The sequence below is a fragment of the Planctobacterium sp. AWM4_229 genome (assembly GCF_056160305.1).
Map to the genome: position 1 here is coordinate 229,906 of NZ_JBSWWX010000003.1, position 57,671 is coordinate 287,576.

47 protein-coding genes (1 of these 47 running past the window's edge) are annotated in these 57,671 nt (G+C 45.8%); 18 read left to right on the forward strand and 29 right to left on the reverse strand.

Annotated features, from left to right (window positions below):
* Window positions 1–1,827 carry the 3' portion of an ATP-dependent Clp protease ATP-binding subunit ClpA gene (clpA, locus tag ACXAGP_RS07375; RefSeq protein ID WP_475260507.1) on the forward strand. Its footprint begins 447 nt before the window's first position, so 1,827 of the gene's 2,274 nt are visible here — the last part of the coding sequence; the start codon falls outside the window, past its left edge; the stop codon is at window positions 1,825–1,827.
* A 105-nt stretch (window positions 1,828–1,932) separates the two neighbouring features.
* Here the strand turns inward: clpA and infA are convergent, their stop codons facing one another.
* The 6 genes from infA to trxB form a co-directional block, all read right to left on the reverse strand.
* Window positions 1,933–2,151, reverse strand: coding sequence for a translation initiation factor IF-1 (infA, locus tag ACXAGP_RS07380; protein WP_338292198.1), 219 nt, complete (start codon window positions 2,149–2,151; stop codon window positions 1,933–1,935).
* 150 nt (window positions 2,152–2,301) lie between these two features.
* A complete protein-coding gene (locus ACXAGP_RS07385; RefSeq protein ID WP_475260509.1) occupies window positions 2,302–2,994 on the reverse strand; it encodes an arginyltransferase in 693 nt (230 codons plus the stop codon).
* Window positions 2,994–3,722, reverse strand: a complete 729-nt coding sequence (aat, locus tag ACXAGP_RS07390; RefSeq protein ID WP_475260510.1) for a leucyl/phenylalanyl-tRNA--protein transferase — start codon at window positions 3,720–3,722, stop codon at window positions 2,994–2,996. Before aat ends, ACXAGP_RS07385 begins: the two co-directional genes overlap by 1 nt.
* Window positions 3,723–3,844: 122 nt before the next feature.
* Window positions 3,845–4,708, reverse strand: coding sequence for a tetratricopeptide repeat protein (locus ACXAGP_RS07395; RefSeq protein WP_475260511.1), 864 nt, complete (start codon window positions 4,706–4,708; stop codon window positions 3,845–3,847).
* Between the two features lie 2 nt (window positions 4,709–4,710).
* Window positions 4,711–5,226: a hypothetical protein gene (locus ACXAGP_RS07400; RefSeq protein WP_475260513.1), complete on the reverse strand. Its 516-nt coding sequence runs from the start codon at window positions 5,224–5,226 to the stop codon at window positions 4,711–4,713.
* 147 nt (window positions 5,227–5,373) lie between these two features.
* On the reverse strand, window positions 5,374–6,330 hold the full coding sequence (gene trxB, locus ACXAGP_RS07405) for a thioredoxin-disulfide reductase (protein ID WP_475260514.1): 957 nt from the start codon (window positions 6,328–6,330) through the stop codon (window positions 5,374–5,376).
* Window positions 6,331–6,646: 316 nt separating this feature from the next.
* Here trxB and yfbV point away from each other — a divergent pair, with 316 nt between their 5' ends.
* On the forward strand, window positions 6,647–7,093 hold the full coding sequence (yfbV, locus tag ACXAGP_RS07410; protein WP_475260515.1) for a terminus macrodomain insulation protein YfbV: 447 nt from the start codon (window positions 6,647–6,649) through the stop codon (window positions 7,091–7,093).
* A gap of 130 nt (window positions 7,094–7,223) precedes the next feature.
* Window positions 7,224–7,781, forward strand: a complete 558-nt coding sequence (locus ACXAGP_RS07415; protein WP_475260516.1) for a phosphoribosyltransferase — start codon at window positions 7,224–7,226, stop codon at window positions 7,779–7,781.
* 118 nt (window positions 7,782–7,899) lie between these two features.
* Here ACXAGP_RS07415 and ACXAGP_RS07420 read toward each other — a convergent pair whose 3' ends face one another.
* On the reverse strand, window positions 7,900–8,412 hold the full coding sequence (locus ACXAGP_RS07420; RefSeq protein WP_475260517.1) for a hypothetical protein: 513 nt from the start codon (window positions 8,410–8,412) through the stop codon (window positions 7,900–7,902).
* 196 nt (window positions 8,413–8,608) lie between these two features.
* Between ACXAGP_RS07420 and ACXAGP_RS07425 the strand changes: the two genes are divergently transcribed.
* The 3 genes from ACXAGP_RS07425 to ACXAGP_RS07435 all read left to right on the forward strand — a co-directional run bounded on the left by ACXAGP_RS07425 (window position 8,609) and on the right by ACXAGP_RS07435 (window position 11,289).
* The gene (locus ACXAGP_RS07425; protein ID WP_475260518.1) at window positions 8,609–10,453 is read left to right on the forward strand and encodes a hypothetical protein; all 1,845 of its coding nucleotides are present in this window, start codon (window positions 8,609–8,611) and stop codon (window positions 10,451–10,453) included.
* Window positions 10,454–10,566: 113 nt separating this feature from the next.
* Window positions 10,567–11,127: a hypothetical protein gene (locus ACXAGP_RS07430; protein WP_475260520.1), complete on the forward strand. Its 561-nt coding sequence runs from the start codon at window positions 10,567–10,569 to the stop codon at window positions 11,125–11,127.
* Window positions 11,128–11,139: 12 nt separating this feature from the next.
* Window positions 11,140–11,289: a hypothetical protein gene (locus tag ACXAGP_RS07435; protein WP_475260521.1), complete on the forward strand. Its 150-nt coding sequence runs from the start codon at window positions 11,140–11,142 to the stop codon at window positions 11,287–11,289.
* Window positions 11,290–11,660: 371 nt separating this feature from the next.
* Here the strand turns inward: ACXAGP_RS07435 and ACXAGP_RS07440 are convergent, their stop codons facing one another.
* Window positions 11,661–12,305, reverse strand: coding sequence for an energy-coupling factor ABC transporter permease (locus ACXAGP_RS07440; protein ID WP_475260522.1), 645 nt, complete (start codon window positions 12,303–12,305; stop codon window positions 11,661–11,663).
* 9 nt (window positions 12,306–12,314) lie between these two features.
* Window positions 12,315–13,121, reverse strand: a complete 807-nt coding sequence (gene xthA / locus ACXAGP_RS07445; protein WP_475260523.1) for an exodeoxyribonuclease III — start codon at window positions 13,119–13,121, stop codon at window positions 12,315–12,317.
* A gap of 89 nt (window positions 13,122–13,210) precedes the next feature.
* Between xthA and ACXAGP_RS07450 the strand changes: the two genes are divergently transcribed.
* The 5 genes from ACXAGP_RS07450 (at window position 13,211) to ACXAGP_RS07470 (ending at window position 23,657) form a co-directional block, all read left to right on the forward strand.
* Complete coding sequence (locus tag ACXAGP_RS07450) at window positions 13,211–13,894, forward strand: class I SAM-dependent methyltransferase (RefSeq protein WP_475260525.1); 684 nt, start codon at window positions 13,211–13,213, stop codon at window positions 13,892–13,894.
* 106 nt (window positions 13,895–14,000) lie between these two features.
* On the forward strand, window positions 14,001–17,438 hold the full coding sequence (gene recC / locus ACXAGP_RS07455; RefSeq protein ID WP_475260526.1) for an exodeoxyribonuclease V subunit gamma: 3,438 nt from the start codon (window positions 14,001–14,003) through the stop codon (window positions 17,436–17,438).
* The gene (recB, locus tag ACXAGP_RS07460) at window positions 17,435–21,097 is read left to right on the forward strand and encodes an exodeoxyribonuclease V subunit beta (protein ID WP_475260528.1); all 3,663 of its coding nucleotides are present in this window, start codon (window positions 17,435–17,437) and stop codon (window positions 21,095–21,097) included. Before recC ends, recB begins: the two co-directional genes overlap by 4 nt.
* Window positions 21,094–23,040: an exodeoxyribonuclease V subunit alpha gene (gene recD, locus ACXAGP_RS07465; protein WP_475260530.1), complete on the forward strand. Its 1,947-nt coding sequence runs from the start codon at window positions 21,094–21,096 to the stop codon at window positions 23,038–23,040. The genes recB and recD overlap by 4 nt, the downstream gene beginning before the upstream one ends.
* Window positions 23,037–23,657 (forward strand): DUF922 domain-containing protein, encoded by a 621-nt coding sequence (locus ACXAGP_RS07470; protein WP_475260531.1) that lies wholly within the window; start codon window positions 23,037–23,039, stop codon window positions 23,655–23,657. Before recD ends, ACXAGP_RS07470 begins: the two co-directional genes overlap by 4 nt.
* Here the strand turns inward: ACXAGP_RS07470 and ACXAGP_RS07475 are convergent.
* Entirely contained in the window at window positions 23,654–25,240 is a 1,587-nt protein-coding gene (locus ACXAGP_RS07475; RefSeq protein ID WP_475260532.1) for a LytR/AlgR family response regulator transcription factor, read from the reverse strand. The two genes, ACXAGP_RS07470 and ACXAGP_RS07475, sit on opposite strands and share 4 nt — an antisense overlap.
* 142 nt (window positions 25,241–25,382) lie before the next feature.
* Here ACXAGP_RS07475 and ACXAGP_RS07480 point away from each other — a divergent pair, with 142 nt between their 5' ends.
* The 4 genes from ACXAGP_RS07480 to ACXAGP_RS07495 all read left to right on the forward strand — a co-directional run bounded on the left by ACXAGP_RS07480 (window position 25,383) and on the right by ACXAGP_RS07495 (window position 29,755).
* Complete coding sequence (locus tag ACXAGP_RS07480) at window positions 25,383–26,837, forward strand: alpha/beta fold hydrolase (protein ID WP_475260533.1); 1,455 nt, start codon at window positions 25,383–25,385, stop codon at window positions 26,835–26,837.
* Between the two features lie 117 nt (window positions 26,838–26,954).
* Window positions 26,955–27,635 (forward strand): hypothetical protein, encoded by a 681-nt coding sequence (locus tag ACXAGP_RS07485; RefSeq protein WP_475260534.1) that lies wholly within the window; start codon window positions 26,955–26,957, stop codon window positions 27,633–27,635.
* Window positions 27,636–27,775: 140 nt separating this feature from the next.
* Window positions 27,776–28,435: a hypothetical protein gene (locus ACXAGP_RS07490; RefSeq protein WP_475260536.1), complete on the forward strand. Its 660-nt coding sequence runs from the start codon at window positions 27,776–27,778 to the stop codon at window positions 28,433–28,435.
* Between the two features lie 99 nt (window positions 28,436–28,534).
* Window positions 28,535–29,755, forward strand: a complete 1,221-nt coding sequence (locus ACXAGP_RS07495; RefSeq protein ID WP_475260537.1) for an ATP-grasp domain-containing protein — start codon at window positions 28,535–28,537, stop codon at window positions 29,753–29,755.
* Here the strand turns inward: ACXAGP_RS07495 and ACXAGP_RS07500 are convergent.
* Both ACXAGP_RS07500 and ACXAGP_RS07505 read right to left on the reverse strand, forming a co-directional pair.
* Window positions 29,743–30,498 carry a UDP-2,3-diacylglucosamine diphosphatase gene (locus tag ACXAGP_RS07500; RefSeq protein WP_475260539.1) on the reverse strand — a complete coding sequence of 252 codons (756 nt, stop codon included), beginning with the start codon at window positions 30,496–30,498 and terminating at the stop codon, window positions 29,743–29,745. The genes ACXAGP_RS07495 and ACXAGP_RS07500 overlap by 13 nt on opposite strands.
* Before the next feature lie 72 nt (window positions 30,499–30,570).
* On the reverse strand, window positions 30,571–31,062 hold the full coding sequence (locus tag ACXAGP_RS07505; RefSeq protein ID WP_475260540.1) for a peptidylprolyl isomerase: 492 nt from the start codon (window positions 31,060–31,062) through the stop codon (window positions 30,571–30,573).
* Between the two features lie 187 nt (window positions 31,063–31,249).
* Between ACXAGP_RS07505 and cysS the strand changes: the two genes are divergently transcribed.
* Complete coding sequence (cysS, locus tag ACXAGP_RS07510; RefSeq protein ID WP_475260541.1) at window positions 31,250–32,623, forward strand: cysteine--tRNA ligase; 1,374 nt, start codon at window positions 31,250–31,252, stop codon at window positions 32,621–32,623.
* A 138-nt stretch (window positions 32,624–32,761) separates the two neighbouring features.
* On the opposite strand, the gene ACXAGP_RS07515 is transcribed toward cysS, so the two are convergent.
* The 16 genes from ACXAGP_RS07515 to ACXAGP_RS07590 form a co-directional block, all read right to left on the reverse strand.
* Window positions 32,762–35,239, reverse strand: coding sequence for a S8 family serine peptidase (locus tag ACXAGP_RS07515; RefSeq protein ID WP_475260543.1), 2,478 nt, complete (start codon window positions 35,237–35,239; stop codon window positions 32,762–32,764).
* 699 nt (window positions 35,240–35,938) lie between these two features.
* Entirely contained in the window at window positions 35,939–37,666 is a 1,728-nt protein-coding gene (locus ACXAGP_RS07520; protein WP_475260544.1) for an SLC13 family permease, read from the reverse strand.
* Between the two features lie 9 nt (window positions 37,667–37,675).
* On the reverse strand, window positions 37,676–39,094 hold the full coding sequence (cysN, locus tag ACXAGP_RS07525) for a sulfate adenylyltransferase subunit CysN (protein WP_475260546.1): 1,419 nt from the start codon (window positions 39,092–39,094) through the stop codon (window positions 37,676–37,678).
* A gap of 2 nt (window positions 39,095–39,096) precedes the next feature.
* On the reverse strand, window positions 39,097–39,897 hold the full coding sequence (cysQ, locus tag ACXAGP_RS07530) for a 3'(2'),5'-bisphosphate nucleotidase CysQ (protein WP_475260950.1): 801 nt from the start codon (window positions 39,895–39,897) through the stop codon (window positions 39,097–39,099).
* Window positions 39,898–39,903: 6 nt separating this feature from the next.
* A complete protein-coding gene (gene cysC, locus ACXAGP_RS07535; protein ID WP_475260547.1) occupies window positions 39,904–40,497 on the reverse strand; it encodes an adenylyl-sulfate kinase in 594 nt (197 codons plus the stop codon).
* On the reverse strand, window positions 40,497–41,411 hold the full coding sequence (gene cysD, locus ACXAGP_RS07540; RefSeq protein WP_475260548.1) for a sulfate adenylyltransferase subunit CysD: 915 nt from the start codon (window positions 41,409–41,411) through the stop codon (window positions 40,497–40,499). Before cysD ends, cysC begins: the two co-directional genes overlap by 1 nt.
* Window positions 41,412–41,546: 135 nt before the next feature.
* Window positions 41,547–42,770 (reverse strand): EAL and HDOD domain-containing protein, encoded by a 1,224-nt coding sequence (locus tag ACXAGP_RS07545; RefSeq protein WP_475260549.1) that lies wholly within the window; start codon window positions 42,768–42,770, stop codon window positions 41,547–41,549.
* Between the two features lie 182 nt (window positions 42,771–42,952).
* Window positions 42,953–44,437, reverse strand: coding sequence for a sodium/proline symporter PutP (gene putP / locus ACXAGP_RS07550; RefSeq protein ID WP_475260550.1), 1,485 nt, complete (start codon window positions 44,435–44,437; stop codon window positions 42,953–42,955).
* 143 nt (window positions 44,438–44,580) lie between these two features.
* Window positions 44,581–45,354 carry a DUF3379 family protein gene (locus tag ACXAGP_RS07555; RefSeq protein WP_475260551.1) on the reverse strand — a complete coding sequence of 258 codons (774 nt, stop codon included), beginning with the start codon at window positions 45,352–45,354 and terminating at the stop codon, window positions 44,581–44,583.
* A 3-nt stretch (window positions 45,355–45,357) separates the two neighbouring features.
* Window positions 45,358–45,855, reverse strand: a complete 498-nt coding sequence (locus tag ACXAGP_RS07560; protein WP_475260552.1) for a sigma-70 family RNA polymerase sigma factor — start codon at window positions 45,853–45,855, stop codon at window positions 45,358–45,360.
* 185 nt (window positions 45,856–46,040) lie between these two features.
* Window positions 46,041–47,750 carry a BatD family protein gene (locus ACXAGP_RS07565; RefSeq protein WP_475260554.1) on the reverse strand — a complete coding sequence of 570 codons (1,710 nt, stop codon included), beginning with the start codon at window positions 47,748–47,750 and terminating at the stop codon, window positions 46,041–46,043.
* A gap of 3 nt (window positions 47,751–47,753) precedes the next feature.
* A complete protein-coding gene (locus ACXAGP_RS07570; protein WP_475260555.1) occupies window positions 47,754–49,610 on the reverse strand; it encodes a vWA domain-containing protein in 1,857 nt (618 codons plus the stop codon).
* On the reverse strand, window positions 49,607–50,611 hold the full coding sequence (locus tag ACXAGP_RS07575) for a vWA domain-containing protein (protein ID WP_475260556.1): 1,005 nt from the start codon (window positions 50,609–50,611) through the stop codon (window positions 49,607–49,609). The genes ACXAGP_RS07570 and ACXAGP_RS07575 overlap by 4 nt, the downstream gene beginning before the upstream one ends.
* The gene (locus ACXAGP_RS07580) at window positions 50,604–51,116 is read right to left on the reverse strand and encodes a DUF4381 domain-containing protein (protein ID WP_475260557.1); all 513 of its coding nucleotides are present in this window, start codon (window positions 51,114–51,116) and stop codon (window positions 50,604–50,606) included. The genes ACXAGP_RS07575 and ACXAGP_RS07580 overlap by 8 nt, the downstream gene beginning before the upstream one ends.
* Window positions 51,117–51,135: 19 nt before the next feature.
* The gene (locus ACXAGP_RS07585) at window positions 51,136–52,086 is read right to left on the reverse strand and encodes a DUF58 domain-containing protein (protein ID WP_475260558.1); all 951 of its coding nucleotides are present in this window, start codon (window positions 52,084–52,086) and stop codon (window positions 51,136–51,138) included.
* 10 nt (window positions 52,087–52,096) lie between these two features.
* Window positions 52,097–53,053 carry an AAA family ATPase gene (locus ACXAGP_RS07590; RefSeq protein WP_475260559.1) on the reverse strand — a complete coding sequence of 319 codons (957 nt, stop codon included), beginning with the start codon at window positions 53,051–53,053 and terminating at the stop codon, window positions 52,097–52,099.
* A gap of 300 nt (window positions 53,054–53,353) precedes the next feature.
* Here ACXAGP_RS07590 and fadI point away from each other — a divergent pair, with 300 nt between their 5' ends.
* Together fadI and fadJ are read left to right on the forward strand one after the other, a co-directional pair.
* On the forward strand, window positions 53,354–54,664 hold the full coding sequence (gene fadI / locus ACXAGP_RS07595; protein ID WP_475260560.1) for an acetyl-CoA C-acyltransferase FadI: 1,311 nt from the start codon (window positions 53,354–53,356) through the stop codon (window positions 54,662–54,664).
* Between the two features lie 24 nt (window positions 54,665–54,688).
* Window positions 54,689–56,818 carry a fatty acid oxidation complex subunit alpha FadJ gene (gene fadJ / locus ACXAGP_RS07600; protein ID WP_475260561.1) on the forward strand — a complete coding sequence of 710 codons (2,130 nt, stop codon included), beginning with the start codon at window positions 54,689–54,691 and terminating at the stop codon, window positions 56,816–56,818.
* A gap of 42 nt (window positions 56,819–56,860) precedes the next feature.
* Here fadJ and ACXAGP_RS07605 read toward each other — a convergent pair whose 3' ends face one another.
* Window positions 56,861–57,667 carry a nitrate- and nitrite sensing domain-containing protein gene (locus ACXAGP_RS07605; RefSeq protein ID WP_475260562.1) on the reverse strand — a complete coding sequence of 269 codons (807 nt, stop codon included), beginning with the start codon at window positions 57,665–57,667 and terminating at the stop codon, window positions 56,861–56,863.
* Window positions 57,668–57,671 lie beyond the last annotated feature (4 nt).

The window sequence follows — 57,671 nt, forward strand, 5'->3', positions numbered from 1 at the left end:
GCAAGTAATAATGAATCTGAAGACGGAGAAGAAGGCGGCGAAGGCGAAGAAAGCCAATCGCTGCTGTCTAAATACTCTACTAACCTGAACGCCTTGGCCAAAGATGGCAAAATTGACCCGCTTATTGGTCGCGATGATGAAGTGGAACGAACGATTCAGGTATTGTGCCGTCGCCGTAAAAATAATCCGCTGTTAGTAGGTGAGGCCGGGGTAGGTAAAACGGCTATCGCTGAAGGTTTGGCCTTCAGGATCGTTGAGGAAAACGTGCCGGATGTCATTGCTTCTGCCACCATCTATTCGTTGGATTTAGGCGGCTTGTTAGCCGGTACCAAATACCGTGGTGATTTCGAAAAGCGCCTGAAAGGCATTTTGAAAGAACTGCAGCAAGACCCTGATGCCATCCTGTTTATTGATGAAATCCATACCATTATCGGTGCCGGTGCGGCTTCCGGTGGTGTCATGGATGCCTCTAACTTGTTAAAGCCTAAACTGTCCAGTGGTGAACTACGCTGTGTAGGTTCCACTACGTATCAGGAATACCAAGGTATTTTCGAAAAAGACCGAGCCCTTGCCCGTCGTTTCCAGAAAATCGATATTACTGAACCTAGCGTCTCTGATACCACCAAGATTTTGATGGGGTTAAAATCTCGGTACGAGAAGCACCATAGTATTCGCTACACCAACAAAGCCTTGCAGGCGGCTGCGGAGCTATCTGCGAAGTACATCAATGAGCGTCATTTGCCAGATAAGGCCATAGACGTCATCGATGAGGCCGGAGCCAGTCAGCGCCTGTTACCCGCCTCAAGGCGCAAGAAGACCATCGGTGTGCCAGATATCGAGCATATCATATCCAAGATCGCTCGCATCCCTGAGAAGTCCGTATCGGCTTCTGACAAGGATGTACTCAAAAACTTGGGTCGCAACCTTAAGATGGTGGTGTTTGGTCAGGACAAAGCCATAGATACCCTTACAGACGCCATACGCTTATCACGCAGTGGCTTGGGTAATGAGAAAAAACCCATTGGTTGTTTCTTGTTTGCCGGTCCCACCGGGGTGGGTAAAACCGAAGTGACTCAGCAATTGAGCAATGTTATGGGGGTTGAGCTGGTGCGCTTTGATATGTCGGAATACATGGAGCGTCACGCGGTAAGTCGATTGATTGGTGCACCTCCGGGTTACGTTGGCTTTGATCAAGGTGGTTTGTTAACCGACGCCGTGATCAAAAACCCTTATTCAGTGGTACTGTTGGATGAAATTGAAAAAGCCCACAGCGACATCTACAACATTCTGTTGCAGGTAATGGATCATGGTACGTTAACCGACAATAACGGCCGTAAGGTGGATTTCCGTAACGTGGTATTGGTAATGACTACCAACGCTGGTGTACAGGAGACTACACGCAAGTCTATCGGCTTCCAGCAGCAAGATCACAGCCACGACGCCATGTCGGAAATCAATCGTACTTTCTCGCCTGAATTCCGCAATCGTCTGGATGCGACTGTATGGTTTAATCACCTGGATGAAGAAGTCATCCTGCAAGTTGTCGACAAATTTATTGTTGAACTACAAGCGCAGTTGGATTCCAAAGGCGTTTCCCTGGAAGTGTCGCAGGCTGCTCGCAAGTGGTTGGCGGATAAAGGCTACGATAAAGCGATGGGTGCCAGACCTATGGCCCGTGTAATGCAGGAAGATGTCAAGAAACAGCTTGCCAACGAGCTATTGTTCGGTGACTTAGTGGATGGTGGTGTTGCCAAAATTGGCATCAAAGCCGATAAGCTCAACTTTACTTACGAGAAAGTGAAAAAGAACAGTAAAGCCGAGCACTAATTGGCATAGGTTCTTAGATAATAAAAAAGGTGCGTTACGCACCTTTCTTATTGCCCTTGTTTCAGGGCAAAATCTTGTCAGGGAAAAGCCCTGTAATAACGAAGATTATCTGGCGCGGTAGATGATGCGGCCTTTTGTCAAATCATAAGGCGTCATTTCAACAGTAACCTTGTCACCCGTTAAGATACGGATGTAGTTTTTACGCATCTTGCCAGAGATGTGTGCTGTCACAACGTGACCATTTTCAAGTTCTACACGGAACATAGTGTTGGGAAGGGTTTCCAGAATGGTACCTTCCATTTCGATACAATCTTCTTTTGCCATCTATAAAAATCTAACCTCGGATAATAATACTGGTACCAATCAGTGATGCTGTGTTTATAAAGCTGTCACTTGTAACAATTTATTGGTATTACGCAAATGCGGCGTGGATTTTGCCCAAATAGTGTTCGACTGTAAAGGGCTGAGAGCAAATTATTTGCTTATTAGTTGCCATCCGTCCTTGAAATGGCGCTCATGAGGCAAAAATTTGGACTTATAGTTCATTTTCTGGCAATCATCGATTTGGTATCCCAGATACACATAAACCTTTTGCCATTGGTAGGCCCTGTCAATTTGGGTCAAAATCGCAAACGTACCCAGTGAGCGATGCGCATAGTCAGGGTGGAAAAAAGTATACAGTGCCGACAGTGCACCTTCGAACTCATCGGTAACGGCCACCATGATCAACTGACCATCTTCATAAAACTCGAAAAACAGCGGATGTGACCAACTGCTAAACAAAAATTGAAAATACTGTTCTTTGTTGGCGGGATACATGGAGCCTTCGCTGTGGCGGGTATTAATGTATTGCTCATAAAGCTGATAGTAGGCGTCTTTGTGTTCCCGGCTAATTTGTACCTGCACGTTTTTGTTGCGGGCTAACACCCGTTTCTGGCTACGGCTGGGTTTGAATTTGATCACCGGAACACGAATAGATTGACAAGCGCCACAAGCGGGGCAATTGGGACGATAAATCTGCTCGCCACTGCGACGGAAGCCATGAGCCAACATCACTTCGTATTGGGCTTTTAGATCAGGATCCTGATAGCCGGCAAACACCAATAAACGTTCTTTTTCGTCAGGCAGGTAGCTGCACTCAAAGGTGCCGGTGATGCCAAATTTCATCAGCCTACCGCAGCGAGTGCTGAATTACAGACATCCAGATCCTGTCGCCACAGTCCTTTGGGGTAGTCTCGGGCAATTTCATCTTGCAATTGGACAAGAAAATCTTTGCGGGAAATTGAAATCGCGCCTAGTGAGCTTAAATGGTCGGTTTGCATCTGGCAGTCGATAAAACGACAGCCGAAATGCTTCATGTACTGTACCAGATGATAAAACGCCAGTTTTGAGGCATTACTGCGTTTGTGGAACATGGATTCGCCACAGAACACGTTACCAATGCCAATACCATACAGGCCGCCCACCAGTTCGCGGCCTTCCCACACTTCGATTGAATGGGCAAAGCCCGCCTGGTGCAGGCGCACATAAGCTTGCTGCATGTCTTCTGTTATCCAGGTGCCCTTGTCGTCCCGAGGAATGGAAGCACACACTTTGATGACATCGGCAAAGGCCTTGTTCTTGGTCACGCGGTAAGGATGTTTTTTCAGGAATTTGCGAAAACTTTTAGATATCTGGTAGTCGTCCAGATAGAGAATGCCACGAGGGTCGGGTGACCACCAGAGCAGGGGTTCACCTTCACTAAACCAAGGGAAGATGCCATTTTCATAAGCGCGCAACAACCTTTCAACAGACAGATCGCCACCAAAGGCCAACAGACCATTGGGTTCCTCCAGCGCCAATTCTGGCGGAGGGAAGTTAACTGCGTCGTCGAGACGAAATAGCTGGATGCTCATTCTCAGTATTTTCTCGGTTTGTGACCGATGGTCAGCGATTGGTTTATTGCTATGATTTTATGCTACAAACGCGCAGGCCTCAAGAACTGAGGCCTATGATCGGCGTTCTTAATGAAGAGAATTTACAGTGTATTCAAAATGGTGTTTAAATTCTCTCCACATAAGACTTTAAGCTCTTTGTCGTTTGCCAAATTTTTATGGTTAAGACTGAGTATCGCCCTGTTTTGTAGCGCGATACTTGTTAGCGTCTCCACATTGCCAAGCTGGCAATGCACCTTAAACAAATTGATTAGCGTATTTAACCGAAGTGGGTCCACTTGATAGGCTTTTTCCAAAACGTTTAAGCTTTCTTCAAACTGATTGGTTTTAAGTAATGCATAGCCTTTGTATTCCAAGGCTTCGGCATTATCAGGCATTATTGATAATGCTTTATCATAGGCAATTATTGCCTGTTCAAAGTCTTTGTCGAACCGATGTGCAACACCTTCCTGAACATGCTTGTTGGCTTGTGCTTTAAGCTCATCTTTAGCAATTGAACGCAAAAAAGACTGGCTGACATCAGTACTGGCAATTACGTCCTGATTAAATAGACTTTTGGCAGCGCTGATGTCACCTACGACATATTCCAAAATGGCTCTATTGTGGTTTAGTTTTTCTAATGTTGGGTACGATTCTGGCACATTTTCAACACTGGCGGCATCAAGGTATAGCTGTCTTGACTGGTGATAGTCTCCTTTGGAAAAGGCGATCCAGCCAGCAGCATTGAGAGAATCTATTTTCTGAGTGGGTGAGTTGCTCTGGGCGATAGACTGTTGAATAAGCCGGGTTGCCTCTTCATAACGCTGAGCCATGTAGGCTTCTCTGGCATTTTGATAATAATAATTGAATGAACGCAGAGGTTCAGTCTCCTCGCCATCGGCCACCATTTGTTGTATTGCAAATCCTGGCAAGCTAACAATTAGCAGTATCATCAATAGTCTGAACATGCTCAAAACCCTCCGTACTGTGTATTGTCCTTGGATTTCTCCAGGATTAGCTCTCTTTTTAAATTACTAATTTCAAAGTTTTTTAGTTGGATGATATTTTTTTGTTTTCCCACTGTGTTATTTTCAAACTCCAATAAGGCATTATTGGACAGAAAAATCGAGCCCCTCCCTGACTCGTCTAATGTTGCCCGTTCATTACTTACATAGACCGGAGTTTCCTCAGGGTGATAGGGCCGCACTGCTATCGCAATTTTACTGGAAGGGCTGAAATAGAGATAGGCAACGCTTGGAATAAACAGAGCCGCAGAAACGGCAATAAAGGTTCCAGCCAAGATTAGTTGTGTTCTAACGTAGATTGCCTTTTTGTCAGCGGGTAGTGTCGTTGATTTTTCTATTTTGGTTTGTGTGCCAGTTATTACCGAGTAGCACATAAACAACCAAATCGCAGCAACACCTGGAACACCGTATTGAAAAAAGGTTGAGATCGCCTGGAGCGTCTCAGGGGTAAATTCGATCATGGGACATTAACCTTGTATTCGCCTGCATGGATGTTTAAGGATAATGTAGGAAGGGTAAAAAATTCCAGTTTTTTATTGTGAACAGTCGAGGGCCGATGTTTAGGTGATTGTGGCGTTTCGGGGGCGAAACGCCACGGTCTTGTATTATTAATCGTTCAGCGCATCCAGATACTTTTCAGCATCCAGCGCAGCCATGCAGCCAGTACCTGCAGAGGTGATAGCCTGGCGATAAATGTGATCGCTCACGTCACCAGCAGCGAATACGCCTGGGATACTGGTTTGTGTAGCGTTGCCCTCTAATCCACTGTTTACTTTCAAGTAGCCGTTTTCCATATTTAACTGGCCTTCGAATAAGCTGGTGTTAGGCTGATGGCCAATAGCCACGAATAATCCCATGATATCCAGCTCTTCAGTGCCATCAGATTGCGTATCTTTAATGCGCACGCCCGTTACACCCATGTCATTGCCTAGTACTTCGTCCAGGGTTTTGTTCAGGTGGAGAGTAACGTTACCGTTTTCTGCTTTATCCAGCAGACGTTGCGTTAATATTTTTTCCGCGCGGAAAGTGTCTCTGCGGTGGATAACATGTACTTCTGAACAAATGTTAGAAAGATATAGCGCTTCTTCAACCGCAGTGTTACCACCACCAATTACCGCCACTTTCTGATTTTTATAAAAGAAACCATCGCAAGTAGCACAAGCCGACACACCTTTACCCATAAAGGCTTGTTCACTTTCCATACCCAGGTACTTGGCAGAGGCACCTGTACAGATAATTAACGCATCACAGGTGTATTCACCCACATCACCTTTCAGACGGAAAGGGCGCTGCGTTAAGTCAGCTTTATTGATGTGATCGAAAATAATTTCGGTGTCGAACTTTTCAGCGTGCTTTTGCATTCTCACCATTAAATCCGGACCTTGCAGACCTTCTGGATCGCCTGGCCAGTTTTCTACTTCAGTGGTGGTGGTAAGCTGGCCACCTTGCTGGATACCGGTGATCAGTACCGGGTTCAGGTTAGCTCTGGCAGCGTAAACAGCGGCAGTATAGCCCGCAGGGCCTGAGCCCAAAATCAACAGTTTTACATGTCTGGCTTCTGACATTATCTTCTCCTGGAATTAACGGATGGCCGTATTCATGTTCTTTACGGCGATCTGGATATTTTGAGTCGATGTTGGGTTGAATCAGAGCAAATCAAGTGGCGGTGCTCAATTCGATGCAACATTTATTGCATGGAGTTTAAAACTTCTCAGTTATTCCGCAAATGACAAAAATCGTTACAAGCAATCAGATAAAGTGATTAATAATTTTTGGCAGGAATACCGATATAAAGTTAGTATTAGTAGTGTATTGAGTTTTTTTTAAGCGCCACTATTTAAGTACATGTGGCGTTAAATAAATGGTAAAGAGGTAGTTTCCATGGCGCAAGGTATCGGAGCCATTCTCCGAGATGGTCAGGAATACATGAAGGTCTGGCCAAGGCAGAAACAGCTGTTTTCACTGTTCCCCGATGGTAAAATTGTGGTGGCAACGGAATTTGCCATCAAAGTCATGCCACCTGCTGCTGTTGTCGCTGCTGCATCATTGATCAATATTCACGGTGCTGAATATGCGCCACAAGCTATCGCTATTGCCGCCTTTTTTATCAGCTTACCCCTACAAGGTTTGATGTGGCTTGGACATCGCTCTAAGCAAAACTTACCGCCAGCTATCCGCAGTTGGTATCAGGAAATTCATAGCAAAATGCGTCAGCAAGGCTGCCAGTTGCAGTCGGCGAAGTCACGTCCGCGCTACAAAGAACTGGCTCAGCTACTGAAAACCGCATTCGACGAGCTGGACAAGGTGTTTACTCGCCAACTGTTTTAGCGCCACCTTAAATTGACTATTTGGTTAAAAAAAGGCAGTTTATGCTGCGTAAACTCGACAGTACGGCACTTTCGCATTACCCTTAAGCAATACTATTTTACGATTTAATAAAGTCGATTCGGACCCCTAAATGAACAAACACTTTATTACAGCACAGTCGTTGCTGGAAGATTCGTTCCGTCTTGCGGCGGACGTCTACAAAGATGGCTTCAGGCCGCAATTTATCATTGGTATCTGGCGAGGTGGCACACCCGTCGGGATTGCGGTGCAGGAGTTTTTTGATTACAAAAAGGTGCACACCGATCACATCGCCGTGCGCACCTCTTCTTATTACGGAATTAATCAACAGTCTAAAACTATCAAGGTGCATGGTTTGCAATACCTTGTAGAGAACGCCAATGCCGACGACGGTTTGTTGATCGTGGATGACGTGTTTGATTCAGGCCGCAGTATTGCCGCCCTAATTGAGCAAACTAAAAAACTGATGCGCTTAAATACGCCAAAAGACATTCGCATTGCAACGCCCTGGTACAAGCCAAGTAATAACAAAACCAATATTGTGCCGGATTACTACGTACACGAAACCGACGAGTGGTTGGTATTCCCCCACGAGTTATCTGGTTTGACTAAAGAAGAAATCCGCGAAGGTAAATCCGATATTGCCGATGTACTGGATTTAATTCTTTAAAATTTTGTTGGATTCTTAAAAAAGAAAAACCGCTCAAATGAGCGGTTTTTTGTTTTCTACTCCAGTGGACTGTAAGGATTTAAAGTCACAGCAACCGTAACGATGCCAAACAGTCCGGCTAACTTAGCGAAAATATCGATTGATATTGTTTTATGGAGTTTTCGTTGTTTTTAGTACCGGTGGCGTCTTCTTTACTGGCGCGCTCGTTGGCTTCTTTTACCAATTCCTCCAGTGCTTCCTTAAGTTGTTCTAACTTATCTTTGAGCACATTCAACTCTTCTTTTTGCGCTGGGGTATGCGGTTTTTGTTCGCTTATGGCATCAATGGCCGTTTCGGTTTTTTCAATTTCCTCTTTCAGCTCATCCATCTTTTCCTGATCAATACCCAAACGCGCTAGCGTTAAACGCTCAAAGGCCTCTTCCAGAAAGCTCTTTGGTTGCTCCTCAGCGGCAAGATTTGTCGAATCATCCGCCTCCGATGGCACGGTAGCGGCGGGAGTTTGCCTGCCCGAAGATGCATTTAAGCCACCTATTCCAGAATCAGTAGAAGATTCAGTTGACTGAGTCTGAGACCCATTCCTCGCTGCAGACATGTTCTGCCAGCGCTCGTAATCAGCTTGAGACACTATCATCCGGTTACTCCTTTTAATTTGGATAGTTTGCAGTGTTAAAGAGATGTTGCATGAAGTGGGCCAATAGGGTGTCGGACTAATTTTCCTGTGTGGTGCTCCATTCAAAAAGTGCATGTGAATCTAAAATAATATTGGCAATGTTTTAATATTCGGACTAGAGTAAAAAAAGTATCGGATAGTAAACCATGGAGTAGGTATGAAGCTCGCCAATATTCTCACCGTCATAAATCAAGTCGAAAAATCAAAATTCATCAATAGTATCGATAAATTATGTGGCGATGCTGTTGCTGGGGATAAGGCTCTGGCAAAGCGAGTAGCTGCAATTGATGGGCAAATTAAAAATGCATCAAGTAGCGAAATAACCCAATTATTTAATGTGGTTTCTCCTTATTTCGAGGCAAGCATTCGGGAAAATATTGCAATGTTGGGAGCCCAAGCGACGCTCTTGATTAACATATTAAGTCGAGATGGAAACTGTATAAGTCGAATTTCATGGATAGAAAGCTTGTATGCAAAAGAGTGGAAATTAATAGATTCTCGCGCAAAAGAGTTGCTCAAGTTCATCAAAGAAAGTACCGATGAGGAATGTTTTTCAGAAAAGAATTCTCTGGAAATTTATTTGGCTTGTCTAACAGAGGCATATCAAAACGACAAGCGAATTAACCGCGAGGCAAAAATAACAGATGATGAACGCGGCATTCTCAATATATTAGCAGACAAGTTGCATATTCCTGCTGATGACCAAGCGGCTTTGGAGCACACAGTTGATTCTATTCCTAAAAATAACGTTTCGGATGCGCTGAATGCGCTGCGCGAGATAGGGTTAGTTTTTATCAGCCGTAAACAGCAAATGGTTTATATACCTGATGAGGTTGTCGCGATCCTTAATCGAATTCAGGGTAAAGAGTTGGCTGAAAAGCACTTGTTGAGGATCTTGCGCACGTTCACAGATGCAGAGTTATCCACTATTTTGAAGAACCATAATCGCAGAATACGTGGTGTTGAACGAGCTGAAAAAATAAATTCAATAATCCATATGGGACTTAAGGTAAGCGAAATCTTACTTAGCGATATGTTTGCCCCCGAGTCTTCACTCAATGAACGCAAAGAGAGATTAAAGAACTTAATCTCTGATTTAGATCTTAATTTAGATAAGTTGGGCACCACGGCAGAAGAACGCGCACAATTAATTATTGATGCCCTGAATAGTTCCGCTGAGACAGAATTTAACGCACTGTCTGCAACTGGCTTCAAAGAGATGTTTTCGAGCCTGGAGCAGCACTTCCCAACGCTACCTAAAGTGCTGCGAGCTGAGTTTGAGTTAGAAGAACAAGATCACTTAGATATCGATAAGCTTCGTTCTCTTTCCATCACACCACACGACATTTTATACATGCTGTCCAACGACGAGGTAAAAATTGTTGCAGAGAGCATGGGGACAAGTAAGCGAGGGAATGTTCGTTTAAACATACTCAACAGCTTCGCAGATGCCACCGATAAACTGGTAGATAACTATGTATTGTTAGCTAAACGCGATTTGGCAGGGCTCAGAGATAAGAATATCGAGATTGCAGAAGCCGATATTGGCGTTAAATTTGAAGAAGTCACTAAAGCCATATTTGAGCAGCTCAAGCTAGATGTAGATGAGGATTTGCGTAAGAGTATTAATACAGCAAAAGACAAGACGGATATCATCCTATCGTTATCAGAAGACGACATTATTATTTGCGAAGCCAAAACCTGTAAAAATGGGGATTTCGCTAAGTATTCTGCCACTTCCCGACAAGTAAAAGCCTACGCAACTCGCTGCGAAAACCAAGGAAAACGAGTGGCCCAAGTGCTCATTGTCGCACCTTCATTTTCTGAAGACTTTGTTGAATCTGCTGAAATGGACACCGAAGTAAATATTTCCCTGTTAGAAGCCGAAGGACTTGTCGCTATTCTTAACGCGTTTAAAGCCAGACGTAATCCAAAATTTTCACCCAAATTGTTCACCAAAGGTGGTCTGTTAAAAGCGAATTTGATTGCGAAGAATATTTAGTGAATTACTCAATTGAAAGTCAAAAATGACTTGCTACTTGAAGGTAGAACTTATTTTTTCAGAGAGTCTAACCTTTAATTCTGAAATTATGCATCGCAAAAATGGAGAGAGAAATGTTTGATGTCGAGGGGTATACAAAAAGCCTTGATAAGCTAGTTTCGATGTCTGAAAAAGAATACTACGTACAACTGGTTGATATAAATAGACATCAGATCATCGTTGCTAGAGCGATGCTTTGGTTGTTAGTTGTCATAATAGGTTTTGATATTGCATCTTTTGAATGGTTTTTTAATAAGGTTCCCGAAGGCTCCGACAAATTGATTTTCTTGGCACCTGTGTATTTCTGTACAGGATTATCGCTGGTTTTTGCAGTTATTGCGTTTTATTTTTCAGTAATTGCAATTCCTGCCTTACGAGGCTATTTGAGCTTGCATAAAAATGGATGGTCGGAGTATTCTAATTTAGCTTACAGGCATTTTGAAAACGAAGAAGAAAATATAGAAGCACTAACGTTAAATAACATTCTAACGAGACTTGATGAAGCTTGTGCTCACGGCTACGAAACGAATAGTAGCAGGGCACTAAAACTGAGAACCTCCTCTATCTTTATAGTTTGCGCAGTCGGTTCTATAACATTGGGTTACTTGGTATTTTTATTTCAACTTTACCTTTGAAAGGAATGAAAAATGAGTCAAAACGATAATAAGTCTGAGAAGACTGCGCCAGTGATAGAAAAGCAAAGTCCTCCACAAAAAAAACATAATATTCCTAAACCATCAAAAGTGATAGAAGCTGAAAGAGGACCACTTATTACTAATTGGGTAACTAAAAAATAGAACTAAAATTCCCCAAAAGTATTTATGCTAGATCCTTTTGGGAAGGCTTTCTCACTTCCCTTCAATCCGAAGTCCGATCTAAACCTGCCCATACGCGAGATAAGCCGAAGGTGCAGATCAAACCTGAAGATTGGCAACAAGGATGTTGCCCAAAATCAATGCAAGTAAAGGGACTTACTTTCATTGATGGTCTTTAGGTTCTGCAATTGAGGCTTATGTTTTCTCGCGCTCAGGTCGAAAGGGGGTTTTAGGGGAGCTCCCCTAAGAAGAAGTAATATCAGATCACAGAAGTTTTAAATTCGCACCACCTCTAAAATAGCTTTCCCAAAAAACAGCATTTCACGATTCATGCCTGAATCACAGCAACCCCATCACTTCCCATCAATATAAAACTTATCGTGGAAGGTATATACCCAGTGGGGTTTATAGATGATAAGCAGCGTCATAGTCATGCCATTAAGTAAGCCTTCGGGGAATAGCAATAGCGGGATTAAGATCAGGTAGTTGTCTTGTACGATATTCCAATCGTGTATTCCGGTGAGGGCGTAGTAACCGCCCAGCAGTCCCATTTTTAGGGTGAGGCTGGCAAGTCCGGCGAAAAAACCACAGATAAAAATATAGATAAAAAAGTGTTTCGGCAGTCGGTGGAAAGACAGGGAGTAGATGGCATAGCTTAGTGCCAATGGTGCCACCACGCCTAGTAGTCCGTTAATGCCTAACATACTCCAGGGTTCTAATCCGGCGACAGTTAAGCCCAGCAAGGCGAGGGAGGAGCTTAAAATGGCCCAGCGCAAGCCCAACAGCAATACACAGGCGGTAAGCCACAAAAAGTGAACCGTTAAGCCTTCGTAGATTCCGGTGCGAAAGAACCACAACATAGACAAGCTGGCGGCAGCACCAAAGACAAAGTGCTGCAACCTGCGCTCCGAAAATAGCCGGCTGATATTAACGTTTTTAACCGTATATACCAGCAGGGCAACATAGGCGACAAGCGCAATTATCTGAAGGGTATTCATAGCAAAAAGCTACTTATACACTGTCCAGATGGGCGCATGATCCGAGGGCTTTTCAATGCCTCTGAGTTCGTAATCGATACCGGATTCCACCAGGTTAGGTTGCATGGAAGCGGTGCCTAAGATCACGTCGATACGCAGACCACGATTGTCGTCAAAACCACGTGAGCGATAGTCAAACCAGCTATATTGGTCGTCTACTTCCGGGTTAAGTTCGCGGAAGCTGTCGTGGAAACCCCAGTCCATTAAGCGGCCCAACCATTCTCGCTCTTCTGGTAAGAAGCTACATTTACCGGTTTTTAACCAGCGCTTGCGATTTGGCTCGCCGATGCCAATGTCTAGATCCGTAGGTGAGATATTGATATCGCCCATTACGACAATGTTTTCTTCTGGCGTGTGATGCTCACCCAGGTAATTCATCAGATCTGCGTAAAACTTGCGCTTGGCAGGGAACTTGATTTCGTGATCCTGGCTTTCACCCTGAGGGAAATAGCCATTTAATACCCGTACTTTTTCACCGCGCTCGTCCAGTACGGTGGCCATAATCATGCGGCGCTGGGCATCTTCGTCATCAGTGGGGAAACCGTATTGCACTTCCAAGGCTTCCTGTTTGCACATCAGTGCCACGCCGTAATGGCCTTTTTGGCCAAAGTGATAAACGTGATAGCCCAATGCTTCCACTTCTTCTTTGGGAAACATATCATCGTGCACCTTGATTTCCTGCAAACCAATCACGTCAGGTTGGTGCTTTTCTACCAGTGCGGCCAGTTGATGGGGTCTGGCACGCAGACCATTGATATTAAAAGAAATATACTTCATCGATTTTTTTTGAAATGATTGAATGGCGGATATGCTAACAAACAAGGCCAAACGTTGACAGGGAAAAGCCCGTCGAATTGTGTACAAAAATGACTGAACCTCAACTTCATGCTGTAAAAGCGAACAATGTCTGTCCTTTGTGTCGCAGCCAACAAACCCGATTTTATTGTGAAGATAAAAAGCGCCCTTATTTGCAGTGCGAAAATTGTGACCTGGTGTTCGTACCCGATGGATTTATCTTGTCCCAAACGCTTGAAAAAGCCGAATACGATAAACATGACAATACCCGCTTGGATGAGGGCTATCGACGTTTCTTAAATCGCACTTTGCTGCCCGTAATCGCGCAACTGGAAAGTCGCGGTAAAGGCTTGGCTGAATTTACGGGATTAGATTTTGGTTGTGGGGAAGGGGCCTTTTTAAGCCAGATGGCGGCGGAGAAGGGGCTTAAGGTGGCCAATTACGATTTGTATTATCATCATGCGCCACAGCTGCTTAATGAATACTACGATGTTATTGTGATGACCGAAGTACTGGAGCATATCGCAGCGCCTCATACCTTATTACCAGCGCTGGTAAAACAGCTGAAACCCGGCGGGTTTTTGGCGGTAATGACTAAACGGGTGATTGATAAAAGCGCGTTTGCCAAATGGCATTACAAAAATGACCCCACCCATATTTGTTTTTATTCCGAAACCAGTTTTCAGTGGTTAGCAGATTGGCTTGAGCTGAAGCTGACAATTGAGGCGAATGACGTGGTGTTTTTACAGCGCTAATCATTGCTAAAGCGCGCTTATTTAAGCATAGAAATTCCTTTTCTTGTGATAAGCTTTATCGGGTAAAGACAACAGAAAAACAACAATAAATTGGTAAACCTGCTCGATGTTACATCTGATTCAGTCAAATAAAATGGAAGTGTTGCTGGCCAGTCTCTTGCAAAAACTCGCCGAGCAAACCTTTGATGAACAAGGCGCCTCTGAGGATCTGGCCAGTTTATTAACTCCCGACACCATTCTGGTGCAAAGTCCGGGTATGTCACAGTGGCTCAAAATTAATATTGCCAATACCCTGGGTATCGCCGCCAATATTGAATTCCCGTTACCTTCCAGTTTTATCTGGCAATTATATCAACGCAGCATTCCTGATTTACCCAAAGAGTCAGCCTTTAACAAACAGTTTCTGGCCTGGAAAACATTGCAGTTGTTACCGCAATATCTGGATTTACCGGAGTTTACCCCACTGGCACACTATATTGCTGACGAAAAAGCTGATGAAAATCCTACTGATTTAGGGGAGCAGCTCAAGTGCTGGCAATTGTGCGCCAAAATTGCCGATGTTTACGATCAGTATTTAATGTATCGCCCGGAGTGGATCCTGGCCTGGGAGCAGGGCGAGGATAGCTTGCCCGATGCGGATGTAAGCCTGCAACCCTGGCAACCAATCCTATGGCGCGCCATTTGTGAATTCACTGAGCAACAAGGGGAGTCTCAGTGGCATCGCGCCAATATGCACACTGCCTTGATGGCACAATTAGAGCAAGCCCAACAAGGCAGTAATAAACCTTTATATGTGTTTGGCATTTCCGCCATGCCTGTGCAGCAGTTGGAGATTTTACGCTCCTTAAGCGAACACAGTGAGGTGTACATCTTTTGGTTTAACCCATCTGAGCACTATTGGGCGGATGTGGTGGATAGCAAACGCTTCCAGAAACAGCAGCTGTCCTTGTTTGATGAGCCTGATGTGCAAAGTCAGGAGAAAAAACAACAAGCGGCGGCATTGTTGGATGTAGGTAACCCGCTATTGGCTTCCTGGGGCAAACCCGGCCGCGATTTTCTGGAGATGTTAACCGAACTGGAGCCGTTGCAGGCCGACTTATTTAGCGCCCCACAACAGCAGCATTTATTAGGCTGGGTGCAAAGTGAGGTGTTCCAGTTAACGTTGCGGGGCAAGCGCCAACCCTTAACGGTACAGGAGCGTTTGAGCAACAGCGGTGATTTCCCGAAAAAGTCTCTGGCTCATAACGATAACTCCATCGAAATCCACGCCACGCATTCCCGCTTGCGAGAGCTGGAAGTGTTGCGGGATCAGATCTGTCATTGGTTTGAGTCGGGCGCAGTAGAATCCCTCAATGATGTAATTGTGATGATGCCGGATGTCGGCGTTTACGCACCGCTCATAGAAACGGTCTTTTCCCGTCCTCTGGACAGTAAAGGAGAATTACAAGAGCGCGGTATTCCCTTTGCCATATCCGACCGAAGCCAGGCTGAAGAAGACAGTATCGTAACCAGCTTTTTGCGTTTAATGGCGCAAGAGCACAGTCGCATGACACTCACCGACGTGTTTGAGCTGTTCAAGGTGCCTGAGATTGCAGCCCGCTATGGCATTAGCGGCGATGAAATTCAGGCGTTGCATCGCTGGTGTTACGAAGCAGGGGTACGTTGGGGCTGGTCAGGGCTGGAAAAACAGCACTGGCAATTGCCGCAAGAAAATCAAAACACCTGGATTTTTGGCTTACAACGTTTGCTGGCGGGTTATGCTCACCAGGGCGCAGAGGTGCTGAATGATGAAATCGCGCCTTACGGCGAAGTTGAAGGCCAGTTAACCCAAGCGCTGGGCCTGTTATTGGCCTTTGTGGAAGACTTGCGGGTGCTAACCCAATTTTGTCGTGCCTCACACACCTTGCAGGAAAAAGTGAGCGAGGCGCTGCTAGTGCTGGATAGTTTTTATCTGGTGGATTCAGATAACGAGTATCGTCTGCAAAAATTAAAGGAAACCATTGCTAAGCTCAAAGTCCATAGTCAGCATTATGCCGGCAAGATCAGTCAGCAAGTATTTGTACAAGTGCTTAACGAAGCCCTGAATGAGTCTGGCGTGGGGCAACGCTTCCTGGCAGGGCGACTGAATTTCTGTACCCTGATGCCGATGCGCAGTATTCCCTTTAAGCATGTGTGTATTCTGGGCTTAAACGAGCCGGATTATCCCCGGCAAACCACGCCCATTAGTTTTGATTTGGTGAGTCGCTCTACACCGCGCAAAGGCGACCGCTCCAGACGCCTCGACGACCGCTACTTGTTTTTAGAGGCGCTGCTATCCGCGCGTGATAAGTTGTACCTCAGTTACCAGGGACGGGACGACAAAAGCAATGAAACCAAAGAGCCATCTATTTTAGTGTCGGAACTGGTGGAATATTGTCAGCAGTCGGTGTGTTTTGCCGAACATCTTGAACAAGATATTGAATCTGCCGAAAAGGCAGTTAAACAGCACTTATTGCACGAGCACCCTTTGCAGCCCTGGGATGCATCTTATTTTGCATCTGCCAAGGATAAAAAGAGGGCCGGAACGTCTTTTGACAAAACCATGTTTGAGTTGGCCAGCACATTGCTATCGGGTCAGGATGCCGTGGAATTCCTGAAAGTGAATCAATCTGCGGCCATGTTGGATGAATCGACCTCGCAAGATATTTCCGAGCTGGAGTTACATCAGCTACAACAGTTTTTCCGCAATCCGGTGCGAGGCTGGTTTAAAAGTGTCTGGAAGGCACAATTCCCCCTCATCGCTGAAATTATGCCAGATGATGAGCCGCTAAACCTGGATAGTTTGCAGCGCTATCAGGCCACTTCACAGTTATTACAAGGTGACAGTGAGCAAGCCGTGATGCGCCAGATGGAGCTGGAAGGGCAGTTGCCCATCGGCAATTTAAAACTATTGGAACAGGACGAGTTAAGCGCTCGCGCTGCCACCATAAAAGACAAAATGAGCGACGTTTTTGGCGGTTCTCTGCCGATGCTAAGCACTCGCTGGTTAACCACTGAACTGGCAGTTTCAGGCAATAATGCCGATAAACAAACGCTGTCGCTAACTGGTGCCGTGCAGTTAACCGCAAGTGGCGATCTGGTCTTGTTTCGCCCCGGTAAATTGGGCGCTAACGATTATCTGGCCACCTGGGTGAGTTGGAACCTTGTTTGCGCAGTAGAAAATTGTCAATCACAGGCCTGGTTCTTTGCTGCTGATAAAACCCTGAATTTTGAACGGATTGAGCAACAGGAAGCCAGGGAAAACCTTCAATTATTGGCGGAGCTTTACTTAAAAGGACAACAGCAATGTCTGGCCTTTTTCCCAAAAACAGCGCTTATCTGGGCGCAAAGCCAGGACGAGGGAAAAACTCTGGCGGGGTTCGTCGGTAATAGCTTTTTACCGGGTGAAGCCTCTGATCTGCATATTGCCAGGGTATACCCGCAATTGCAGGATTGCTGGCAAAGCTTTACTGAATTGGCCGATATGCTGTTGCAACCGATTTTAGCTAAGGCGGAGCTGTCATGACCGAAACCATGAATAACACTTCGGTAATGAAACCGCTTGAAGCCCTGTCGTTTCCATTGGATAAAAACGCCTTAATCGAGGCTAGTGCCGGTACCGGAAAAACCTACACCATCAGTAATTTGTATTTGCGCTTGCTATTGGGGCATCAGTGCCAGGCGCGGGTGGTGAGTCAGATCCTGATCTTGACTTTTACCAACGCCGCCACCGCAGAACTTAAGGATCGCATTCTGGCCCGCATTCGCACCGCCTGGCGGGGTTTCGCAGTTGGGCAGAGTAGCGACGGTTTTATTCAGGCACTGATTGATGAAACCAGCAACAAAGAGCAAGCGCAGCAGCGCTTATTGATTGCGTCGCAAGAAATGGACCTGGCCAGCATTTTCACCATCCACGGTTTTTGCCAACGTGTACTAACAGAGCACGCCTTTGAAAGTGGCTCGCCCTGGCAGGAAAATCTGTCGCTGGATGATTCCGCCTTGCTAAAAAAAGCCAGTAGTGATTATTGGCGAGTCAGGGTCACTAGCTTGCCCGAGGGGACTTTGCGCTGGTTGCTAAAACAATGGCAGACACCCGATGCACTGAGCCGCTTTTTACGTCCGACCTTATCCCGTGATATAGGTAGCGAAGATCCACAAGATTTAAAGCAGCAGTGGATAAAACTGCAACAAGACTACGATAGCGCTGTTGAGGAAATCCGCTGTTGGTGGCGTGATGCGGGCATGTCGGATGTATTGCTTGAAGCTGACTTAAAAGCCAACGTAAAAATCGCTAAACCTGGGTTTTTGAGCATGATGGCTGAGTTCGGCCAGGGTACCCGATATACACCGGATTTAGGCAAAGAGGGGTGGTTGTTGCTGGCCCCCGAGAATATCGCCAAAGCCCGTAAAAAGTCCTCGGCAGAGTTGGAACTCAGTGACTTTGAACGCTTTGAGCAGCTGGCAGTAATAGAGAAAAAGCTGGAAATCAGCCGTCAGCAGTATTTCTTCTGGGATGCCTTGTTGTTTTTCCGGCGACACCTGCAAACCCAAAAACAGCAAAACGCCGAGCTAAGCCCCGACGATTTGCTCAGTCGTTTGTATCATGCCTTAACTAACAAGGCTGATATGGCTGTAAATACCGATGCAGGTGCACCGCTAACCCAGTTATTAAGAGAAAAGTACCCTGTGGCGCTGGTGGATGAGTTTCAGGATACCGATGAAACTCAGTTTGCCATTTTCCGCCACTTGTATGTGCAGGAAGACGCAACAGGGGCGCTGATCATGATTGGTGATCCTAAGCAGGCCATTTACAGTTTCCGGGGTGGTGACATCCACACTTATCTCAGTGCTCGGCGCATCGTTGCACAAGACTCTCGTTATACATTGGCGAAAAACTGGCGCTCACAACCGGCACTGGTATCGGCGGTGAATGCCTTTTTTGCTAACAGTCAGTCGGGATTTAATCATCAGGATATGCCCTTTATTGTTGTGTCGGCAGGACAAGGTGAAAAGGGGTTAACCCTTAACAATGATAAGGCTGAATCGCTTGCAGTATCTGTACTGCCCGATACGGTGGATAAAAAGGGGCAACCAGCCGCCCATAAATGGGGTAGTGCTTCTCAGACCATGGCGCAAGTATGCGGCAATCAAGTTGCCAATTACCTTGGGCAAATGCGCATTGCTGAACAAGGTCTAAAGGCATCGGATATCTGTGTGCTGGTACGAGACCGATTTGAGGCGGAACTAATACAAGACGCCCTCAAACAGCGTAATATAGATAGCGTGTTTTTGCGCAAAGACTCCGTGCTAAAAAGCCCGGTGGCGTACAGTATCTGGTTGTTATTACGAGCCATTGCCGAGTTTAAAACTGAAAGTAATATCAAAGCCGCACTATTAGATGGTTTGTTTGCTTACAGTCACGAAGAATTGAGCGCTATTAACAGCGATTTAAGCCAATGGCAGCAGTGTCTGCAATACTTTGCTAACGCTCATGATATCTGGTCCCGGCAAGGGGTAATGGCGGCACTGGAGTACATTGCCCAACGTTTTGAACTGTTAAGTCGAATTATGGCAAGGCAACAGGCACACCATCGCTGCATTACCGATTTGCGCCATCTCAGTGAGATTTTGCAATTTCAGAGCACCCGCATCGAAGGAAAAACGCCACTGATTAACTGGTTTGAAGCCTGTCTGGCACAACCTGATTTGTTGGCCAGTGAAGGCATTGAAGGCACTCAGTGGCGTCTGGATACCGATCAGAACCTGGTGCAAATCTCCACTATTCACGCTTCCAAAGGCTTGCAATATCCCGTGGTAATGTTGCCATTTTGCAGTCGCTTTAAAGACAGTGCCACAGGCTTTTACCACGATGAACAAAAAGGCTTGCAATACCGCCTTGAGGATGACGAGCAGTTACTCATGCAACAGCAGCAAGAGCGCCTGGCGGAAGATATTCGTTTGTTTTATGTGGCGCTTACCCGAGCGGAGTTTCATTGCTGGCTAGGAGTGTGGAGCAATGCCATTTCACCGCGAAGCACGGCATCGGGATTTGCTCAAACCGCCATTGGCAGTGTGTTGGACTTTAGCACTGATACCCCGGTTACCGCCGAAGAGATCTTGTTAAGGCTACAGCAACGCCTGAGCAGCGAAAATGTGACCGTCAGAGAACTGGCTAATGAAGACATCGAGCAAGTAATCCCTTTTGATGGCGCAAAATCAGCATCTAAGCCATTAGCATTTTCGCCCTTATCTAAAGGTATCCATCAGGATTGGTTACTCACCAGTTATAGCGCCATTTCGCGCACCCGCTTTGTGCAGCACGACAATGCGCAGGAAACGGGTTCTGAGCTGCAAGAACAGTTAAAAGCGGCGGATGAAACCAGTTTAACTGTATTTGCTGATATTAATGCTGAGCCTGATATTTATACCGGGCAAGAGCAAGAACCAATACAGCCGCCAGAGATGCGTTTTGCCTTTACTCGCGGTGCCTCAGCAGGCTCCTATTTGCATGAGGTATTGGAAAATTGTGCTTTTGATGAGCCAGAATCGGTACAACACTTTTGTTTGGAGTATGCCGATAAATACAGTGTTGATCCTCAAGAGGTACCGCAAATTAGCGATTGGTTAGTGGATACACTGCAAAGCCCGTTAACGGCAAGTCCTGATGGCGTCAGGCTTTGGGATGTGCCTGCCAGTCATCGCCTGGCGGAAATGGAGTTTTATCTGCCACTGAACCAGGTGGATGTAAGTGCCTTTAATCAATTACTCAGCAGTTGGTTACCGGATATGAACGGGCATTATCAGTTGCAGCAACTCAATGGCATGCTGAAGGGCTATCTGGATCTTATTTATATCCATCAAGGGCGTTTTTACGTTGCCGACTACAAATCCAATTACCTCGGGGACAGCCTGGTAGATTATGGGCCGTCTCATCTGGATGAAGCGATGTCTCATCATGATTATTACCTGCAAGCTTTACTGTATTCGGTCGCTTTGCATCGCTACCTTAAAAACAAACTGGCGGGATATGACCCTGAGCAGCACCTTGGCGGTGCGCAATATCTGTTTTTAAGGGGAATGAGCGCGACAGTACCAGGTAACGGGGTGTTAACTGTTACGCCACCGATTGATTTGATTTACAAGCTGGATAAGCTGTTTAGCGGTAAACAGGAGGCCGCTGCATGACTGTGGTTAATAAGTCCGTGCTCAGTAATTCCGTACCAGGCACAGCAATGACGCGTCGCTATAGCCAAAACAAAATAGCACCAAGCGCAACACATACTGAGGTGCGGGAAGTGTTGGATAGCTTGCTGCAGGATCAAAAAATCCGAGAGATAGATCGCAGTTTTGCCTTGTTTGCTGTGCAGCAATGCAACTTACAGGATAATCAACAAAGCCTGTTGTTAGCCATGACAGCGGCACTGTTAAGTGAGCAACTTGGCCAGCAACACGTTTGCCTTGAACTGAGCAGCATCAAACAACCTTTTGCGCCGATTTATCGATTCCCTGATACCGCCCAAATTACGGCGCTTTTTGGCCGTGCTGAAGTGGCAAATTCAGGTTTGTTTAAACTGGTCCAGGCGCGGTTGTATTTAAGTCGTTATTTCCATTATGAGCAAGATATCGTGGCAAAGCTTAATGGACTGTCGGCGACACAATTCCCGGAAACGGCCATTAAAGACTGTCTCGATAAACTCTATGGAAAGCCAACAAACGATGCTGAACCTGACTGGCAGAAAACCGCGGTGGCGCTGGCTTGTTTAAAGAGTGTCGCGGTGATTGCTGGCGGGCCGGGTACCGGTAAAACCACCACTGTTGTGCGAATTTTATGGGCGCTAAGCCAGTTGTCACGGGCACAAGGAAATCATAAGCCGGTAATTAAAATGGTGGCACCCACCGGGAAAGCCGCAGCAAGGCTGAGTGAATCGGTTAGTGGCGCGGTTTCAAAATTGCCCTCGCAAGATGATAATTTGCCGCTTGAATGTAGCACTATACATCGCTTGCTGGGAGCACGTCCCGGTTCGGTATTTTTCCGCCACAACGCTGAGCACAAACTCAACATTGATGTCCTGGTGGTGGATGAAGCTTCCATGATTGATATGCCATTGTTGGCGAAGCTTCTGGCGGCGTTACCACAGCATTGCCGTTTGATTTTATTAGGAGACAGCCACCAGTTGGCCTCGGTGGAGGTGGGCTCAGTATTCTCTGATATATGCAGCTTAAAACGAGGTGAAAATCGGTTTAGCCCGCAACTGCAACATCAGCTAAGCTTGTTGAGTCAGCAACCAGCTCTGGCTGAAGAGCGTTATGCATTGTCAGCAATACACACCCATGAGGGGTTTATTGACAACATTATTTATCTGCAAAAAAGCTGGCGCTTTGATGCCAATAGCGGGGTAGGAAGATTGGCTCAAGCCATTAATGCCGGTGACGTTGCTCAAACTATGCAGGTGTTAACAGCAAGCCAAGATGATATTGAATGGCATGCCTCGGCCACCTTGGCTGAATTTATTAGGGCTATTTTGCCTCACTTTGAAGCCTTTCATGAGGTTGTCGCCGCCGGGGACGTTGCCGGAGCGTTTGAGGTGTTATCTCGCTGCCAGGTGTTGGCGGTGCAGCGCAGTGGCAAGTGGGGCACCCTCAATTTAAACAAACAAATCCAGCAAGCCCTGTTACGAGCTGACAAGATTCATGGGGATGCAGAGTTTTACGCCGGACGACCTATTATGATCACCAGTAATGATTACCAGAATCGCCTGTTTAACGGGGACATCGGCATTGTCATGAGTGCAGAAGGTGAGGACGGATTATTAAAGGTGTGGTTTGCCGACACAGAGCAAGGCTATCGCAGCTTGTTACCGGCACAATTGCCCGCCCACGAAACACTTTATGCCATGACCACCCATAAAAGTCAGGGCTCTGAGTTTGACAAGGTGCTGATGTGTTTACCAGAGTCCGTACCCGGAGTGCCTGCCAGAGTGAATCGCGAACTGCTTTACACTGGTGTTACCCGAGCGAAAAAAGAGTTTGTATTGTTTGCCGATGAACAAGCGGTGCGAAATGCGGTGAGTTCGCAATGTCAGCGGGCATCAGGACTGGCACAAGCATTAACGGGTGATGCTCAATGAAAGGGAAACGGCACAAGGCAAGGCACAACAAGCGTTTTTCTGTTTCATCATTGCTAAGAGGCCTGTTGTTGTGCGCCTGTGTCTTTATGCTCCCTGCAAAAGCAGAAGTAAAACGTTCCGAGGAAGTTCACTATTATTCAGTGCAGTTGCAAGAAGGGCAGTCACTGAAAGGGGCGCTTAAAGGTGTTACCCCTATCCGTAAAAACAATCGTCATTGGTATGGTAAAACCCAATGGAGCATTAATCCGTTATATCGATTTCGTCAATTGTCAGGCTCTTGTTACGTGAGCCAGCATTTAGTGGAGTTGAATATTGTCATGACCTTGCCTGAACTGTTGCCCCAGTCGCAAGTGTCTGAGGCGCAAATACAACAGTTTAATCGCTTCTATGAGGCGCTATTGGTGCACGAAGAAGGACACAAGGTTTTAGGAGTGAAGGCTGCCAATGAGGTAGATGAGTATTTAGGTATGCCTAATATTTCAGAAACCTGTGAGACGTTACAAATTCGGGTGAACGAAGAGATCAGTGCCATCATCCAAAAATATAAACACTTGAACAAACAATACGATGTGGAAACCCAACATGGCAAGACCCAGGGGGCGGTTGTTTCCCATTAGTGCAAACTCTGCTGATTATTTGTTTTTAACGAATCTCTTACCGAAGGCAACAGGCGGCGACTGACAGGCACCTGGATTTCTGCTCCGAGCCCCAGGAAAGCCTGACTTTTTTGTTCAGATTTTTGATTAAACAAACCTGTTACGCATTCCAGATTAACCAGGTAGGAGCGGTGTACTCGCAAAAACGTATCCGGCAACAATTCTTCCAGCTGTTTCAGCGTGCCTGAGTACAGCTTTTCACTGGCGTCTTTTAAATGAATTTCTACGTAGTCTCCCGCGGCTTTGGTATAGATAATATCTGAGCTGTCGATAAACTCAGTTTTTCCAATACTGCTAATTTCCAGTCGGGTGGGGGTTTGCAGTTGCGATTGCTGCGCCAGTCGATATTCCAGTTTGGCACTGCGGCTGCGTTCTGTCATGAGTTCAACTTGTTGCGTCTGGTATTCTCTTGCCTGTTGCACAAAGATACCGGACAACACCAATGCCACAATCAGGAAGTGGACAAACTCGTGAAAGGCCGTCGAGCTGATGAAAATGATAATGGCAATCATCAGATGCCCCACAAACCAGGCTTTGAGCTTGTTGTTTTGCTGTTTGTAGAGATACCATAGGATTTGCAGCAAGTTGATAAGGATGGGAATCAGTATTCCGGAGGTGGTTTTTGCGTCGAAACCCGGAATAAACACCACCACCGCCAGGGTTAACAGGCTACCAGCAATAATCCAAAAAAAAGGCGCCTGATTTGATGCCACTTTTAACGAGTTATAAACCAATAACAGCACACCGAAAAGATATGAGCAGGCGGTAATACTGATGAGTCGGATATCCTGCCAAGGATAGCTGTAATTAATGATGCTTCTGGAAAGTTCTGCCGAGAGTTGCAGCATAGCCAGCAAACACATAGCTGCAAACAAGGGGAAGTGATAGCGAATTCCATCTATCTCTCGAATGCTAACCATCTCGCGATTGCGACTGACACTCAATACTAAAAAGTAGATAACACCGACGGCAAAGGCACCGATGAGTGCAATACCGGGAGTGGCGAAGGACTGAATATAGTGCCCTGTTTCAGCATAGGGAAAAAAGGCAAGCAGGTGCATGGGAGCTCCGAGGGATATCAAGCTATGATGCCCTGATAACTGCATAATTAGCCTGTTTTTACCCGCGAATAGGGTTTTATCAGGCACATGAAAGACATAATCCATCTTGCCCGGAATTTCTGTTTTATCGATGTCGGGCTGTCCGTTACTACCAAGATACGTATTGTTTAGCCAAACCCGGCTTGCCGCCTTGCCAAAAACAAAAAGCCCCAAAGGGCTATGAGAAGGCAATTGTGTCTCTGTTAATTCAAACTCCAGCAATAGCCACATAGCGCTGTGTTGAGGGTCTACTTCAAACAGTTTTTGCTCGGCACAATCGGCTGCGCTGAAGTCGGGTATAGCCACATCGGCAGTGGTCATCGGACAGACTATCACGTCGCTTTGATAGGGAAAGGAGCGGAACTCAGCAGCAAAAACAGCAATGCTAAATAGCATTAAAAACAGGCTTAGAGCACTAAATCGGCTTAACTGTCTGACGTTCACTTAATTTTCCTTACTACCGATTATTGACTACAGCCTACCGTTTATCTCGGTGAACTGCAGCAATGACTCCGATTAACGAAATCCCCTTGTTGTCGCAGGGCAATAACCTGTTAATTGAGCAAAAATACACAGGAGCAATAATATGCGAATCATACAATTAATGACAGGTTTGGCGCTGGTGTTTTCACTGGCAAGTCACGCTGAGACCGTTCTAAACACGGGAAAAGTTTCAGAAAAGGCAATTGAATTTAAGGCAAACAGCGGTGACAGTACCGATGCCTTTGAAGGCTTTATTATGGTACCGGAAAACCGCAATAACCCTGACAGCCGAAAAATCAGAGTTAACTATGTGCGTTTCCCATCCACCTCTGATAATCCGGGGCATCCGATTGTTTATTTGTCTGGTGGCCCCGGTGGTTCAGGGATAGCCACAGCCAAATGGCGCCGATTTCCGCTTTTTATGGCACTTCGGGAGTTTGGTGATGTGATCGCGTTGGACCAGCGCGGCACGGGACAATCAGAGCAAGCGGAAACCTGTGTATCAGATGAAATTATCGGTCTGACAGAGCGGGTTTCTGATGCTGAAATCGCCAAGCGATATCGGGAGGCTGCGAAACACTGTTTGGCGCAGTGGCAGCAACAAGGTATTGATGTTTATGGTTACACCACAGTGCAGAATGCGCTGGATATCGATGACCTTCGCAAACATCTGGATGCGGAAAAAATTAATTTATGGGGCATATCCTACGGTAGTCACTTAGCCCTTGCTGCCGTTAAATTGTTTGATGACAAAATCGACAAGGTGATTATTGCCAGCGCTGAAGGGCTTGATCAAACCATTAAATTACCCGCGCAAACAAATCAATATTTTGCAGCAGTTAACGAGGTACTGGCACAACAGGATGTCGGTAAACAGGTTAGTGATTTGCCCGCGTTAATGCGTCGCGTGCATGCCTCTTTGGAGGAAACGCCTCTGACGTTAGAGGTTCCCGGAAAAGCGGGTAAAGTGATGCAGATGTTATTTCAACGCTATCACATGCAAAAGTTATCCAGTATGGCCATTGCCGATCCAGGACAGTATCTGGCAATGTTAGTGCAAATCTATGCTGCGCTGGAGAAAGGCGATACCAAGCTATTGGTACAGGTATTACAGCGCGGTTTTTTTAACGATGAAGCCATTGCATTTCGTTTAATGCCTTTGGCAATTGATGTGGCATCGGGTATCACAGCTAAACGCCTTAATACGGTGGAGCAGCAAATGAGTAATGCTTTGTTAGGTCCTTATCTGAATTTTCCCATGCCGATGCTGAATAAAGTCGATCCGCAATTGGATCTTGGGGATTCATTCAGAGCCAAACCCGTATCAGATGTGCCGGTATTATTATTAACAGGCTCCTTGGATGGCCGCACCTATCCAGACGAGCAGCGCCAGGCTGTGAGTTCTCTCTCCAAAGTAACCCAAATTATTGTGGAAAATGCAGGGCATAACTTATTCACCAGTCATGCAGAAGTGCTCAATCGCATGAAGAGTTTTTTGGCAGGTCAAAAAACATCTGTAGAGCCTATCGTTTTACCACTGCCTGAATTGTCATTGTAAAAAATATTTGCAGGGAAAAGCTTCATTGCTGATTTTACAGGCAATCTAACAATTAGGGCTTCAATCTGGCTGCGAAAAAAACTAAGCTGGAAACAAATTAGCAGTCAGATTGCAGCAATGAAGCAAAGTATTAACGAAAAAATGGAAACGGGAGTGGAACCCGAGAGTCAATTTAAGTTGTTGATGGTCTACTTTAAGCACAACCCCGGATTGATGCTCTCAGTTTCCTACCTGATGCTTACCCTGTGCGGTATTTTTTATAGCATGTCTTTTTACAGGGAGTTCAGCATCAATATCATGAAGCTGGCGGATGTCGCTGACTTGTTGATCATAGGCATCAGTGAACCCGCGGCAATTTTGATGTTTTGGGGAGGGTTAATGACGGCTTGGGCAATGGATAAAGTGATGTTGTACAGTTATCCCATTCAGCAGCGTTGGTTGATTAAACCTCATAGCCTAAAGCGCAGCTTAATCCTCCTTATTAATTATGTGCCTAAGACGCGAGAAGGTTTGTTGTCGGCATTCATATTTATGTTTGTGGCATTTTCTTACGCTTTTGTATCCCTCTATGCCGAGTGGCGTGGCAACAACATTAAAACGTCAAAAGAAGATTTTGTCGTGGTTAGCACGGAAGCTTCAAAATCTGCTGTCAGATATAAATTGTTAGGGTCGACTTCCAACTATGTCTTTGTTTACGCAGTCCAGTCGAAGCAGTCGGTTATTATTCCGGTTGAACAGGTTTCTTCTTTGATGCCTGAAATGGTCCAGTCGTTAAAGAAAACCGAAAGTAAGGATTAGTGGAATATGCACTGATTTTTTGTGCAAAAGCTCAAGTGTGAAATGTTCGCTAAGAAAATCAAGAGATCTGCAAGTGCAGGTATTTTAATTTGGCGAAACTATGCCATGCTAAGAACAACCGTTTTTAATGTCAAAGTACCATGAATCAACATTTCGCCAGACTTAGTTTACTTGCCATTATCCTCTCTGGATTAACCGCCTGCGCTTCTCATGACGCTGAGTCTGGCAGTGCGAAAGCCAATTCAAAAGTAGGTGAGAACCATCTTGTGCCGAATGTTTGTGATGGCGAAGTGGTTGCACCAGCCGTTTTTGCACCACTTTTAACTGAAGTTGACCGTCCTGAGCTGGTAACCGCCAGCTTGGGCAGTGCAGGGACCGGCGGTTTGTGCCAGGCCAAGGCGTATAAGGTAACTCAGTCTTTTGAAATTTATCGCGCCTGGGACAGTGTTAAACCCTATAGCAAACTCGGCCACTGGTGGTCGTTTTCCATGCCATCTGGAAAAATCGCTGAGTACAGGGAAAAGTATGCCATCTGTCCTAAATACTCCCCTCTGGATATGATGGTGCGCTGCTCGTTGCTAGAGGGCAGTATTGTGGTGCTGGGCACAGGCCAAAGCGCCAGTTGCAGTTCCTTTGACTATGCCGCCTCCTCAGCAATACAACTTTATCTGGCGGACGCCGCTGAGGCCACTGAAGGCTGTCAGTCCTTTTACGGCGTGTTTAGCTGGCAAAATGTGAACAAAAACCCCAAGTCTCGAAGTGAAGAAGAGAAGCCTGCAGCCGCAGACGATAGTTTTTAAACTTTTGTGAAAATGCGCTGTGGCTTTTGCCACTTGTGATTTCCTTTGCCATAGTTGATTGATAGTGGTTTTACCTATTTGGAAACGGGACTAACTCAAATGCACGTGCTTTTCATTGCGCCAGACTTTCCATCCTATCAACAACACTTTGTTCGAGCGTTAAAAGCAGCAGGTGCCAAGGTGTCAGGCATCGGGGACCGACCGGCGGAACACATGCCCGAAGAGGTTAAACTGCAACTGGATGCCTATTATCAAATCAGCAATGTCACCGATACTCCGGCGCTTTTAGAGTGTGTGCGTTATGTGCAAAGTCAGGAGTGGGTGGACAGACTGGAGGCCACCATTGAGTCTCACATGTTAGCGGCCGCTGAAGTGAGAGAAGCGTGTACCATTCCGGGTATGAGTTTTGAGCAAACCTGGATTTGTCGTGATAAAACCACCATGAAACAGTTTATGCAAGAGCGTGCTATTCCGTGTGCCGCATTTACGGCGGCAGACAGTGTTGAGCAAGTGCAATCTTTTGTTGAAAGGGTAGGTTATCCCATCATTGTTAAGCCGCGAGATGGCGCCGGAGCATCCGCAACCTGGCGCTGCAATGGCCCGCAAGATTTAATGCCCGCCATTGAAGATACCGGCATTGATAAAGGGAATTCGGCAGCCCTCGAAGAGTTTATCGAAGGCCATGAAGGGTTTTACGATACACTTGTGGCAGGTGGGAAAATACAGCACGATTTTGTTTCTCATTATTACCCCAATGTACTGGAGGCAATGCGCACGCGCTGGATTTCACCTTATATCATCGTCACTAACCGCAGTGATTTACCCGATTACCAACCACTCAAAGAGTTAGGGCAAAAAGTAATACAAGACATAGGTTTGCAAAATGTACCTACCCACATGGAGTGGTTCGTGGGAGAAAAAGGACTGAAATTTTCTGAGATTGGAGCTCGTCCTCCAGGAGTGGGGCAGTGGGATCTCTATTGCGCCGCTAATGATATCGATTTGTATAAAGAGTGGGCGGATGCTGTGCTCTATGGTCAATGCCAGGGTGTGTTGTCACGGCGCTACTCTGCGGCGATTTTGAGTTTGCGCCCTAATCAAGATGGTAAAATTCACGGTTACACCGGGGTTGAGGAAGTAATGCAGCAATATGGTGAGTGGATTATCAATTGTCACTTTCCTGAGCCGGGCACGCCGACACAGCCGATTACCGCCGGGTACATGGCCAATGCCTGGATTCAGATTAAGTATCCCGACTATGACGAGTTACGGACGATTTTGATGGACATCGCCAATAAGATCACGGTTTATGCTGGCTGATCTGTGACCTCTTTAAAAGGCAGATTGGCTAAAGTCATACCTTCTTTGGTCACGGTTAAAACGCTGCCTTGTTCATACCAGTCACCGACAACGATGCGTTTAGCTGCCTCGCCATTCTGGGTGGTGATATTGTGGATTGCAGGGCGGTGCGTGTGACCGTGAATCATTTGCTTAACCGCAAATTTATCCAGGTAGGTGAGTACTTCTTCTGGGGTCACATCCATAATGTCGGCAGATAGCGCCTGTTGATTTTTTTTACTGGTTTCCCGGCCTTTCTGGGCTATTTCCTTGCGTTTTTTCAGCGGCAGCCACAATACCAATCTTGGCCACCACCAACCGCGGGCCTTTTTGCGAAACTTTTGGTAAGCCACATCTCTTGTACAGAGTTCATCGCCGTGCAGTATTAAGGTAGGGGTGCCATAGAGGTCGATAACCTGCTGCTCCGGTAACAGTTCCATGCCGCATTGACGAGCATATTGTTGGCGTATTAAAAAGTCGCGATTGCCATGAATAAAAAACACCGGAACACCTTGTTCTCGCACACTTTTAATGGCATTGGCCACGGTGCGCGTGAACTGATTGTCGTCATCATCACCCACCCAGGCTTCGAATAAGTCGCCTAATATAAAAAGTTTGTCGGTATTTTTTGTATCGATAGAACTAAGAAAGTGGATAAAACACTGGGTGATGTCCGGGCGGTTATCACTCAGGTGCAAGTCGGCAATAAATAACGTTTGTTTCACGAGGTTAAGAATATCGCAAAGAAAATTCTGAAGGGAAAAAATGGGCAGACAAGCGCTGCCCAACCAAAGTGCTTATTCAGCAACGGCTTTTTCGATGATCACTTCTTCTAGTGGTACATCTTGGTGGAAGCCATGGCTACCGGTTTCTACGTTTTTGATTTTTTCAACAACGTCCATACCTTCAACGACTTCACCAAATACGCAGTAGCCCCAACCATCGCGGCTTTCGCTCTTGAAGTTTAAAAAGTCATTGTCAGCTACATTAATAAAAAATTGCGCTGTAGCGGAATGAGGATCCATGGTACGAGCCATGGCAATGCTGCCTTTTTTGTTGCTCAGACCATTGTTGGCTTCATTTTGGATAGGATCTTTAGTGGCTTTTTCGCCCATGCCCGGCTCCATGCCGCCGCCCTGGATCATGAAGTTATTAATCACGCGGTGAAAAATCGTATTGTCGTAAAAACCGTCGTTTACATAAGAAAGGAAATTGGCCGACGTATTCGGTGCTTTTTCTTCGTCTAGTTTAATTTTGATAACGCCAAAGTTGGTGTGTAAAGAAACCATAATGAGTCCTGATTAGTTACGGGTTTGCACTATCGGGTGCGCTTGAATAGCACATGATGGTGGCGAATGATGCGAATTACAAGAGCAACCACTAATGTGTGTTGTTTTTCCTGAATTAGGTTGGCCCATCTCAGGGGCAGTGTTAAACTTCGCGTCCCATAAAACAGGATAAAGGATCCACAATTTCATGTTGCACATATACAACACCTTGACCCAAAAGAAAGAAGCCTTCAAACCGTTACAAGCCGGTAAAGTGGGTATGTACGTCTGCGGTATCACGGTGTACGACTTGTGTCACATGGGACATGCCCGTACCTATCTGAGTTTTGATTTAATGGTGCGCTATCTGCGTCACAAAGGTTTCGACGTAAATTACGTGCGCAACATTACTGATGTTGACGATAAGATCATTAAACGCGCCAATGAACGCGGTGAAGATGTGTCTCAATTTACTGAGCAAACTATTGCTGAGATGCACAAAGACTTCGACAGCATCGGTTTACTGCCTGCTGATATTGAACCTCGCGTTACTACCCACATGCCTGAGATCATTGATGTAATCCAGCGTCTTGTGGATAAGGGCCATGCCTATCAAGCGGATAACGGTGATGTATTGTTTGAAGTAAGCACCTATAAAGCATACGGAAAACTGGGTAAGCAAGACCTGGAGCAGCTCAATGCTGGCGCGCGAGTGGAAGTGGAAACCAGTAAACGGGCACCGCTTGATTTCGTATTGTGGAAAATGGTGAAACCAGGAGAGCCTGGCTGGGAGTCACCTTGGGGCGTTGGACGTCCGGGTTGGCATATTGAATGTTCGGCCATGAACCACAAACATTTAGGCGCGCATTTTGATATCCATGGTGGTGGCTCAGATCTGATATTCCCACACCATGAAAATGAAGTTGCGCAATCTTGCTGTGCCTTTGATACACCGTATGTTAATACCTGGGTGCACACTGGTATGGTGCAGGTGAATCAGGAAAAGATGTCTAAATCTTTAGGCAACTTCTTTACATTGCGTGATGTGCTTAAGCAATACGACGCTGAAACACTGCGTTATTTCTTGATGTCAGCTCATTATCGCTCTCAGTTGAATTATTCAGAGGATAATATCAAACAAGCAAAAGCGGGCCTTGAACGTTTATATACGGCATTAAGAGACGTTGAATTTGACGATTCACTTGAGCCTGTGGAAAGCTATGTCGCTCGTTTTGATGCTGCGATGGACGATGATTTCAATACACCTGAAGCTTTTGCTGTTTTGTTTGAATTGGCTAAAGATATCAACCGTGAGCAAAGCGCGGATTTAAAACCTCGCTTGGCTGCAACATTGAAATTCCTTGGTAATGTAATGGGCTTTTTGCAATTGTCACCAGAAAGTTACCTGCAAGGTGGAGCCGGGGAAGATGAATCGGCAGTGATTGAAGCCTTGATCAAAAAGCGCAACGATGCCAGAGCGGCAAAAGATTGGGCGCAAGCGGATGCCGCGCGCGATGAACTCAATGCCATGAATATCGTGCTGGAAGATGGGCCATCGGGTACTACCTGGCGAAAAGGATAATTTTACGAAGAGCATTAAAAAAGCCGCGATTTTTTGAATCGCGGCTTTTTTGTACCAGTTCCACACAACATTCGGTGGAACTGGATTTTTGTTCCCAAAAAGACGTCATCCATGACAAGTCATATCCAGGGGATATTTTTATTCAACATTCCAACTTAATGTCACTCCAGAGAATGCACGATAAGCACGGATACTGATGTGCCAGGTGTCCTGTCCGGGGTTACTGAAAGTACAAGTTTCGTTGTTGCCAGACTCATAAGGGCGGCAATCGTAGTTACTGGTTGTAGGTTGAGCGCCTTTTCTTACGTAAAGGTCAGCGTCACCTGTGCCACCTGAGATGCTGAATTCAGCACTGCTCATGCCCGCTGGCATGTCAAAGGTGTAGTGTAACCACGCGTTGCGAGAAGCAGATAGATCAGTCAGTTCGCCAGTGCTGCCTTCGCCGCCTGAACCACCACCAGAACCGCCACCGCTGTTGTCAGTGAAGCTACCAGTTAATGAAGCACCGCTATAAGTAGAATAAGCGTGAACTTTCACATAGTAGGTGCCTTCCTGAGCGCTGCTTATAGAACAGGTCTCAGAGTTACCTGAATTCCAGGAACGACAATCGTAGTTAGAGGTAGTAGGCTCTGAACCGAAGCTCACGTAAAGGTCAGCGTCACCGCTGCCGCCAGACATATTGAATTCAAGGTCTGTAGCACCTGCAGGTACTGCAAGCGTAAAGACTTGTTCATCGTTTGTGGAACCAGACAAGCCAGTTACAGCTACGCCGTTGGTCAGTGCAGTTTCACCTGTACCGCCACCGCCGCCAGTGCCGCCACCAGAACCATTACAATTTGCTGCCATATAGTCAGAGGCTGCTTTAGTTTGAACCAGTCCCCAACCAGTGCGGTTATCTCTGCCTGAATTGTCCAGGTCAAGTGCAGTTTGCTTCAGAGCGTCTCTGACTTCTGTAGAGCTACAAGTGGGGTTGTTGCTCCACGCTAACGCTGCGACACCAGCAACATGAGGTGTTGCCATGGAAGTACCATTGTAATAAGCGTAATCAGTATTGCCTCTTACTTCTAATGTCGCGTTGGAGCCAACATTGGCAAGTAAGTCCTGACCTAAGGTGCGATTAACAGATACCGTAGGCATATCAACCGCAGTATTCGCATCTACTAAAAATGGATTTTGCAGACCTGGGCGAGCAGAGTTACTGTAAACAATCACGCCGCTAGCACCTGCGTTTGCACAGGCTTCAGCAGGATCAATTTCAGGATAGTTGGAACCTGATTGATTCTCGTAGCGCTCCGCGATACAGATCTTACCTGACATATTGCCACAGCTGTAATTCCCAGCACTCATACTACAGCTAGCTAGCTCGCCAGATACAGTACCGTTGACATTGGAAATTGAATAGCTGCTACCTGAAGGAACATAACGTGATTGCGGTAAAACACGGTCATCACCGGTAGTCGAGCCATCGTAAGTAATGAAACCTTGACGGCCGTCACCGACACCCACTGTAGACAGGATTGCTTCACCCGGACCTGACAATTCAACTTGAGAGGTGTATTGCGAGAACTCAGCGTGTAAGCCCGTCTCGTCGACAGCTGCTACTGAAACCACAGCGTCATAAGAGGCAGGATATGAGTGAGTGGAGTCACCATCGTTACCCGCCGCTGCGATTAGCAACATGCCATCATCTTCAAAGGCTTGCATTGCATTGCTTTCAGATGTCGTAGAGCTTGGACCACCCAAAGACATGTTAACTACTTTTGCACCCGCAGTTTGACAATCATCAATGGCATCAACCAGATCACTACTGTAAGCCCAGCCAGACTCAGTAAACACTTTAATGATATGCAGATTGACATTGGTATTCGGTAGTACACCAACGACACCTTCACTGTTGTTTACTGCAGCAATAGTACCGGCAACGTGAGTTCCGTGAGAGCCGCCTGGGGTAGACCATTGGCCCGTGCCACTGTCGTTGGTTCCGGAGGCATTATTGGCAGCCAGATCAGGGTTAGTGATATCGTAACCAGAGTCGATGATACACACAGTCATGTTGCTGGCGCTCGCATCGCTTACCTGGTCTGCTTGCACATTGGCAATACCCCAAGGTGAAGATTCAGCCATTGGCCAACGCTTTGGATTCTTCTCAGCACGGGCAGCATAGGAAGAGTTGCTCAAGTTAGATGTAATAAAATCAATGTCGTTAACATGCAATTCAGCAGGTAACTTCAAAATTACACTATCTTGTCCATGGGCTTTAACAAAGGACAACGCTTTTCCAGCTCTGAAAGAAAAGTCCATCATGATTTGTTGGCCACGAGCGGCTAAGTTACCGCCTTTCAGATTAGACTGGTTCTTCAATGCTTCAGGCGCTTCATTTGCCATTTTCAACGCTAGCACGTCATTTGCGCTACTTAGCTTAACGATGATTTGGTCGGTGGTATCGGCATATTTTTGTCTTTTTTGTTCTGCGCGCCATTGAGCGAATCCAGTTGGCTTCGCATTTTGCTCTTGTGCAGACGCTTGTTGTCCCACTGCCGTCATGGGTGATGCCTGAACTGCTGAGCCGATCGAGGCGGCGCAGAGTAGGGCAACCGTAGTTTTATTAAATTTCATTCTTGTTGTTTCCTTAAACACTTGTTGTTTTTTTGTTTCGAAAATACTTCCCGCGTTTTAGTTTGATTTGTTGTAACTGATCAGATCAGTTTTGCAGGTAAATAATTTTCGAACCAAGGTTTTAGCAAAGGAAAAAATTGCTGTAAACAGAAGAGGCTGATCGGTAAAAAAGAGAAATAAATAAACCTAATTGTTTCTGTTATTTTTCTGTGTTGCGCTACAGCCGTTTAAGAATAACGGTCATAGGAACATTTCAACGAGGTTAAAAATAAACTTACGTAAAGAAATGATTACGGTTTACTATAAAATGTAATCAAATGTAACTAAATAAATTGTGATAAATAAACTGAATTTTATCTGATGTATATGAAAATAGATTGCTAAATGAACAGGTGTGGGTGTTGATACACATTACCTCGGGTGCAGTTTAATCCGCATAGTGGAATTTTGTGGGTAAGTGATTTCACATTAACTTGTTTGCTGTGCTTATCGTATTTTTCCATGAAACTTGATTTTTTGAAAATTAAGTCAACTTAAATGTAATTTAATTACAGAAAATAGAGTTCCAGCCATGGTCATTGGGATGACGTTAAGACTATATTAGTGAAGAAAGGGAGAAGAGTTTCTACCGGACTTTTGTATAAGACTGATACGGTTTTATTTGTGCGAGGGGAAGCTTAGCTTTAAAGCAAATTGCCTCTAAAAGCCATATTGCCATTTCAACATAAACAGGATGATAGTTGAGAAAGTCGCTGAAATAGGCAGCCCGATGCGCACAAAATCTTTAAACCGATATTCCCCAGCGCTGAATACCAACAGGTTAGTTTGATAACCCCAGGGCGAGATAAAACTTGCGCTTGCAGCAAATGCCACGGCAAGTGCGAACGGCATAATGGGTAAATTCATCGCTGTACTGATGCCCCATGCAAAAGGAAACATGAGGGCCGCTGCAGCGTTGTTGGTAACTAGCTCGGTGAGTACGAGTGTGCAAAGGTAGACGGTAATCAACACCATAAATGGCGAACTACCCAATAATATGGGTTGCAGCCAGTCGGTCAATAGCGCGATAGTTCCGGTATTTTCAAGCGCTGCTGACAGCGATAGTGCGCCTACAATAACGATGATCAGATTAGTGGGTAAACTGCGCTTGAGTTCGTTGCTGGATACCACCTTGGTCAATACCAATATCACTAATAAGAACAGAAGCGTAAGCTCAAGAGATAGCATATTAAAAGCTGCCAGAGAAATTGCGCTTAAGAATCCCCCCACTGCGATAATATCCTGCCAGCCGTGGAGCTTTTTCTCGACTTTGAGCTCATTGAGTAAAAAGAAGTTATTGTTGAGGTTTGGACGGGTTTTAAAATCCGCTCCGGTTGCCAGCAGAAGGAAGTCACCGGCTTTCAATTTTATCTCACCTAATTTACCGCTTAGCTTTTCACCATCGCGGCGAATGCCCATAACAGCTGCGTCAAACATAGAGCGAAATCCAACGGCTTTGAGACTCTTACCAATAATTGGCGCGCGATTTGTGATGATGACTTCCGTCAAGTTTTCTCTTAACAATCCATTGCTATCTGCGAAAAAGCTCAAACCCGGAATGTGATCCAGGGTATCCACGCGTTCGATATTGCCGGAAAAAATAAGTTTATCCCCTGCCTGAATTACTGTATCTGGGTGTACCGGGCTAACAAGTTGCTTTTTCCTCACTATTTCCACGAGGAATAATTCAGGCAGGTTGCGCAGATGATTTTCTTCTATGGATTTGCCTATCAATGGGGAGTTATCGACGACTTTAGCCTCGATAATATAATTCTTAAATTCATTTGCTCTGGGTTTTAAGTCTGGCAGCATGCCTTGCAACAGATAGATGAGTAAACAACAACTCAATCCAGCTGTTAGGCCATAAAGGGTAAAGTCCCAAAAGCGAAAACCCGGTTGACCGTGCTCTATAAGAAAGCTATCTACGATCAAATTGGTAGAAGTACCCACCAGGGTTACTGTTCCCCCTAAAATTGCCGCATAAGATAATGGTATGAGCAGTTTTGAAGGTGGGATGTGTTGATTGTGAGTTAGTGGTCCAGTTAGTGTTGCCACCACTGCGGTATTATTGAGAATGGCAGAGCTAAAAAACGAAATGCTCAGTACTTTTAAAGTGGATAAGGTTTTGTTCGCCGTGATGAGTTTCCTGGCGAGCGTTTTCATAATGCGAGATTTATCCACTCCAATACTGACTAACAGAAGCAGTACCAAAATGACCAATCCGCGATTATTGAGATTACTGAGTACCTGATTAACTTCCAGGCTACCAGTTAACAGCAACGTCATTGTCGCAAGGGCGAATATCAGGCTTGGGCTTTTGTTGGAGAACACCAAGCCTAAAATGGTACTCAGAAAAATCCCGAGTACCAATATTTGCGTTATTTCCATATCACCTAACTATTTCAGTTGTGAAATATCAATTGCTTGCCAGTGAGGGAAATGTTTACGTACAAGTGCGTTGAACTCAAGCTCAAATTCAGAAAAATCGCCTTTTTCTGAAGTTTGTTGGCTCTCGTTTGCATTGATTGCCATTCCAGCACCGACAGTAGCGTTGCTGATACGATCAATAACAATGAAAGCACCAGTGGCTCGATTTTGCGTGTAAGGGTCAGCAGCAACTGCCTCAGTGAGCTTAAGTTGAACTTGAGCAATCTCGTTTAACTCAAGGTGTACAGCCTCGCTTTTCTCGAGCGTATTGACATCAATTTTGTGGTCGATATCAGAGATACTGCCTGTCACTTTTTTAGTGGCGAACTTGATGGCGTATTGTTTGTTTGGCATTAAGGCTTCTTCTGCCATCCATACTAAATGCGCAGTCCAGGCATCGGAGCTGGCTGGGACATTATCTGATTTGACAATCATGTCACCGCGCGAAATATCAATCTCATCTTCCAGCGTCAAGGTCACTGCTTGCGGCGTGTGGGCGTATTGCAGGTCGTCATCAAAGGTGACAATAGACTTGACCTTGGAGCTCTTACCTGATGGTAACGCTGTGATTTGGTCACCCACTTTCACATCACCAGATACGATAGTGCCGGCAAAACCTCTGAAGTTCAGGTTTGGACGGTTTACATATTGTACCGGGAAGCGGAAATCAGTTTTGTTTTTGTTGCGGTCAATTTCGATGGTTTCAAGAATTTCCATCAGTGGTGCGCCTTCATACCAAGCAAGGTGCTCAGATGGATTAACCACGTTATCACCATTCAGCGCCGAAATCGGCACGAAGTTTACATCTTCAAAGGCCAGGTCTTTAGCGAAAACATTGAAGTCGGAACGGATTTTTTCAAACACATCTTGTTTGTAATCCATCAAGTCCATTTTGTTAATAGCTACAACGATATTTTTAATGCCCAGCAAGGAAACCAGGAACGAATGGCGTTTGGTTTGCACCTGCACACCGTGACGCGCGTCCACCAAAATGATGGCTAAATCACAAGTAGAAGCACCGGTTACCATGTTACGCGTGTACTGCTCGTGTCCAGGTGTATCTGCAATAATAAATTTGCGTTTGTCGGTTGAAAAGTATCGATAGGCTACATCAATGGTGATACCTTGCTCACGCTCGGATTGTAGGCCATCAACCAAAAGTGCGAGGTCGACTTTTTCGCCAGTTGTACCTACTTTTTTACTGTCTTTAACAACGGCAGCCAGCTGATCTTCATAGATCATTTTAGAGTCGTGCAGAAGCCGCCCAATCAGCGTACTTTTGCCGTCATCTACGCTACCGCAGGTTAGAAAACGCAGCAGATCTTTCTTTTCATGCTGCTCTAGATAAGCTAATACGTCTTGTTGAAGTAATTCGTTTTCGTTATGCATCGTTATGCACTCACCAGGAAATAAGGGTTTAATACAGATTCTTTTTGGTTGTATAGCAGTTCAACACCTGAGTCTTGCCATACGCCATTTTCATTTTGTGTCATCACGGTGACTTTTCCGCCCGCGGCGTTGACAACCGCATGCGCCGCCGCTGTGTCCCATTCAGAGGTTGGACCGAGACGAGGGTAGAGGTGGGCTTCACCTTCGGCTACCAGACAAAGCTTCAAGGAGCTGCCCATTGCGACTAATTCACTTGGTTTGCCAAGTGCCTCTAAAAAGCCTTTAATTTCAGGGCTTTGGTGAGATCGGCTACCCACAATTTTAAGTTGCTCAGCACAATCCACAGAAACAGGATTCAAAGCAATACGTGACTTGTCTTGCCGTTCCTTAAAGCAGGGCCCATCTACCACACCTGCATAAATCTGATTAATGGCCGGCGCGGTAACTACGCCAAGAATGGCTTTGCCGTGATGAACAAGAGCGATGTTAACGGTAAATTCACCATTCTTTTTAATGAACTCTTTTGTGCCGTCGAGCGGGTCTACCAGCCAATAGGTTTGCCACTCTTTTCTTTCTTGCCAATCGATATTGGCTGATTCTTCTGAAAGAATCGGATAATCAGAAATTTCAGCCAAGCGCTCTACAATAATCTTGTGAGCGGCTAAGTCGGCTTCGGTCAGCGGGCTGTCATCAGATTTTTCGTAGATAGAGAAATCTTTCTGATAAATCGCCATAATGGCATCACCCGCATCGCGCGTGATGGCAATAACCGGTTCAAGTAATTCAGTCAGGTTATCTGGCATAGTCACTTATATAAATCCTTTTTCCAATAATTGCTTGTACAGTTCTTCCGTTACTGATTCTGGGCTTTCGTCGCTCACTTTCAGGTGAATTTCTGGTGATTCCGGTGCCTCATAAGGACTGTCGATACCTGTGAAGTGTTTGATGTCACCAGCTCGAGCTTTTTTGTACAAACCTTTCGGATCACGCTGCTCGCAAACCTCTAGCGGTACATCCACATAGACTTCTACAAACTCATTCTCTTCTAACAGATCGCGACAGAACGCTCTGTCGGCTTTGAAAGGTGAAATGAAAGCGGTGAGTACAATTTGGCCTGCATCTACGAATAGCTTTACCACTTCGCTGATGCGACGGATATTTTCCACACGGTCTTTGTCGGAAAAGCCTAGATCACCACACAAGCCATGGCGGACATTGTCGCCATCTAGCAGATAGGTATGTTTACCTTCAGCCTGCAGCTTTTGTTCCAGTAATCCAGCGAGTGTAGATTTACCTGAACCACTTAGTCCGGTAAACCAAATCGCGAGGGGTTTTTGTTTGTTTTGCTCTGCCCGGCGCGCTTTATCAATATTGTGCTCGTGCCATACGATATTTTGGCTCATCAGAAGTAACCCTCCATTTTCTTTTTCTCCATGGAGCCGGCTGAGTCGTGGTCGATGACACGGCCCTGGCGTTCTGATGTTTTGGTTAGCAGCATTTCCTGAATAACTTCAGGTAATGTGCTGGCGGTGGATTCCACCGCGCCTGTCAATGGATAGCAACCAAGGGTACGGAAACGCACTGACTTCATTTCAGGCTCTTCGCCTTCCTTGAGTGGCATGCGCTCATCGTCCACCATGATTTGCACGCCATCGCGCTCAACAACCGGACGAGGTTTGGAAAGATACAAACTTGGAATTTCAATATTTTCCATGTAGATGTATTGCCAGATATCTAACTCAGTCCAGTTAGACATTGGGAACACACGAATACTCTCGCCTTTATTGATTTGCGAGTTATAGATATTCCAAAGTTCTGGACGCTGGTTTTTAGGATCCCAGCGATGGTTTTGATCACGGAAAGAAAACACTCGCTCTTTTGCACGCGACTTCTCTTCGTCTCGGCGAGCACCACCAAATGCGGCATCAAATTGATACTTGTCTAACGCTTGTTTCAACGCTTGGGTTTTCATAATGTCAGTGTATTTTGCACTGCCATGGGTGAACGGCGTGATCTTGTTGTCAGCTCCTTCCGGATTGGTGTAGCTGATCAGCTCGAAACCGTATTTTTCTGCCATACGATCGCGAAACTCGATCATTTCTTTGAATTTCCACGTGGTATTAACATGCATTAATGGAAACGGAATCTTACCCGGTGCAAATGCTTTACGCGCTAAGTGCAAGAGTACAGAAGAGTCTTTACCAACCGAATATAGCATAACCGGATTTTCAAATTCGGCGGCAACTTCACGGAAAATTTGAATACTCTCAGCCTCAAGTTGTCTGAGGTGAGTTAAAGTGGGAATTTGTGACGACATATTGAGCCTAATGTTCTAACTTATAACTAATATATTAAACTATTATATGCTTAGAACTTTAACATAATGTGACAACTCATAGTATGTTTTTTTGGACTAATTCAATCCGAATTTTCATAAGAGCAGTGGTGGTTCTTATTTCGAGAATTCGGCTCGCTCACTTGCCCAGGTTTGCGCCTCTGTAAAGCATTTTGCTGTACGATCTGAGTCAGCATTAATTTTCATTGAAATAAAATACGCTTCTTCCCACTCGGCTTTTTCATAACGTCTTACCAGGTTGATGTAATCCGCCATCAAACCTTCGCCTTTGACAAGCGCCGTCTTGATTGATTCAGACAGTGGCAGCTTAGCTAATAACTCTTCAATGCTGGTATCTAGCATGGCATCCAACAAAGACAATAAGCCCACTAAGAAAGCGGAGGATTTATCAATTTTTTGTCCGGGTAGCGCGGCAATTGATTCGCAGAATCGGGCGCGGGTTAATGACATGACGGTTAGTTCGTGTGGTTTATCCGTTTTAAACTGGGCAGTAAACATCAGGGATACAAAACGACGTAGCTCCTGTAAGCCAATAGCGACTATCGCCTGTTTGATATTACTAATCTCTTGTTGTGCTCTATTAAACAGTGAGGACTGAGCGTATTTGAGCAGCTTAAAGGACATGTTGACATCAATTTCAAAGGCACGAGTTATCTTGTTGATATTGGGCTCGTCCTCAGCCATTTCAGACATGAGTTGTGCCAGTGCTAATTGTGATGGTTGTAAAGAGTAGCCCTTAAGTACCTCAGGTTTGCTGAAAAAGTAACCTTGAAAATAAGAAAAGCCCAAATCGACAGCGGTTTGATAGTCTTCATGGGTTTCGACTTTTTCAGCTAGCAATTTAATTTGTGGATAATCAGCAATGTCGGTGATGACCTGCTTGATTTCCTCGACACTCATGGCTTGCCAGTCGATTTTGATAATATCAGTATAAGGATAAAAGTGTTTCCAGACAGGTTCATGAATGTAGTCATCGAGTGCGACTATGTAGCCCTGTTCTTTTATTTCTTTAACTGCAGCCAGCAATTTTTTACCCGGTCTTACGGTTTCAAGTACTTCTACCACTACTTGATCATTGGGCAATAGCAATGGATATCTGTCGATGAGGGTGTCGTGGGTAAAGTTGATAAAGGCCAACTTGTTTTGCGTGAGCGTGTCTAGCCCCAAATTGGTTTGCAAACCATCGATCATTTTTGAGGTTGCTTCGTTTTCACATACGTCAGGAAAGACGTTTTTCAAGCTTTCCCTGAACAACAGTTCATAGGCATAAACCGATTTGTTGATATCCAAAATTGGCTGGCGTGCTGCATAAAATGCCATGCTAATTGGTCCTTTATTGGGGCTTTCGCTGACAAATGATTGAGCCCTTGTAAATATTCAATAGCTCAGTTCCTTATTAAAGCATATTGAACTTTGCTGCGAAATTGCACGGAAAATAACAACATGCTCTTTGCTATTGTATTGATAAGTCAGTTTGAGTCAATTTGCCTTTTAACAATTGACTATAACAACTTTTTTTCCATGGATTCGAAGTCGCCGTACAGGGCTTCACAGTTGGATTGCGTCGCTTTACTCACAATTACAATCGCTATGGTTGCCGCCAGAAATCCGGGCACAATTTCATAAAGTTGACTGCTTAATGGTTGGCTGTCGGGGCCAATCGGGGCGTAAATCCAAACCAGCACGGTAATGGCCCCGGTTAACATCCCCGCAATGGCGCCAGCACGGGTAGTCTGCTTCCAGAACAAGCTAAACAAAATTAGCGGACCAAACGCCGCGCCAAATCCGGCCCACGCATTGGAAACCAGTGAAAGAATTGAGCTGTCGCGGTCATGGGCTATATAAATTGCCAGAGCCGCAACCAGGAATATACTGATTCGACTCACCAACAGCACCTTATTTTGTGGCGCCTGACGGTCGATAAATTCATGGTATAGATCGGTGGCCAAAGAGCTAGAAGTCACCAGTAATTGTGAGGATATGGTGCTCATAATAGCTGCCAGGATAGCTGCTAATAAGAACCCTGAAATAAAGGGATGGAATAGAGTATTGGACAATAATATGAATATGGTTTCAGGATCGGACAGTGACAACTGCATCTGCTGTACGTAAGCCAGTCCGGTCAAGCCAACACTCAAAGCTCCAATCAAGGTTACCAGCATCCAGCTCATGCCGATTTTGCGGGCAACTTTAAGTTCTTTAACGCCGGAAATTGCCATAAAACGCACTATAATATGTGGCTGACCAAAATAGCCAAGGCCCCATGCCATACTAGAAACAATAGCGATTGCAGAAACGCCATTGACCAAATTAAATGCTTCAGCATTGACTTGCTCGATGATGGTGCCCGTTTCAGCAATACCGCCCAGTTGAAAAATTGCGACAACAGGTACCATGATCAAAGCAACGAACATGATGCAGCCTTGTACAAAATCCGTCATGCTAACGGCGAGGTAGCCGCCGAATAGGGTGTAAACCACTACAATACCTGCGGTGATATAAAGTCCTAATTCGTAGGGAAGTTCAAATGCACTTTCGAATAACTTGCCACCGCCAACGACACCTGAAGAGGTATATATGGCGAAGAAAATAATGATAACCACGGCAGATATGATGCGCAGTAAGCGAGTGTTGTCTTTAAAGCGGCTTTCCAGAAAATCTGGAATAGTTAATGAGTTAGTCACTTCGGTATAGGTTCTCAGTCTTGGCGCAACAAAGGTGTAATTACACCAGGCGCCAATTAGCAATCCAACGCCGATCCAACTGCTGGCGAGCCCACTGATATACATTGCACCGGGCAAGCCCATTAACATCCAGCCGCTCATATCAGAAGCGCCCGCTGATAATGCGGTTACCGCAGGACCAACTTTACGCCCACCTAGTAAGAAGCCAGAGACCGACGCGTCATTGGTTTTAAAGGCAAACAGACCAATAGCCAACATGGCAGTAAAATAGATAGCGAGGGCAAGAAGTAGGTAGGGGTCCATAAAAATTCCGTATTGTGATTATTCTTTTCTGAATTGAAATCCCATGATGACATTTTCTGACAGTAAAAATCCAGTTTTGTGATCCGGCTCTAACAATAAAAAATCCGCCGAAGCGGATTTCTTAGATTTCATTAAAGTGCTGTTTAAGCCGAAAATCGCATGGCGTTTTTCAGCCTGATTTCCAGTTCTTCATTTACCTTGCCTTTTTCACCGATGATAGTGACATCGGCTTTTTGTGCTTTCCAACTTCTGCCTTCAAAAGCACCGTCCTGAAAGTGGCTGTCGATTTGTTTCTCAAAATCCTCGGGCGTAACAAACAAGGTAATATCGCCTTGTTCAGTATGCATTACCATGTGCAGACTTTTTTGATTTTCAAAAAAACAAAAGTTGGCGTAGGTTATTTTTCCAACGGTTTGCATCATCTCTCCACCAAATGTGGCCAGCTTGGTATTTACCTCATCAAGAGAAACATCGCGAGATACTCGTTGTGTGTATTCTTGTTCGTGGTACATATGGGCCATTGCCAGATCCGCTCCGGTGCGGATGTCTGGTGATTGACCGAAAAAGGTAAAACTCAAACCAACGGCAAATGCGATGCTTGCTGCCATGGCTAACTGAATGTAATGGTTACGTCGATTGGGCAGGGCAACTACTTTGTCGTTTGTCTGTGCTGGCGCAGTAACCGCTTCTGACGCATTTAATTCCTGTTGAGGGATTGCCAGCAACTTGGCTGCTAAACCTTCTGGTACAGCAACATTACTCGCCCTTTGCATGGCGTGATCCAGTGCTTGCATTTCGTCACGATAAACTCTTAGCGTTTCATCTTTCGCTATCGCTTGCACAATGGTCTCATCTTCACTGAAGGGATCGGCAGCAATAGCTTGTTTAATTTGTTCTAAATCCGATGTGGATGTCATTACTTACTTCTCACCTTTTTCAAGGGCTTCTTTCAATTGATTTCGGGCCCTAAATAATCTGGTCATTACCGTGTTTTTATTGAGTTGTAACTCTTGCGCGATTTCTTCGCCATTGAAGCCAAATATTACCTGTAACATCAATGGCTCTCGGTATTCATCACTCAGGTTCGCCATCAATCCATGTAACTCATCATGTTCTAACTGAGTATCATGATGAGGGCCTTCGTCAGCCAGGGAAACGTCATCCATATCTACCAGATCGAATTGTTTTCGTTCAAAACGACGGGCATTTTCTCGCCGCAAAATCGTGATAAGCCACGCTTTGGCGGCTTTATCATCCTTGAGTGAATCAAGTGATTTCCAGGCTCTTAAAAAGGTTTCCTGAACTACGTCTTCCGCAATCGCTTTGTCCTTTATCAGCCAATAAGCGTAACGATAAACGTCGCCGTGCAGGTCCTTCACCAGCTTTTCATACTTTCTTTGCTTTTCCTGAGTATTCATTGGGACCGTATCAAGTTATTTTTGCTTTCGTGATTTCATCACAATTTTTATACTTTTGTTATAAAGCGTACCTGATAGTTTACAAAGGAAAACCTTAATACGGCCCGAGGTATAAATTCGGGCCTATCTGATACACGCATTCAACGGATATTACGTTGTTTTAACTAGCAATTAAACCACACTACCTATGCAGTGGGATAGAGTGGTGCCAGGTTTGTCGTGGTTGAGTTATTGCGGGTTTGTTTTTGCTGCTTCTGAGTTACGCTTAATAAGTTTTTAAGAACCGCTTTTTCATCGCCACCGGATTGCTTGCCATAGAAATGGCCATAAAAGTCATCAATAGCCTGTTTCAGTTCTGCATTGCCCAGCACTTCCAAATGGGTATAAACCGAGACGTTTTGCGCCCCTGAAACACTGCTTAACCAAGGCAGTAACAGTTGATGAATACGATTCAAATCCGGCTGCTTGCGCATCAGTTCTTTTTGTAGATCCTGCCAATGAGGCTTAATGGTTTTCGCTGCAACAGTTACTTCAGGAGCCGCAGGCTTTAGTGTTTTAGACGAGATATACCAAGCCAGTATGGTGATAAGCCATAACCCGCTTAAAATCCAACTGCTCAGCGACCACCACTGTGGCGTGTTAGTCGTTTGTTGCCTTGTAATGTTAGTTTCACTGGTAATTGGAATGACAGGCTCAGTTTGTGTGATTTCAGGTAATGCCTGCGGAGCATTGGCTGGCGGCAATACTTGAACCGTGCGCGCGGGCAAGGTGGCGGTTTCGGTTTTTTTGGTGATCACATTGAACCAATTTAACGAAACTTCAGGAATAATCATGGTGCCCGGTTCATTGGGGATAAGGGCTACCGTCTCAGTTCGCTGAGCAACTATGGTGCCATTGCGCTGTACTCTGGCGGTTTCAGCTTGATCCGGATAGGCTTTCATCGCGGGAGGATACAGGGTGTCCAGCTCAGGCAACTGAGTTTCGGTAACGCCAACGGCGGTAAGGGTTATTGTGCGTGTCACGGGGGTGCCTACGCGATATTCGTCATCGGGTGTTTGCCATTCTTCGGTTAGTTGTACGAACTCAGATGGCAACCAGTGCTCGTTATAGCCATCGGGGATGGGCAGTACCTGAATATCCACATCTTTGGCGATACGTTGCACATTGCGGGTTCGGTTGAAAAAACCAAAACTCTGACGGCTGTTATCTACCACTTCACCGTCAAATAGCGGTCCTCTAATAGTAAATTCACCACTGCTATTGGGAATGATGGAAAACGTGCGTTCGATAATTCGGTAGCGTTTGCCATCGATGATATCAGTAAATTCTCGATCTTTGCCCACTTGCTCTATATCAGCACCTGGCAATTCCGGTTGGCTCAAGCTGCCGCTTTGCAAATCTACAGCAAGGTGAAGGCGGGTTGTGTATTTGATTTGTTGTTGTACGTAAACCGTTTCGCGCTCTGCTTCTGCGGTAATGTAAATATCACGGGTTTGAGCGGCATTAGCGGAAGATACCGGGACAACTTCTATGTTGATGGGGGCAGTGGTTAACCCCGCCACATTGAGCGCCGGAATGGTAAAAGTACCGGGCGTTCTGGGTATCAGGGTTGTCGTCCAGGTGGTGGAGCGGGTTGTTTCAAAATTGATCATTTGGGTTTGACGGCTGACGCTGGTGCGTCCTACTACAAAGTCGCGTAGCAGCGGTGAATTGTCAAATTCATCACCGGGCACGTCATCATTGACGGTAACGGTTAGACGGAAGGACTCTTCCACCATTACCGGGTTTTTGTCTACGGTGGCTACCGCTTCAGTGGGTGCGGCGAAGCTCAACCTTGCGCTAAAGGCAAACAAACAAATTAAAAGCAATACTGTGTGTTTAACGTGAATTTGCATGATCTACCAGTTTTTTTGTTGTGAATTAGGGAGACGCTGACGCTGGCGGCGCTTTTGCTCCAGTAACATTTTTCGTTTTAATAAGAACGCCGGGTCGTCTGGCACTTTACGCAACCAGTTTTCAATTTTTTGCAGCTGTTCTTTTTGTTCATCGGTTAGCTCAGGTTGCTCTTGCATCTGGGCTTGTTGTTCTTGTTGATTTTCCTGCTCTTGTTGCTGTTGCTCCGATTGCGCTTCTTGCTCTTGTTGTTCTTGTTCCTGCTGCTGTGATTCTTGCGATTGTTGCTCGGATTGCTGTTCCTGTTGTTCTTGTTCTGAGCTGTCTTGTTGCTGCGAGCTATCCTGCTGCTGTTGCTCTTGCTGCTGGTTTTCATCACTTTGAGAATCTTGCTGTTGTTCTTGATCTGATTGCTGATCCTGCTCTTGCTCGGAATCGTCAGAACTTTCAGAGTTTTTCTCCTGGTTTTGCTGCTGTTGCTGTTCTAGCAAGTCTTCCAGGAACTGTTTGTTTTCAGCCGCATTGGGGTAGTCAGGGTCCATTTCCAGTACCCGCTCGTAGGCAGCGATAGCTTCCTGAAACTGTTGTGATTGCGCCAAACTGTTGGCAAGGCCAAAATTGCCATCAGGTGTGTCAAGTCCTGAGTATACTTCAGCAGCAGCTTCGTAATCTCCGGCGTTAAAATGAGATAAACCTTTCCACAGAGGATCGTTAAATTGTTCTGCGGCGGTTGTAAAATCTTCCTGCTGGTAACTTTGTGCGCCTTGCTGATCAGGGGTTTGCCATAAATCTTGCCACCAATCTGCAGAGGCCGGTTGTGGAGTCGCCGCAAACCATCCCACTAAGAATACTGGCAGTACGCCTTTTCTAAAGCTGTAGGCTGCAATAGGCAGTAAAAGCAATAATAACCAAGGACCAAATTCTCGCCACTGGTCGCCGAAGCTGTCTTCTGAGGTTTCACCTTGAGATTCCTGGGGTTCAAACAAGGATTCCGTTAAATACTGAATATCCGCATCGTCAGGGCGACTGACAATCAGCTTGCCACCGGTACTGCTGGCAATGGTAGAGAGGGCGGAAGTGCGCAATCTCGGGATGACCACTGCCCCTGAACTATCTTTTAAAAAGTTGCCGTTGATATCTTTTATCGGTGCGCCTTCTTCAGTGCCAATGGCAAGTATATTAATAGTGTGCTCGTGGTCTGATAACAGGTTGCGGATTGGTGCCACCTCGGAAAGTTCTACTCCGTCGGTGATCCAATAGATCTCGCCACTTTGGTAACCAGCATTTTTTAATAGTTCAAAGGTGGTTTCCAATGCAAACAGGGCATCGCTGCCTTGAGATGGCATAATTTCCGGCGACAAACTGGGTATCAGTGCATGCAGGTTTTGAATATCCGAGGTGAGGGGACTGATCACAAAAGCATCACCGGCATAGGCGACTAATCCAGTCTCGCCTTCTTCTAATAACGACACCAAATCCATCGCTTTAAAGCGCGTTCTTGACAAGCGATTGGGTTTGATGTCTTCGGCTCGCATCGACATGGACATGTCCATTAACACCACTTTGCCTTTACTCACCTGATAAACAGGTTGCGGCAATCGCTCCCATGTGGGACCAGCCAAAGCCAGACAGGTTAACATCCAACCGCAAAATAATAATAACCAAGGTGGCGTGTGTTGCTTTTCAGTTCGGGTGCTAATGAGATTATCGTACAGATGGTTGGCCAATACGCCCTGCCAACCTGATTGCTTTCTCACTTGTTTGCGCAATAAAAACAATAAACATACCAATGGCAGCATCGCTAGTAACCAAAAGGGGCGCAAAAATTGAAAGTTGTCCACAAGTGCTAATAAATCATTCATCTTGAAGCTCCCCTCAGCGAAAACAGCAGATTCCTGATAAGTGGTATTAACGCCATTAAAACGGTTGTGAAAAGGGCAAAGGCAAGCGGATAATAGAACAGCGCTTTTAGCGGACGCATTTGGCGAGACTCCCGCTCTATAGGCTCCAGTTCATCTAATGTGGCGTAAATACTCTCCAGCTCTTGAACATCTCGGGCTCGGAAATATTGGCCGCCAGTGACGTTAGCGAGCTCAGTGAGCATGGATTCATCCAGCTCCGCAGAAGGGTTAATACGACGATTTCCGAATAACCCGCGGGCCATCATTTGATCGGCACCAACACCGATAGTGTATACAGTAATGCCCTCAGCGACAGCCAGCTCTTGTGCTTGTGCAGGTTCAAGGTTACCTGCGGTGTTTTGCCCATCGGTGAGCAAGATCAACACCCGGTTTGAGTCTTCTTTCAGGCGAAAGCGCTTTACTGCCAGCCCCACTGCATCACCAATTGCGGTACGCTCACCCACCAGTTTGATTAGCGATTCATTTAGCAGTGTTCTAACCGTCTCCCGATCGTAAGTTAGCGGTGCTTGCAGATAGGCGGTATCACCAAACAAAATCAATCCGATGCGGTCGCCCACTCGGCGCTCAATAAAGTCGTTAAGCACGTATTTTATCATCTGCAGTCGATTAACGGTTCGACCATTGATGGACATGTCTTCCATTTCCATACTGCCGGATAAATCTACGGCGATCATCAGATCACGTCCTTCAGAAGGGATACTGACGGGGTCGCCTAACCACTGTGGGCGTGCAGCGGCAACCACCAAAGACAGCCATGCAAGGGTTGCCAGAAACAAGGTCAGACGACTTTTAGAGGCGGGTTTATCCACTGTCTGCATACCCGACGTTAGCTGTGGCACCATAAGCGCAGCTTCTTGTTGATTGTTTTTACCCGGCAATAGACGTATCAGCAAGGGTAAGGGTAAGAATGCGAAAGCCCATATCCAGAGAAACTCAATCATGTCTTACCTCCGCGTTGCGCATCTGTTTCTTGCTAGGAGGTAAAGCCTGCTTTAAGTATTCGGTGGTCAACTGAATAACATCGATATCTGTGGCATTGCCTTGTTGGCCGCTGCGTTGATATAGCCCGGAATCCAATGCCTGAAAAAGCGTTTCAAAGCGCGACTTTTTATTGGCTTTTATTTGCAGCTTTAAAAAGTCTGTCCAGCTGGCGCCATGCAAACTTGCCACATGGGCAGGGGAAAAATAGCTAATAAAGACGCGTTTAAGAATTTTATTGCACTGAGCAAGAGTATCGTCTGCATCGTTTGGCAGTGCGCCTAGTGTTGTAAGGGCCTCCCGTAGCGCTTTGCGTTTTTTATGTCTTGATATTAACCAGAAACATAAACTCACCAGCGCAATCAAGCTCACTGCGAGCAATACCCACCAACCCCAAGCCAGCGGCCACAGGCCAATTTCAGCCCCTTGAGGGTTTTGACTAAATGATTCAGGTAAATTTATCGGCATGCCTTGCATCTGTTCAACCTCAAGCTATTTTCTGCAACGGGTTGAGCTGCATTTCAAGCGGCAAGCCACAATTCACATCCATCACTTGTACTTGTGCTTGCTCCAACATCTTGCGATTTTCCGCCATAAATCTGGCGTGAATTTGTTGATAGTCCATTGCCTGGTGTTGTTCACCCAACGTGATGGTTTGGCGCTTTTTACCATCGGTAATGGCAACGGTTTGTGGTAAAGACACCTTAGGCAACTGATGCTCAAATGGATCGCTTATACGATAACCAATGACTTCGCAATGTCGGGACAGTTGTGAAAGATGCCGCTGTGCTGTGGCGCTTAAGTGTAAAAAATCACTTAATATAAACACCGCAGAGCCCGGGCGTGCAAGACGTCGAATCCGGGCGCATGCGTCATCAAATACCTGTTCTGGTGCTTCAGACATGACATTTTCGTGTAAGTTCTTAATACCACTTAACAATGAAAGCACCGCTTTTTGTCGAGTCATGGGTTTGAATTCGCGATGTTGTTTTTCGTTGAAAACTAGTCCACCAATTCGATCGCCACGCTTGGCTGCGGTCCAGGCGATAAGTGCTGCCAGATGTGATGCCATCACTGATTTGAAAAGCAATTGCGTGCCAAAGTGCATGGAGTGAGACAAATCCACGAGAATAAAAACCGGTCTTTCTTTTTCTTCGCGAAATAACTTGGTGTGGGTTTTCCCCGTGCGCGCCGTGACTCGCCAATCAATTGCCCGGATATCGTCACCGGGCTGATAATGGCGGGCTTCGTCAAACTCCATACCGCGACCTTTCATTTTGGTCAGGTAGGTGCCTGCCAGACGCGCCTGAACCGTTTTACGCGGATTCAGATTCAATAGGCTGGTTCTATTTCGGTAATACAGCAATTCGGCCATATCAACGGCAACACCATTGCTGCGGTGTTCATTTAACCAGGTTGCAACATCAAACTGCGCCATGCTGAATCTCCTAAGGCACAGGCACCAGTTCCAGGATCAGATCAAGCACCTGATCAGCGGTAATACCCTCAGCTTCGGCTTCGTAAGATAGCAATATTCTGTGGCGCAGGGTGTTGTGCACTACCGCTTGGATATCGTCAGGACCGACGTAATCACGACCGTTCAACCAGGCGTGCGCTCTGGCACACTTATCCAGTGAAATCGTGGCGCGAGGACTGGCACCAAATTCCAACCATCGGGCAAGTCTGTCATCGTATTTCTGTCCTTGGCGGGTGGCAATGATGAGTTCCACCAGGTAGCGCTCAAGTCCTGAGTCTAAGTGCATCGATAGCACTTCTTCTCGGGCTTTAAATATTTGCTCCTGGGTTAATGGTGTTGGTACCGGCACTTTATTCTTAAGCGCTTCTGACCGGGTGAGCTTCAGGATTTCTAATTCGGTTTCCGCTCCGGTGTAGTCCACATTTAAATGCATAAGAAAGCGGTCTAACTGTGCTTCAGGTAGGGGATAGGTACCTTCCTGCTCAATGGGGTTTTGCGTCGCCATGACCAGAAACAAAGAGGACAAAGGATAGGTTTTGTTGCCCACGGTAATTTGCTGCTCTGCCATCGCCTCCAGCAAAGCTGATTGTACTTTTGCCGGGGCGCGATTGATTTCATCGGCTAATACCAGGTTGTGAAACAGCGGACCTTTTTGAAAAACAAACTCACCTGTTTCTGGGCGATAAATATCGGTACCGGTCAAATCAGCAGGTAATAAGTCAGGGGTAAACTGAACGCGATGGAAGTCGCCTTCTATGCCTTTGGCTAATGCATTAACCGCTCTGGTCTTGGCCAATCCCGGAGGTCCTTCTACCAGAAGGTGTCCGTCGGCCAATAACGCGATGAGTATATTCTTGGTAAATTCGGGCTGCCCGATAACCTGTGAATCCAGATAAGTTTTTAACGTTCGGAATTGTTCAGCTGACATAAGTATTATTTTTCTACTTTGTTGATTGAAACGCGGTAAAAGCGCAATTTTAAACTATCCTCAATGGGCCGAAAGCGGATCGTTATCCGTTTTTCAGGGGCACATTGATACCAAAAATAAGAGCGTGCAGTCTATATAAGGTTCCATCTGAGAAAAACAATGTTACAAAGCGATAGAAACAAGCTGAATGTTTGTACAAATGGAATATTGAACGGTGAATTTTTCACTTTAGATTGTAATTTCTAATCAAAAAGTTAAAATCACAAAAAATTAACAGGTCTGACCACTCAGAGGTGTAACATGTCCAAACAGCAATCAGTCACCACCAGAGACGGTGAACGCATTGCCATCGTCGCAGGTTTAAGAACTCCTTTCGCTAAAATGGCGACGTATTTTCACGGTATTCCGGCATTAGATTTAGGCAAAATGGTTGTCAACGAAATGTTGGTGCGCAATGACGTCAAGCCAGAGTGGGTTGAACAAGTGGTATATGGCCAGGTAGTACAAATGCCTGAGGCGCCAAACATTGCCAGAGAAATCGTTTTAGGTACCGGAATGAATGTTGGTACCGATGCTTACAGCGTGTCACGCGCTTGTGCCACCAGTTTTCAAGCGGCGGTTAATGTCGCCGAATCCATGATGGCTGGAACTATCGATGTGGGTATTGCCGGTGGCGCTGACTCAACATCAGTATCTCCAATCGGAGTTTCTAAAAAATTAGCTCGCGCCCTTGTGGATGCCCAAAAAGCAAAAACCATGGGGCAAAAATGGGCGATTTTCAAAAAGTTGGGCTTAAAAGATTTAATGCCCGTACCGCCCGCCGTTGCAGAATACTCAACGGGTTTGTCGATGGGACAAACTGCTGAGCAAATGGCTAAAACACATCAAATTGCCCGTGAAGACCAAGACGCCTTGGCACACCGTTCCCACACTAATGCCGCAGCCAGCTGGAATGAGGGCAAATTAGATGGCGAAGTAATGACAGCCTGGGCCGAACCTTTTAAAGGCGCCCTGGACAAAGATAACAATATTCGCTTCGATTCAACACTGGAAGGCTATAAGAAGCTACGCCCGGTATTCGATAAGAAGTACGGATCCGTTACAGCGGCCAACGCAACCCCCTTAACCGATGGGGCCTCAGCAGTTCTGATGATGACCGAGAGCAAAGCCAAAGCCTTAGGATATAAACCTTTGGGTTATATCAAGAGTTATGCTTTCGCTGCGATTGATGTTTGGGAAGACATGCTAATGGGGCCTTCTTATGCGACGCCGATTGCGCTGGACAGAGCCGGAATGACCCTTAATGACTTAACACTGATAGAGATGCACGAAGCTTTTGCCGCACAGACACTGGCAAATGTGAAGATGTTCGCCAGTGACAAGTTCGCCCAGGAAAAGCTGGGACGCGACAAAGCAACAGGCGAAATTGACATGGAAAAATTCAATGTTATGGGAAGCTCCATTGCCTATGGTCACCCGTTTGCTGCTACGGGAACGCGTATGATCACTCAAATGCTGAACGAGCTGAATCGCCGCGGCGGTGGCACCGGATTGCTGACAGCCTGCGCAGCAGGTGGATTAGGCGCAGCAATGATTGTTGAAACTGAATAACCGGCCAGGATTGGAGAAGTTAAAATGACTGAACAAGTACAAAGCGCCTTCACCTTAGAAAAGTTTGATGATGGCATTGCCGTTCTCACCATGGATGTGCCGGGCGAGAGCATGAATACCCTGAAAGCCGAATTCGGTGAGCAAATTACCAGCATGCTGGATGACATCGAAAAAGATACCGACATAAAAGGTGTTGTTTTGGCCAGTGGCAAACCATCTTCTTTCGTGGCGGGGGCTGATATTACGATGCTAGCTGCCTGTAAAACGGCGGAAGAAGCGGAGGCTCTGTCTAAAGGCGGGCAACAAGTTTTTGACCGGATGGAGAATTTTCGCGTGCCATTTGTTGCTGCAATACATGGTCCAGCCTTGGGGGGGGGCCTGGAGCTGGCGCTGGCGTGTCATTACCGAGTTTGTACCGATAGCCCAAAAACACAACTAGGTGTACCAGAAGTACAACTTGGTTTGTTGCCGGGTAGTGGTGGTACTCAGCGTTTGCCTGCATTGATTGGTATTCAGCAGGCGATGAAAATGATGTTAACTGGCGCACCAGCGCGTCCTAAGCAAGCTAAAAAGTACGGTATTGTCGATGAGGTGGTGCCAGAGAGTGTATTGCTGGATGTGGCCCGCAAATTCGCCCTGAAAGGTAAACCAAACAGAAAACCACCTGTGTTGAAAGGAGCAAACAAGTTCCTTGAAGGAACCACGCTGGGCCGTCAAATCCTGTTTAAGCAGGCTCGCAAACAGACGTTAAGCAAAACCAAAGGCAATTACCCCGCGCCAGAGCATATTCTGGATATTATGGAAGCCAGTGGTGGTAAGGCCACGAAACGCGGTTACGAGTTGGAAGCCAAATATTTTGGCAAGCTGGTGATGACGCCTGAGTCAGAGCAACTGCGCAATATTTTCTTTGCTACGACAGAGATGAAGAAAGAAACCGGCGTAGAAGGTGTTGCGCCAGTTAAAATGGAAAAAGTGGGTGTCTTAGGTGGCGGTTTAATGGGCGGTGGAATCGCTTTTGTAACGGCCAGTAAAGCCAAGGTGCCTGCGCGTATTAAAGATGTGCGTGCTGAAGGTATTGCCAACGCCATGAAATACAGCTATGACTTGCTAAACAAAAAAGTGAAGCGCAAGTTCATGCGCAAATCTGAAATGCAAAAGCAAATGGCGATGCTGACGGGGTCGCTAAACTACGATGGCTTCAAAGATACCGACATCGTTGTTGAAGCGGTTTTTGAAGATTTGAACCTGAAGCAACAAATGGTGAGTGATGTTGAGAGTAACTGCAAAGAATCCACTATTTTTGCGTCTAACACTTCGTCTATTCCAATTCGTCAGATTGCGGAAAAAGCAGCACGCCCGGAACAGGTGATCGGTTTACACTACTTTTCTCCAGTAGATAAAATGCCGCTTGCCGAGGTTATTGCTCATGAAAAAACCTCGGACGAAACGATATCCACCACCGTAGAATTTGCCAAAAAGCAAGGCAAGACGCCTATCGTAGTTAAAGACGGTGCGGGTTTTTATGTGAACCGTATTTTGGCTCCCTATATGAACGAGGCGGCAAACGTGTTGCTTGCCGGTGAGCCCATTGAACATATTGATGCTGCGCTGGTTAAATTTGGTTTCCCGGTAGGTCCGATGAAGTTACTGGATGAAGTGGGCATTGATGTGGGCGCGAAGATTTCACCTATCCTGGTGGCCGATCTTGGAGAGCGTTTTAAAGCGCCAGATGCTTTTGATAAGTTACTTGCCGATGATCGCAAAGGCAAAAAGAACGGTCGTGGCTTGTATAGCTACACTGGCAAGAAACCAGGCAAAGAAGTGGATACTTCCGTGTACTCACTACTGGGTATCGAGACTTCTAAGAAAATGAGCTTTGAGCAAATCGCAGAGCGTTGTGTGTTGTTGATGCTTAATGAAGCGGCCTTGTGTCTTGCCGAAGGGGTGATCCGCAACCCGCGCGATGGTGACATTGGTACTATCTTTGGTATTGGTTTCCCCCCGTTCTTAGGTGGACCATTCCGCTACATGGATAGTTTAGGTGTAAGCCATGTTGTTTCCAGACTTGAGCACTATCAAGGGCAATTTGGCGATAAATTTGCCCCCGCTGATATATTGAAAACGATGGCCAAAGAGAATAAATCGTTTTACTAGACACTACCTTGAAAGGTACAGAAAGGCCCTTCGGGGCCTTTTTTATTGGCCTCGTCCTATTCTCTCACCCAAATCTATGCTCTTATCAAAGTGGGTGTATAAACCATCTATGCTGTTAGTACATAAATCAAACCATGCTTTTGTGGTCATGAGGTTCTGTGCTGGCAACAAACGTTCCTGAACTTGCTGAATGATGGCAGTTATAAGGGCTTTTTTCTGGCGGCTTTGCACATCTTTTTCTTGCAACGATTCTGCGGTTTGTTGCAATTTTTGACTTAAGTAGCACAGTCTGATTTTGGTGATGCTTTCACACTTTTTCGATGCAGTTACGCTCGTGCCTATGGCTCTGGTTTGACCGACAAACTCAATAGTATTCAGCAAGGCGATGGTGGTTTGCTCAAAGTCAGATGAGTTAGATGCAGAACGGAAGCTCGTCATCCAAGAGATTTCATCTTCTATGGCAAAGATAAGTTGCTTTATTAGGGTATTGTGCAGCTTAAAATTATCTTCCACACTCTTTTGTTGCCAATGTTTCGATAGCTCCTGCCATAGTTGTATAGTAGCTTGCCAGTTGCGGTTTTTACTGGGGGCATGTTTCAGTGAATTAATGCCTTCGTTAATTTTCGCTTCTAACCCGAGGAGATCTTTTTGTGTCGTTTCATCTCCGTTTAAAAAAGCGGTAGATTTTCCGCGATGTTGTTGAAACAGCCACATTAAGTGTCGCCAGGCTCTGAGGTGTATGGAGGCGGTATTAATTTTCTGATTTTTAATCTCTTTTTGTTTGTAGTGACTGATAAAGCAAACAGAAACAAATGCACAGGTTACCAATAAAAACAAAATAGTTAACATCGCT

Bases quoted from the DNA above. Each gene is read 5' to 3' on its own strand.
- infA (WP_338292198.1), bottom strand. From the start codon at position 2,151: ATGGCAAAAGAAGATTGTATCGAAATGGAAGGTACCATTCTGGAAACC.
- ACXAGP_RS07385 (WP_475260509.1), bottom strand. From the start codon at position 2,994: ATGAAATTTGGCATCACCGGCACCTTTGAGTGCAGCTACCTGCCTGAC.
- aat (WP_475260510.1), bottom strand. From the start codon at position 3,722: ATGAGCATCCAGCTATTTCGTCTCGACGACGCAGTTAACTTCCCTCCG.
- ACXAGP_RS07395 (WP_475260511.1), bottom strand. From the start codon at position 4,708: ATGTTCAGACTATTGATGATACTGCTAATTGTTAGCTTGCCAGGATTT.
- ACXAGP_RS07400 (WP_475260513.1), bottom strand. From the start codon at position 5,226: ATGATCGAATTTACCCCTGAGACGCTCCAGGCGATCTCAACCTTTTTT.
- trxB (WP_475260514.1), bottom strand. From the start codon at position 6,330: ATGTCAGAAGCCAGACATGTAAAACTGTTGATTTTGGGCTCAGGCCCT.
- yfbV (WP_475260515.1), top strand. From the start codon at position 6,647: ATGGCGCAAGGTATCGGAGCCATTCTCCGAGATGGTCAGGAATACATG.
- ACXAGP_RS07415 (WP_475260516.1), top strand. From the start codon at position 7,224: ATGAACAAACACTTTATTACAGCACAGTCGTTGCTGGAAGATTCGTTC.
- ACXAGP_RS07420 (WP_475260517.1), bottom strand. From the start codon at position 8,412: ATGATAGTGTCTCAAGCTGATTACGAGCGCTGGCAGAACATGTCTGCA.
- ACXAGP_RS07425 (WP_475260518.1), top strand. From the start codon at position 8,609: ATGAAGCTCGCCAATATTCTCACCGTCATAAATCAAGTCGAAAAATCA.
- ACXAGP_RS07430 (WP_475260520.1), top strand. From the start codon at position 10,567: ATGTTTGATGTCGAGGGGTATACAAAAAGCCTTGATAAGCTAGTTTCG.
- ACXAGP_RS07435 (WP_475260521.1), top strand. From the start codon at position 11,140: ATGAGTCAAAACGATAATAAGTCTGAGAAGACTGCGCCAGTGATAGAA.
- ACXAGP_RS07440 (WP_475260522.1), bottom strand. From the start codon at position 12,305: ATGAATACCCTTCAGATAATTGCGCTTGTCGCCTATGTTGCCCTGCTG.
- xthA (WP_475260523.1), bottom strand. From the start codon at position 13,121: ATGAAGTATATTTCTTTTAATATCAATGGTCTGCGTGCCAGACCCCAT.
- ACXAGP_RS07450 (WP_475260525.1), top strand. From the start codon at position 13,211: ATGACTGAACCTCAACTTCATGCTGTAAAAGCGAACAATGTCTGTCCT.
- recC (WP_475260526.1), top strand. From the start codon at position 14,001: ATGTTACATCTGATTCAGTCAAATAAAATGGAAGTGTTGCTGGCCAGT.
- recB (WP_475260528.1), top strand. From the start codon at position 17,435: ATGACCGAAACCATGAATAACACTTCGGTAATGAAACCGCTTGAAGCC.
- recD (WP_475260530.1), top strand. From the start codon at position 21,094: ATGACTGTGGTTAATAAGTCCGTGCTCAGTAATTCCGTACCAGGCACA.
- ACXAGP_RS07470 (WP_475260531.1), top strand. From the start codon at position 23,037: ATGAAAGGGAAACGGCACAAGGCAAGGCACAACAAGCGTTTTTCTGTT.
- ACXAGP_RS07480 (WP_475260533.1), top strand. From the start codon at position 25,383: ATGCGAATCATACAATTAATGACAGGTTTGGCGCTGGTGTTTTCACTG.
- ACXAGP_RS07485 (WP_475260534.1), top strand. From the start codon at position 26,955: ATGAAGCAAAGTATTAACGAAAAAATGGAAACGGGAGTGGAACCCGAG.
- ACXAGP_RS07490 (WP_475260536.1), top strand. From the start codon at position 27,776: ATGAATCAACATTTCGCCAGACTTAGTTTACTTGCCATTATCCTCTCT.
- ACXAGP_RS07495 (WP_475260537.1), top strand. From the start codon at position 28,535: ATGCACGTGCTTTTCATTGCGCCAGACTTTCCATCCTATCAACAACAC.
- ACXAGP_RS07505 (WP_475260540.1), bottom strand. From the start codon at position 31,062: ATGGTTTCTTTACACACCAACTTTGGCGTTATCAAAATTAAACTAGAC.
- cysS (WP_475260541.1), top strand. From the start codon at position 31,250: ATGTTGCACATATACAACACCTTGACCCAAAAGAAAGAAGCCTTCAAA.
- ACXAGP_RS07515 (WP_475260543.1), bottom strand. From the start codon at position 35,239: ATGAAATTTAATAAAACTACGGTTGCCCTACTCTGCGCCGCCTCGATC.
- ACXAGP_RS07520 (WP_475260544.1), bottom strand. From the start codon at position 37,666: ATGGAAATAACGCAAATATTGGTACTCGGGATTTTTCTGAGTACCATT.
- cysN (WP_475260546.1), bottom strand. From the start codon at position 39,094: ATGCATAACGAAAACGAATTACTTCAACAAGACGTATTAGCTTATCTA.
- cysQ (WP_475260950.1), bottom strand. From the start codon at position 39,897: ATGCCAGATAACCTGACTGAATTACTTGAACCGGTTATTGCCATCACG.
- cysC (WP_475260547.1), bottom strand. From the start codon at position 40,497: ATGAGCCAAAATATCGTATGGCACGAGCACAATATTGATAAAGCGCGC.
- cysD (WP_475260548.1), bottom strand. From the start codon at position 41,411: ATGTCGTCACAAATTCCCACTTTAACTCACCTCAGACAACTTGAGGCT.
- ACXAGP_RS07545 (WP_475260549.1), bottom strand. From the start codon at position 42,770: ATGGCATTTTATGCAGCACGCCAGCCAATTTTGGATATCAACAAATCG.
- putP (WP_475260550.1), bottom strand. From the start codon at position 44,437: ATGGACCCCTACCTACTTCTTGCCCTCGCTATCTATTTTACTGCCATG.
- ACXAGP_RS07555 (WP_475260551.1), bottom strand. From the start codon at position 45,354: ATGACATCCACATCGGATTTAGAACAAATTAAACAAGCTATTGCTGCC.
- ACXAGP_RS07560 (WP_475260552.1), bottom strand. From the start codon at position 45,855: ATGAATACTCAGGAAAAGCAAAGAAAGTATGAAAAGCTGGTGAAGGAC.
- ACXAGP_RS07565 (WP_475260554.1), bottom strand. From the start codon at position 47,750: ATGCAAATTCACGTTAAACACACAGTATTGCTTTTAATTTGTTTGTTT.
- ACXAGP_RS07570 (WP_475260555.1), bottom strand. From the start codon at position 49,610: ATGAATGATTTATTAGCACTTGTGGACAACTTTCAATTTTTGCGCCCC.
- ACXAGP_RS07575 (WP_475260556.1), bottom strand. From the start codon at position 50,611: ATGATTGAGTTTCTCTGGATATGGGCTTTCGCATTCTTACCCTTACCC.
- ACXAGP_RS07580 (WP_475260557.1), bottom strand. From the start codon at position 51,116: ATGCCGATAAATTTACCTGAATCATTTAGTCAAAACCCTCAAGGGGCT.
- ACXAGP_RS07585 (WP_475260558.1), bottom strand. From the start codon at position 52,086: ATGGCGCAGTTTGATGTTGCAACCTGGTTAAATGAACACCGCAGCAAT.
- ACXAGP_RS07590 (WP_475260559.1), bottom strand. From the start codon at position 53,053: ATGTCAGCTGAACAATTCCGAACGTTAAAAACTTATCTGGATTCACAG.
- fadI (WP_475260560.1), top strand. From the start codon at position 53,354: ATGTCCAAACAGCAATCAGTCACCACCAGAGACGGTGAACGCATTGCC.
- fadJ (WP_475260561.1), top strand. From the start codon at position 54,689: ATGACTGAACAAGTACAAAGCGCCTTCACCTTAGAAAAGTTTGATGAT.
- ACXAGP_RS07605 (WP_475260562.1), bottom strand. From the start codon at position 57,667: ATGTTAACTATTTTGTTTTTATTGGTAACCTGTGCATTTGTTTCTGTT.